This window comes from Staphylococcus americanisciuri (assembly GCF_024814435.1).
GTDB lineage: Bacteria > Bacillota > Bacilli > Staphylococcales > Staphylococcaceae > Staphylococcus > Staphylococcus americanisciuri.
On record NZ_JANUXY010000004.1, the window covers coordinates 1 to 57,671 of the forward strand.

The window sequence follows — 57,671 nt, forward strand, 5'->3', positions numbered from 1 at the left end:
TGCGAAGAGAATTGCGTATTCACGAAAGAAATATTGGCGACTCTCAAAAACGCAAGAAGTTCATCGTGCTTTAACAACAAAACAACTCTACAAGTGGGGACTAATACCTTTAGTCGAACTTGCAGAGTTGGCTTACGCAAGATATTGAGCCGCCAAGTACGGGTCCGTATGCTTGGTGGCGTGAGAGGACGAATAGTCAGATAATGGCTATTCTCCTACTCGATTGCAAAAAGCGCATAATTACTATGGACTGTACACTAAATGATAACAGCTGTTTCAACTTAACCAAACGATTTAATAATCATTACCTTTCTATTATAGAAGCTGAGCAGCCACAAAAAAACACCAAGACAAGTTAATACTGTCTTAGTGTTATGTAACTATTGTGTGATTATTTTGTGAAGATGTCTACAATACCTTTGATTAATTTGATAATACCTAGAATAATACTTGCCCAAGTCATGGTAATAACCTCCTCTGTATTGTTTTTATTGTTTGTATGTATAGTTTAACGAAGATACTGCGTAAAAGGTGAGATTTTGCGTAACATCTTATTTTGATGTCATAACTGTTAAAAATGTGATAAACTTTGACAGTTTGGAACGCCTAAGTGTTAATCATCATAGAAAATAATATGAAGACTTTCTTGTAATGTGCTATTTTTTAATACAGATTGGCAGCGTAACTGTTAGGAATGGTCATTAAAAACCAGTTAGGAATGAAATATGATGAGTTAAGGAAGTTTTTCCGATGCATTCATAAAATAATGTATGGTGTAGGTAATAAAAATTATGTAAGTCTCTTTCTAAGTAACTATCAATAAGGGGGATTATGATGGATAGACTACTTTACGCTATCAAATTTGGTATTATATTTATGCTTGCTTTTACGACAACAAGGTATATTGTCCCATTTCCCGATACCTTTTTATACCAAATCATCTATGGTGTGCTTGTAGGTATTACGTCTTCGTTTTTGACATTATTTTTAGTAGGGAAACGACCTAAGTAATCAAATATATAAAGATGAGTAGTGAAGCAATCTGTAATGACAGAAAACTTCACTACTTTATTATTTTACGTTTTTTAACAGTCAGGCATCATAACTGTAAACGTGGTATGTATAGCATACAGTTAGGCATGAAATATGTTGAGTTAAGAATGATTCCGCATACCACTAACAATATAAGTTATAGTGTAGTTAACAAAATGAAGTCATCATACATAATAATTTGGTTTTGAAATAATCTTACTTATAGGAGTGTACATCAATATGTCAGAAATTATTAATGCAATTAAGGATACGGTTCAAGCAGGATTAGATCAAGACTGGATAACAATGGGAACAGGCATTGTCAAAGTTGTAGCACAAGGCATTGATTTTATTTCAGGATTTTTCGGATAGTCTCCCTTTAACTATATAAATCATGAGCTAGGGTTGCATTAAATGATGTGCTCTAGCTTTTTTGTTTGTATCAGTACATAGTGTAACGGTAAAAAATATAAATGATAGGACCTTCAATAATAACGAATCATTGTTTTCATAGTTAACACGCATATATTTATAGTACTGAAATTGGAAAAGAGGAATCAAGATAAGTCAAAAATAGGGATTAATGATACTGGAGATTTTATTAGAACCTTATGGATGATTTCAAAAGTAGAATCAGCTAAAAATTATCCTGATATTAGTCAAGAGATTCGTGTTGCATCATTTAGTGGAAAAGGAAATTTCAATTTATATTCTTTGGCGCTTTTCCTACAGTGACGATTGTGACTGTCGTAAGTCATACAAGGCACTTTGGGTTAGCGATAATGAAGGGGATTTCTTGGAATAATGTTTACGATGTTATACATGAATTTCAAATATCGTGATGATATTTAAAAACGACCACAACACTCATAGTTTTGTGCTATGAAGTGTTTGTGGTCGTTTTTGATGAGACTTACAAGAATAATTGTCCTTTTGAGTAATGATAACGTGCATGTGGCGTTGTCTGTTTTTGAAAAATTGTGAGCAAAGTTAAGATGCCTATTTTCCCGACAATCATTGTGATGATAATACATATTTTGCCTAGTGTTCCATAGCTTGTAGAGATGCCTGTTGATAGACCCACGGTACCAAATGCTGAAACGACTTCAAAGGCAACATCTGGTAGTGACAAGTTAGGCTCTACAATACTAAAGCTAAAAATAATCGTAACGACGAAACCGATAGCAGATAACGTAATTGCCAAGGCTTTATGTGCTTGTTTCATATCAATTGAATGATTAAGTAATCGTATATATTGGTTACCACGCAATGTGTTGGAAATAAATAAAACAACAACGGCAAAAGTTGTTACTTTAATTCCACCGGCCGCACTAATAGGTCCTGCTCCGATAAACATGAGACACATCATAAATATCATGGTGCTTGGTGATAAAAGGTGCATATCAACAGTGTTAAAACCTGCTGTTCTTGCGCTGGTAGCTTGAAAAAAGGCAGCGAGCCACTGATTGCCTATCGACATGCCTTTGAGTGAATGATGACTTTCTAATACAAAATAAAATAGCGTACCGACAATTAACAGTAATGTAGTCATTATTAATGTGACTTTACTGTGTAATTGCAACTTTTTAAGTTTTCGTGTTGTGATGAGGTCATAGAGTACGACATAACCAATACCACCCATAATAATTAAAAATGCAACCACAATATTAACAGCTGGATGATTCACATAGTGCATCAAGTTATCTGGGAAAAGTGAAAAGCCAGCGTTGTTAAATGCAGAGACGGCAGTGAACATGCTAATAAACAGTCCTTTAGACCAACCGAATGCAGGTACAAACTCTAGAGCGAGCAATGCTGTACCAAGCGTCTCAAAAATGACTGTAAAATAAAAAACGAGTGCAAGTAAGTGATGAAAAGCCCCCAGATGTTCGATGTTAAATTGAAATTTTAATAGTTCATTATTTTTATAACTGATATGGCGTTGGGTCATGATTAATAACAACATAGAGACGGTCACAATGCCCATGCCGCCAATTTGTATCAGTAACATAATCACGACATCGCCCCAAATATTGAATTGTGTAGAGACATCAACAGTCGATAAACCTGTCACAGTAAATGCACTTGTTGCGACGTACATGGCGTCGATTAAAGTAATGGGCTTACGTCCTGTAAAGGGAAGTGATAACAAGAGCGTCCCTATCAATGTAGTTGCTAAAAACAAACTCATATATAAACGAATTGGTTGTTTAAAGAAAGCCATTTCTGCGCCTCTCTTCTTTTTTGATGTTACTATAGCACCTTGAAAAGGAAACGACAATTATTTTTGTAAACGACTTTATGACATTTGTCACATCGAAGTTATGACAAATGGGACTATGTCGAAACGAATGAACGAGATACACTTGTTACAACAAGGTGAGAGCAGGTGAAATGTATGATTGAAATACAAAATGTGACGAAAGTATATGGTAAGAAAAAAGTGTTAGAAGATGTGTCTTTTCAACTGCATGAAAGTCAATGTGTAGCATTGATCGGACCTAATGGCGCAGGGAAGTCGACATTAATTGACATTATGATTGGTAATCGTCACCCGAATGCTGGCAAGATAAACAATCAACAGGAATTATTAGATAAGCAACAAATTGGTATTTTATATCAGAAAACGGCTTTTCCAGAGCTAGTGAAAGTTAAAGAATTATTCAATTTGTATAGGGCGTTTTATAAAGAGTGTATGACACTAGAAGAATTTAAAGAAGTCACAGGATTTGATGGACAGAAGTTAAATCAATACGCATCTAAATTATCTGGTGGAGAGGCTAGAATATTAGATTTTGCACTTTCAATCATTGGAAAGCCACAATGGGTTGTATTGGATGAACCAACGAGTGCAATGGATACGGAGACGCGGCAACATTTTTGGCAACTCATTACACGCATGAAGCGTCAAGGGGTTACGATTTTTTATACATCGCATTATATAGAAGAAGTAGAGCGGATGGCAGATCGTGTGGTTGTCCTGAATCAAGGACGTTTAGTAGCGGATAATACGCCACAAGAGATTCGTTATCAAGAGACGAACACGCGTATCCAATTACCGCTTTTGGGTGATGATATGGTTGCACAAATACAAGAATTAGATGCTGTCAAATCTGTGAATAGACAGGGTGATGGCTATACTGTTGTTACACAAGATGTACAGCCGGTTATTCAATGGTTGATTCAACGAGAAGTGGATCTCAATCAAATTGAAATCACAAAATCATCTTTATTAGAAGCGTTGTTTTCACACAATAGAGAAGGGGTTGACGCATGATGTTTTGGGCATATTTGAAATATGAGTTTTTAATGTTAACGAGAAGAAAATCTTATACCGTGTTATCTATCGGGTTGCCAATGATATTCTATATCTTGTTTACATCCATGATTAAACTGCCTCCAGCTGATCAAGAAATATTTAATAAGGAATATATGTTCAGTATGGCAACCTATAGTTTGATTAGTTTTTGTATTTTAACGTTCCCACTTGAATTGATAAGCGATAAACAACATGGATGGGTTAAAAACCTTGTTAAAACACCTTTATCCCTATTTCATTATTATATGTGCAAAACGCTAAAAATCATGTTTTTATTCTGTTTAGCAATTGTTTTACTTTATCTAACAGGTGCAATCTATAAAGGTGTCTCAATGTCTATAGATGAATGGCTCTTATCAGGTGTTTTCTTATGGTTAGGGGCAAGTTCATTATTATCACTGGGTATTTTACTGTCGCAGATGAATGACTTACAAAATACAAGTGCGATTGCTAACATTTTATATTTAGGACTCGCAATGCTAGGTGGATTATGGTTTCCCGTGAGTACGTTCCCAAGCTGGTTGAAGCAAATTGCTTATGTGACGCCAACCTATCACATTAAAGAATTGGCATTTTCCTATACAACAAGTGATGGCATTCATATCTCGTCTTGTTATGTTTTAGTGGCATACGCTATACTATTTTTAACAATAACGTATGTCATTCGTAAAAAGACGGAAGTGATTTAAACGTGATATTAGAAAAAATCAAGCAAAATCAGATGGCAGCTGTTAACATCTTGTACTGTCTTTTTCCAATTATTGCTTTGATAACAGAACAGTATCAAGGTGCGTTGTGGTTAGGTATTATTATGACGGTTCAATTTATTGTAGGTTATATATGGATGTGCTTTATTGATTTGTCTAAACGCCTGATATTACAACGATTCATTTTGATTATGCATTATGTAGGGATTACTTATTTTATTTTCTATTTTGGCGGCTACTTTTTTTACTTTTATTTTTATTCAGCATATATTTTACCCTTCGTCTTTCATGCAACATTTAAATCATTCGAAATACGTCTATATATGTTGAGCATGGTACTGTCGGTTATTATTGAAACAATCAAATATCCAGAATTAGTGATTGTGATGTTACCAATGTTGATTATCCTGTTAGGTATGACGATAGCCAATGTGAGTAACGTTAAACAACATCAGTTAGAAAATGAAATACTGAAGAAAAATGAATATATTAATATGCTTATTGCAGAAAATGAAAGGGCGCGTATTAGCCAAGATTTACATGATTCACTTGGACATATTTTTGCGAGTCTTAGTATTAAATCTGAATTGGCAGCAAAGTTACTGGAAAATGAACGTATAGATCAAGCCAAGACGGAAGTAGAAAGCATCAACCAGTTATCACGAGATGCAATTGTCAAAGTGCGTGGGATAGTGGAAGATGTGAAACTGCAATCGTTTGTTGATGAAGTGCGTTCAATGGAGATGCTTTTGAATCATGCCAATATTGTATTTGCGTTTAAAGGTGCCGAACGTACGGAAATATTGAGTCCGACGAAGCAAGCAACTCTGGCGATGGTACTGCGAGAAATGGTTAACAATATTATTAAACATGCTCAAGCAACGAATGTTATCGGACGTATTGATGAAAAAGATGATAAGATGACTTTAACATTACAGGACGACGGGATTGGCATGACAGAAGTGACAGATAAAGATTTTCAAAGTATTCGTCAGCGTGTGCGCACATTAGATGGGACGCTCAATGTTGAAAGTTTAGAGCAAGGATTATTACTAATGATTACATTTTCTAGAAAGGCTGATGGCTAATGATTTCAATAGTAGTGGCAGAAGACCAAGAGATGTTGCGCAATGCGATGGTTCAAATATTCACACTGCACGATGATATTTCAGTATTAGCAGATGTTGCGGACGGGGAGATGGCGCTACAAGTTATTCGTGATCAGCAACCGGATGTCGCAATCTTAGATGTTGAAATGCCGAAAAAATCAGGACTTCAAGTGTTGAAAGCCATTAAAGATGCAGGTTTATCTACTAAAGTTATTATTGTAACAACCTTTAAACGGCCAGGTTACTTTGAACGTGCTGTTGCCAATGATGTGGACGCTTATGTCTTAAAAGAGCGCTCTGTTGATGATTTGGTGAGAACCATTAAACGTGTAATGGTTGGAGAAAAAGAATATAGTGAGTCGTTGATGACGTCACTTTTACAATACAAAAATCCACTGACAGTGAAGGAGCAACTTGTGTTGAAAGAAATAGGCAAAGGGCTCACGAGTAAAGAGATTGCTGAAACACTTTATCTGTCAGATGGAACAATTCGAAATTATACGTCTATCATTATCGAAAAGCTGCATGCGGAGAATCGTTTTGATGCGTGGCGCAAAGCGACGGAGCAAGGTTGGCTATAAAACGATGCCACATGACCGATAGAACACACGTGTCATGTGGCATTATTGAATTATTTATTTTCTGGTGCCCATACCAAAATATCGTGACCATCATCATTTTTAGCTTCCAAGTCTTCAAAGCCATTTTTTATGAAGAAGCCTTTTGATTCGAAACGGGCAATTGCTTTAATAGGATGTCCAAGTGATTTTGCATATTCAAGCAACGCTGAACCGTATCCCCTGTTCCAATAGGGTTCAAGCACTTCTAATTTCCAAACGACTAAGTAATCATCGAAGTCTGGAAAATATGTTTCTTCTACTTCCCCTTTACGATACAGTGCCATACGCGCAACAATCTTTTCCCCTACATAGATGCCATAGAACGGAGAGTCTGAGCTTGCATCAATCATTTCTCCATGAAGCTCATCAACTAAGTATAAGTCCTTGTTTCCGAAATCTTTGCGGAATGCTTCGAATAATTCCTCTGTTTTATAATTGATATCGAGGTGTATTACTTTTGCCATGTGATCGCCCCCTTTGTTCTGTTTACTCTATTATAACGCAATTCTGAAAGTTATTGAAGTAAGCCGTAAAATTGTCAGATGTGAATGCAACCTTTATACTGATAACGAATACTAGTTAAGGAGAAATGAGCATGAAGTGTTTAAATATCACGATTAATGAATCAGACTCGTTTATTAAAGACTATACGAATCACGATGCGCAAATTCTACAGTTTTATACGTATGATCCAAATCAATCTGACAGTTATGACCAACGTATGGCGCATCAGAACAATGGGAGAGAGGCTGCCGTTGCCTCTGTGATTCGTGATTATATGTCAGATTTAGTGCTCACAGACACCCAACAAGAGAATATCAAAGCCTTATCGGAAGGTGCGAAAGTCGTGATTGGTGGTCAACAGGCAGGGTTGTTCACAGGGCCACTTTATACATTTCATAAAATATTATCCATTATAACGAAGGCGAATGAATTGTCTGCAGAATACAATCAACGTGTTGTACCGGTATTTTGGATTGCTGGGGAGGATCATGACTTTGACGAAGTGAATCATACATACACGATGAATCAACGTACCGGTCAATTGAATAAGGTGAAATATCATACGATGACACCACCAGAAACAACAGTATCACGTTATGTTCCAGATAAAGAGGCGTTACGCAAAGTATTGGTGCACTTTTTTGAAACGTTGCCCGAAACATCACACTCTAAATCGCTGTTTGCTGAAATAGAACGTATGATTGAACAATCGACAACTTGGGTGGATTGTTTCAAGTGCATTGTTCAACGCTGTTTTGGAGAACAAGGTATTTTATTAATTGATGCGCAGTATGAGGCGTTAAGAGCGATTGAGAAGCCAATGTTACATCAGTTAATCAAACAACATGAAGCGGTGGATGACGCATTCCGTAATGTGCAAAAGCAAACGACTGCAGCTGGACTTAAGGATATGATATTGACCAATACGAATGTGCATTTATTTTTGCATGAAAATGACCAACGTCAACTACTCAAATATGAGGAGGGGGCATATCGCATCAGTAAGAGTGATAAGGTGTATACACAAGAGGCATTGTTAGCACTTGTTGAATCAGCACCAGAACGCTTTTCGAATAATGTTGTGACACGCCCATTAATGCAGGAGTGGTTATTTAATACGGTTGCTTTTGTCGGTGGGCCGAGTGAAATTAAATATTGGGCAGAGTTGGGGGAGGTTTTCCGTCTGTTTGATATTGAAATGCCAATCGTATTACCACGTATGCGCATTACATATGTATCTGAACAAGTTGAAAAGTTATTAGAGAAATATGCGCTTTCACTTGAAGGGGTTATTGCGACAGGAACGGAACCAGCTCGACAACGTTTTATCCGTGCATTGGCATCAGATGTTGCGTTAGAACAAATCGAAACAATGAAGCGCCAACAAGAAGCATTTTATGAGACGTTGACTCAAGAAATGTCAGAGTCAGAAGATAACCGAAATCTGTTAAAGAAAAATCACAGTATTCAAATGTATCAATATAACTATTTAAAAACGCGTTATCTCAATAATATTGCACGTGAAAATGCGATTAGTATGCGCCACTTTAAAGTTTTAGAAGGGACGCTTCACCCGATGGAAGGACTTCAAGAGCGCGTGTGGAATCCATTGCAATTACTCAACGAAAATGGGGTGGATATGTATGCATCCACCACTTTCCCTCCACTTCACTACACTTTTGATCAAATTATCGTGAAACTATAGACATATCAACGATTTGAGGATGATTCGCTTTATGCGGATGATCCTCTTTTTTCGTTTTTTTGATAAATTTCGCTTATTTTTACAGAATTAGTGGAGGATAGTGGTGAGATGTGGTAAATTATAAATAAGGTGAGGTGAGAAGAAATGTTCATGGGCGAATATGAAAATAAGCTTGATGTAAAAGGACGAATGATTGTTCCGTCTAAGTTTCGTTATGACTTGAATGAACGTTTCATTATCACACGAGGCCTTGATAAATGTTTGTTCGGTTACACACTTGAAGAATGGCAGACGATAGAAGACAAAATGAAAGCCTTACCTATGACTAAACGTGATGCGCGTAAATTTATGCGTATGTTTTTCTCGGGTGCCGTTGAAGTGGAGATTGACAAACAAGGACGTATTAATATTCCGGCAAAGTTGCGTGAATATGCCAATCTTGATAAAGAATGTACGGTTATCGGTGTTTCTAACCGCATTGAGATTTGGGATCGTGCAACATGGAATGATTTCTACGATGAATCTGAAGAGAGTTTTGAAGAGATAGCAGAAGATTTAATTGATTTTGATTTTTAATATATCGGAGGTTTTGGTGTGTTTCATCATATTAGCGTTTTACTACAAGAGACAGTCGATCAACTGAATATTAAAGAAGATGGTGTCTATGTTGACTGTACACTTGGTGGCGCTGGACATTCGCAATACCTTCTAAGTCAGCTGTCAGATCAAGGGCGCTTGATTGCGATTGATCAAGATACAACAGCGATTGAACATGCAAAAGAAAAGCTGCGTGATGACTTGCATAAAGTCACTTTTGTTCATAGTAATTTTAGACACTTGAATCAGATTTTGGATGATTTAGGTATCGATAAAGTCGACGGTATATTATATGACTTAGGTGTTTCAAGTCCACAACTTGATGTGCCTGAAAGAGGCTTTAGTTATCATCATGATGCAAAGCTTGATATGAGAATGGATCAAACACAAGCGTTATCAGCGTATGAAGTAGTGAATGAGTGGTCATATGAAGACCTGGTTAAAATCTTTTTTCGCTATGGTGAAGAGAAGTTTTCAAAACAAGTTGCGCGCAAAATAGAAGCAAGACGAGAAATGCAACCTATTACGACCACGTTAGAACTTGTCGAGTGTATTAAAGAAGGCATCCCGGCAAAAGCCAGACGTAAAGGTGGACACCCTGCGAAACGCGTTTTCCAAGCGATACGCATTGCAGTGAATGACGAGTTGGCAGCATTTGAAGATTCGTTAGAGCAAGCGATTGAACGTGTGAAAGTGGGCGGGCGTATCTCAGTGATAACGTTCCACTCTTTAGAAGATCGCTTGTGCAAGCAGATGTTTCAAGAGTATGAAAAAGGTCCAGAAGTTCCGAGAGGCTTACCCGTACTTCCAGAAGCTTATACACCTAAATTGAAACGTGTGAATCGTAAACCTATTGTTGCAAGTGATGTAGATTTGGAAGATAACAATCGTGCGAGAAGTGCAAAACTTCGAGTCGCCGAAGTACTAAAATAAAGGAGATGCGAGATAACTATGGCTGTAGAAAGAATATACGAACCATACCAACAGCAGACGGTAGAACCACAAAGTAACCCTAAACATAAAACTGTAAAGAAACAAGTTGTTGTAAAATTTACACGCTTTGAAAAGCTACTATACATATCATTAATTGCAATTATTGCTGCAATGAGTATTTATATGTTGTCTTTAAAGATGGACGCTTACGACACAAGAGGAAAAATTGCGGATTTAGAACAAAAAATTGAACAACAATCAAGTCAGAATAGCGCGTTAAAATCTGAAACAATGAAAAATGCTTCTTATCAACGTATCTATGACAAAGCTCAGAAACAAGGCATGAGTCTAAAGAATGAGAATGTAAAGGTAGTGCGTACAGATGGCGAAACGAAAAATAAAAATTAAAAAAAATAAACTAGGAGCAGTCCTCCTGACATGTGTACTCGGGCTGCTCTTTTTTTCATTGGTTTTAAGGTATGGTTATGTCATGTTATCTGGACATTCATCGGGTGAAGACCTTATCATGCGTGCGAATCAAAAATATTTGTCGCAGTTAGATCAATCGGCAGAGCGTGGGAAAATATATGATCGCAATGGAAAAATACTTGCTGAAGATGTCGATCGTTTCCGTTTAGTAGCTGTTATTGATAAACGTGCAAGTGAGGATTCTAAAGAGCCTAGACATGTTGTGGATGTCAAGAAAACCGCAAAGCAACTGGCGAAAGTCATTGATAAGTCAGAAAAAGATATTGAAAAACGACTGAAAACAAAAAAAGCTTTCCAAGTTGAGTTTGGCAAAGCGGGTCAAAATTTGACGTATCATGATAAAGAAAAAATTGAAAATATGAAGCTTCCGGGTATCACATTGTATCCAGAAGTCCAACGCTTTTATCCAAATGGCAATTTTGCATCACATCTCATTGGTATGGCACAAAAAGATCCCGATACAGGTGAGCTCAAAGGTGCATTAGGTGTTGAAAAAATCTTTGACAGTTATCTGTCTGGAGAAAAAGGACATGCATCTTATACGAGAGATATTTGGGGCTACATTATACCAAATTCGAAAAATGAAGTGGCACCTAAGCGCGGAGACGATGTGCATTTAACCATTGATTCCAACATTCAAGTGTTTGTAGAAGAGGCGCTGGATAAAATGGTTGAGCGCTATGAGCCTAAAGACCTATTTGCAGTTGTGATGGATGCTAAAACAGGTGAGATTTTGGCATATAGTCAACGTCCTACTTTCAATCCCGAAACGGGTGAAGACTTCGGGAAAAAATGGGCGAATGATCTCTATCAAAACTTGTATGAACCAGGCTCAACTTTTAAAACATATGGGCTCGCAGCTGCGATTCAAGAAGGTGTTTTTAAACCGAATGAAAAGTACGAGTCGGGCTATCGTGATATACAAGGTTCACGTATTTATGACTGGAACAAAGAAGGTTGGGGCAAGATTCCAATGAGCTTAGGTTTTACTTATTCATCTAATACATTAATGATGAAACTGCAAGACCTCGTCGGTGCAGATAAGATGCAATCTTGGTATGAGAAGTTCGGTTTTGGCAAATCAACGGGTAGTATGTTTGATGGAGAACAAAGCGGTAATATTGCTTGGGAAAATGAACTGATGCAAAAAACAAGTGCTTTCGGGCAATCAACAACTGTTACACCTGCGCAAATGCTCCAAGCACAATCAGCATTTTTTAACAAAGGTGAAATGGTAAGACCTTATTTTGTAGAATCGGTAATGAACCCTGTATCAGAAGACACATATTATAAGGGTAAGCGTGAAGTTGCTGGAAAACCTATCACAAATGAGACTGCCAAAAAAGTACTTGACGAGCTGGATAAGGTTGTAAATAGTAAAAATAGCCACGCGACAAGTTTTAGAGTGGATGGCTATCGAGTTGGTGGGAAAACAGGTACAGCTCAAGTAGCAGATCCAGAAAACGGAGGCTACGTAAAAGGTGCGAATCCTTATTTTTCAAGTTTCATAGGGCATGCACCGAGCAAGAATCCACGTGTAGTTGTTTATGCGGGGATGAGTCTGGCACAGAAGCGAGATCAAGAAGCGTATGAGCTAAGTGTGAGTAAAGCGTTTGTGCCGATTATGAAGAATACCTTGCAGTATTTGAATGTCGGTGGTGACGAAATCAAAGATAAAGTGACGATTAATAAAGTGCCTGATGTGACAGGTAAAACTGTTGAAAAAGCACAACAAACTTTGGAGGAACAGTCACTGATACCGGTTGTCATTGGACAAGGAAACAAAGTGGTGAGTCAAAGTCCAACATCTAGTACAAGATTGTTAACGCATAGTCATGTATTATTATTAACGAATGGCGATCTTACAATGCCTGATATGACGGGATGGACACGCGATGATATCATTGCATTCGAATCGCTTACGGGTATCACTGTTAAAGTGAAAGGCAGTGGATTTGTACACTCGCAATCTCAAGTCGCCCAATCGCCAATCGATAAGAAGACGGCAATTACAGTTGAGCTTAAGTCTAAAGAGGAATCATAAACAACCGCATAGTTATGATGTAAATGAACATTGTGGTTACTTGGTACGTTTGACTGGAGCTGAGGTGTTAATAAAAGTGCTATCCAAAATAAGAAGTGTAGAGTAGAAGTCAGTAGGTGATTAGCTTGAATTAGCTTTTCTCCTTCTGCTGTCAGGCTTTTTAACAGAACTTGGCACCACTAAAAAATTGTAAATATCCCTGCAACGATGGTTAGATATGTGACAAAATGAAAGTACCGTCGCATATCTAATCAATTGCTGTCCGGATTTGATAAGCTTAAAAAGCGCTTCTCTCACAGCTGCATTCTAATATTGTCTGGGTGAGCCAACGGAAATTTTTATAACATAAGATGCTTGTTTCGGTTCTGGTCAATTGTTAACCAAGTGACTTTTATTATGAACGCTTTAAATTTATTGAGATAAATCAATTCGAAGTTATACAGCAAATGACATTAGTAAACATGACAAATAATATATAAAGGAGACTATCATGGGAATCATTAGCGCAGTTATTGCATTTATTATCACAGCAGTTTTAGTTCCAATTCTAATTCCGACTTTAAAACGTATGAAGTTTGGACAAAGCATTCGTGAAGAGGGACCGCAAAGTCATATGAAAAAGACTGGGACACCAACAATGGGAGGATTAGCATTTTTGATTGGTGCAATTGTTACAACGATTATTGCAAGCCTATTTGTTCAACCAGCAAGTCCTTTACTATTATTGCTCTTTGTAACAATTGGATTTGGTTTGATTGGCTTTATTGATGATTATATTATTGTCGTTAAAAAGAATAACCAAGGTTTAACCAGTAAGCAGAAATTTGTGGCGCAAATTGTGATAGCCCTAGTATTCTTTATTGTAGCAAAAGGTTTCAATGCATTTGATTTTTCAACTGATATCAACATACCATTTACGAATGCTGTTATACCGCTGTCATTCGCATACGTCATTTTTATTATTTTTTGGCAAGTAGGTTTTTCGAATGCAGTGAATTTAACAGATGGTCTTGATGGACTTGCGACAGGGTTGTCGATAATAGGTTTTACAATGTATGCAATTATGAGTTTCGTATTGGCACAACCGGCTATTGGGGTGTTCTGTATCATTATGGTTGCTGCACTTGCTGGATTCCTTCCTTATAATCTTAACCCAGCTAAAGTATTTATGGGCGATACAGGAAGCTTGGCACTCGGTGGTATTTTTGCGACAGTCTCCATCATGTTAAATCAGGAATTATCACTATTATTGATTGGATTGGTATTTGTCATTGAAACACTATCTGTTATGATTCAAGTAACATCATTTAAACTAACTGGTAAGCGTGTTTTTAAAATGAGCCCTTTACATCACCACTTTGAGCTTGTGGGTTGGAGTGAGTGGAAGGTTGTTACAGTATTCTGGTCAGTTGGTTTGATAACAGGTCTTATCGGTCTGTGGATTGGAGTGAGCTAATTGATAAACTATACGGGATTAAAGGGGAAAAAAGTACTCGTGCTAGGCATGGCGAAAAGCGGCTATGAAGCTGGGAAATTGTTGCATCGTCTAGGCGCAGATGTCACGGTGAACGACGGCAAGGATTTGTCACAGGATCCACATGCAAAAGATTTAGAAGCATTAGGTGTGAATGTTGTCAGTGGGTCACACCCTCTCGCATTATTAGACGAAAACCCTGTAATTGTTAAAAATCCAGGAATCCCATACAGCGTTCCTTTATTGCAAGAAGCGAAGGCCAAAGGTTTACAGATTTTAACCGAAGTCGAACTGAGTTATTTGATATCTGAAGCACCTATTATTGGAATTACAGGAACGAATGGTAAAACAACAGTGACATCACTGCTCGGAGATATGTTTAATAAAAGTCGAGAAACAGGGCACTTAGCTGGAAACATTGGTTATGTTGCTTCAAAAGTCGCCCAAGATGTAAAAGCGGATGAATATTTGGTGACGGAATTGTCATCATTCCAATTATTAGGCATTAAACATTATCGTCCACATATTGCGATTGTGACGAATATTTATGAAGCGCACATCGATTACCATGGCACATTAGAAGAATATCAAAATGCTAAAAAACGCATCTTCCAAAATCAAACAGAAAGTGATTATTTGATTTTCAATTATCAACAACGCCATCTGATTGATCCGTCTCATATCAAGGCGAAAATTTTATATTTTTCAACGGATCATGTGGTTGATGGTATTTATGTTGAAAATGATTATATCGTCTATAAGGGCATACACCTTATACATTTGGATGATATTGTCTTGCCAGGGACACATAACTTAGAAAATATTTTAGCAGCGACGATGGCAGCTATTTTGGCGGGTGTATCAGTCAGTGCGATTGTGCAATCGTTAACATCATTCTCGGGTATTTCACATCGTCTGCAATACGTTGGGAATAATAAAACAAATAAATATTACAATGATTCAAAAGCAACTAACACATTAGCAACTCAATTTGCATTGAAGTCTTTCAAACAGCCCATCATCTGGCTGTGTGGTGGACTCGATCGTGGGAACGGGTTTGATGACTTAATCCCATATATGACAAATGTGCGTGTTATGGTGGTTTTTGGTGAGACACAAGACAAGTTCGTCAAGCTAGGCGAGAGTCAGGGCAAGTTGGTTATTCGTGCAGTTGATGTCGTTGATGCAGTTGATAAGATACAAGAAGTCATCGAGCCGAATGATGTCGTATTATTGTCTCCAGCCTGCGCAAGTTGGGATCAATATGATACATTTGAACAGCGTGGTGATATGTTTATCTCGGCTTATCGCAATCATTTACCATCACACTAAGGATGTGAATTGAATGTCAGAACAGATCCCTAAAATTGATAATATGTTTCTTAAAGAGCAACGCTTACGCCAACTAAAAAAGCGACGACGCATACAGCTTGGGGTTGTTTTAGGTCTTGTATTGCTTGTCATCTTAATATTGGCATATATGTATACGCCTGTTAGTATTGTGAAACAAGTCTCAGTGAGTGGTAATCATTATGTAGCAACAGATTCTGTCAAAAAAGAGCTTAATATTACCAAGGACACAAGGGTTTACTCATATGATAGCAGTGCAGCAGAAGCGCGCATTAAGCAACAGCATGCGCTTGTCAAAAATGTCGAGATTCAAAAAGGACTCTTTAATTCATTACATGTTAAAATTAAAGAGCATGAGATTATCGGTATTATGACTGTAAAAGGAAAAGAAGTACCTATCATCGAAAATGGTGAAATACTCACAAACTTTAAGGAACCTATACCGAATGAAGCACCATATCTCGAAGGCTTCAAAGGGACAGAAAAGCAAAAGTTAGTCGAAGCATTAGGAAAGATGAGTCGAACGATAAGAGCACAAATATCAGAAATTGTTTATGAACCAAAGAAAAATCAACCACATCTCATTCGTCTGTATATGCGAGATGGTATTGAAGTACTTGGCAATACCAAAACAATTGCGAATAAGTTGAAATATTATCCTAGCATGTCCCAAGCATTGGAAAAAGATGAGTCTGGGAACTTGAAGCAGTCAGGCTTTATTGACTTGTCCGTGGGTGCTACTTTTATACCATATAAAAATCTTAATAAAAATAGCAATAGTTCAGCAAGTTCACAACAAGTTGTAAGTAAGACACAACAAGAAGATGAAGCGAAAGATGAGTTACAAAATGCATTGAATAAGATTAAAGAGCAAGAGGAAGATGAATCATAAAGCAAATGATGTATTGAATCATCACTATCATTGATTAATAACATGATAAAAGATGTTTTTGCATGCTCGATTGATTCGGTGATGTTGTTCAAAATGATAGGCGTGCGAAGGCTTACATTTTCTAAAAAACTTTCGTTGTGTTAATCAATTTGGTTACTGTACATTAATTTTTATGAATGCAGGGGTTCTAGAACATAGAGAATCCTTTTAGAAATGTGACGTTTAGAAGTTTTTATGATGAATAAAAAAGTTGGAAAATCAACAGGTTTATAGTTCACATTAGTAGAGTGTTATTGTAAACTTATAATAGTGTAAATATGTAAACAACTGTCAGGAGGTGCCTATCTATGGAAGAGCATTATTATGTTAGTGTAGATATCGGCTCATCAAGCGTGAAAGCGATTGTTGGTGAAAAATTTCATAACGGAATTAATGTGATAGGTACAGGGCAAACCTACACAAGTGGAATAAAAAATGGTTTGATTGATGATTTCGATATTGCCAAACAAGCGATTAAGGATACGATAAAAAAAGCCTCTATCGCCTCAGGCATAGATATTAAAGAAGTTTTCTTGAAATTACCGATTGTTGGTACAGAAGTATACGATGAATCAAATAAGATTGAGTTCCATCAAGATACGGAAATCGACGGAACTCATATTGAAACGGTTTTAGAAGGGATTCGTAGCAAAAACGATGAACCGGATACGGAAGTTATCAATGTCTTTCCAATTCGTTTTGTAGTAGATGATGACAACGAAGTATCTGATCCCAAAGAGCTTGTAGCACGTCATTCATTACAAGTGGATGCAGGTGTTATCGCAATTCATAAGTCCATCCTTATTAATATGATTAAATGTGTCGAATCAAGCGGTGTAGATGTATTGGATGTGTATTCTGACTCATACAACTACCGTTCTATCTTGACGCCGACAGAGCGAGAACTCGGCGCATGTGTCATTGATATTGGTGAAGATTTAACGCAAATTGCTTATTATGAACGCGGTGAGTTATTTGACGCGGATGTTGTGTCGATGGCAGGACGTCATATTACAGACGACATTGCACAATTTTTGAACACAACATATGATGCTGCAGAAAAGATTAAGCAACAATATGGTCACGCATTTTATGATTCAGCTTCTGATCAAGATGTCTTTACTGTAGAACAGCTTGATTCAGAAGAAGTCGCACAATATACACAAAAAGAGTTAAGTGATGTTATAGAAGCGCGTGTTGAAGATATTTTCTTTGCAGTGTTCGACATTTTAGAAGACCTTGACTTAAAGAAAGTCAATGGTGGTTTTGTGGTTACTGGTGGCTCAGCTAATCTGTTAGGTGTGAAAGAATTACTTCAAGATATGGTGAGTGAAAAAGTACGCATACATACGCCTTCACAAATGGGTGTACGCAAACCGGAATTTTCTTCAGCGATTTCTACGATTTCTAGTAGTATTGCTTTTGATGAATTGTTAGATTATGTTACAATAAGTAATCATGATAACGAGGAATTTGAAGAAGAAGTCATAGAAAACGACACGAAAGCTCAAGAATCAAAAGTAAGTGGATTCGAGTCATTCTTTAAGAGAAAACCGAAAAAACAGCCACAAGAACAGTATGCAGACTATGAAAGTGGCGACGCATATGTAGAAAACACAGACGCTGAAAACGGTGAACCAAAGCAAGAAGAAAGTAAATTTAAAAAAATTATGAAATCTCTGTTTGATTGATTGGCTACAAAGATTAGGAGGAAAATTAAATGTTAGAATTTGAACAAGGATTTAATCATTTGGCGACACTTAAAGTCATCGGTGTCGGTGGTGGCGGTAACAACGCTGTTAACCGTATGATCGATCACGGTATGAACAACGTTGAATTTATTGCAATTAATACAGACGGTCAAGCTTTAAACTTATCAAAAGCTGAGTCTAAAATCCAAATCGGTGAAAAATTAACACGTGGTTTAGGGGCTGGTGCCAACCCTGAGATTGGTAAAAAAGCTGCTGAAGAATCACGTGAACAAATTGAAGATGCAATCCAAGGTGCAGACATGGTATTCGTTACAGCTGGTATGGGTGGCGGTACTGGTACAGGTGCAGCGCCTGTTGTAGCCAAAATCGCAAAAGAAATGGGTGCTTTAACTGTAGGTGTTGTGACACGCCCATTTAGCTTTGAAGGACGTAAGCGTCAAACACAAGCAGCGGCTGGTGTTGAATCTATGAAAGCAGCAGTAGATACACTTATTGTTATTCCTAACGATCGTTTATTAGATATTGTTGATAAGTCTACACCAATGATGGAAGCGTTCAAAGAAGCAGATAACGTATTACGTCAAGGTGTTCAAGGTATCTCTGACTTAATCGCTGTATCTGGTGAAGTGAACTTAGACTTTGCTGATGTGAAAACGATTATGTCTAACCAAGGTTCAGCATTGATGGGTATCGGTGTATCTTCAGGTGAAAACCGTGCTGTTGAAGCAGCGAAAAAAGCAATTTCATCACCATTACTTGAAACGTCTATCGTGGGAGCACAAGGCGTACTTATGAACATCACTGGTGGTGAGTCTTTATCGTTATTCGAAGCACAAGAAGCAGCGGATATCGTACAGGATGCTGCTGACGAAGATGTTAACATGATTTTCGGTACAGTAATCAATCCAGAATTGCAAGATGAGATTGTTGTAACAGTTATCGCAACTGGTTTTGAAGACAAACCATCATCACAAGCACGTAAACAAGGTCACTCTGGATTTGGTGCAAGTGCAACACAAGCAGCATCGAAAGAGTCAAGTTTTGGTGGCGGTGTGACATCATCAAGTCAAGATAAAGAAGTAGATAGTGGTCGTGCGCACACAACTGCTGATGATGACATTCCAAGCTTCATCCGTAACAGAGAAGAAAGACGCTCAAGAAGAACACGTCGTTAAGCTTCAGCGTTAGGATAAATATAAGAAATTGCTGGTCAGACAGCAGCTTTTCTTGAATCAACGAAAGTGCTAGGGCAAATGTCATTATTTCATTGTCCTAGCATTTCGTATTTCACTGTATTTTGAGAGCGATACCAGTTGTTATGTGATACTTATGAAGGGGGTGTGTGCGATGGAAGCGTTTGTTCAATATCCACACCATTTATCCTATGAACCAGCTAAGGCAGATGGTATTAACCTTGGCTTTACGACGCGACAAGGTGGACAAAGTGCCTATCCTAAAGGTGCATTCAATATGGCGCGTTATATTGATGATGAAATGAGCAATGTTACACAGCATCAACAAATACTTGCGAGGGAAATCGGTATACCACGTGAGCAATGGGTCTTTCCAATTCAAACGCACGGTCATCAAGTTGTTGAAGTGACAGCCAATGATCGAGGTAAAAATATTGATGTTTTATCAGATGATGTGCTATATGGTGTTGATGGTATGTATACGCATGATAGTGACACGGTTTTAACGATGTGTTATGCGGATTGTGTGCCGATTTATTTCTATAGTCCGAAGCATCACTTTATAGGATTGGTACATGCTGGTTGGAGAGGAACGGTTCAACAGATTGCGTATGAATTGATTCGACAGTTTCCTCATGACTTATCAGATTTATGCGTTGTTATTGGACCGGCAACATCTAATTCATATGAAATTAATGATGATATTCTCGCACACTTTAAGCAGCTCCCAATAGCAATCACAGATTATATCGAGACACGTGGTGACAATCGCCACGGTATTGACTTGAAACGCGCAAATGAACTGCTTTGTATGCATTATGGCATACCACAAGCAAATATTTATACAACGCTGCATGCAACTTCTGAAGAATTAGAGCGCTTTTTCTCGTATCGTGTAGAATGCGGGAAAACAGGTCGAATGCTTGCATTTATATCACAATCAAGTGAAAGGGAGTTGAATGGAGATGACTGTTAAAGATAACTTATCTGAGATTGAAAAGACACTGGCAGCTCATGTGCCAGATAATCATTCATCGTCATTGCCAAACGTGATTGCTGTGACAAAATATGTTACAATAGAGCGAGCTCAAGAGGCTTATGATGCTGGACTGCGTCATTTTGGAGAGAATCGCTTAGAAGGATTTTTAGAGAAGAAAGCGGCACTTCCTGATGATGTCACAATGCACTTTATCGGTTCATTGCAGTCGCGCAAAGTCAAAGATGTCATCAATGAAGTAGACTATTTGCATGCGTTGGATCGTAAAAGTTTAGCTAAAGAGATTAACAAACGTGCAGAACATGAAATTAAGTGTTTTGTCCAAGTCAATGTATCGGGTGAAACCTCGAAACATGGTATTGCATTGGATGAAGTACAGTCATTTATTGAGATGCTTGAAGCATACGAGCATATACGTGTTGTTGGTTTGATGACAATGGCACCGTATACAGATGACGAGACATATTTGAAGTCCATTTTTGAACAACTTAAACATAAACGTGATGAGATTCAAGCGCTTAATCTATCGCATGCGCCTTGTACAGAGTTATCAATGGGCATGAGTAATGATTATGCACTTGCAACAGAAGAAGGCGCAACATTTGTAAGAATTGGCACGCGTCTAGTAGGAAAAGAGGAGTGAACACATGGCAATTAAAGATTTGTTCAACGGATTTTTCACGATTGAAGAGGAAGAAGATACATTTGTAGAAGAACCACAGCAAGAGCGCAAACAACAAACAGAAGCGCCACAAGCGACGAAGCAAGCATCTGAACGTCCACGTGCGTTACAATCTGTTCCTAAAAAGCAACCAACACGTATGAAATCACCGAAGAATGAGCGACAATATCAAGTACCGCAACAAGCGAACTATCAAGGACAAGGGAATGTGGTAAGTATGAATCAGACACAAGAAGTTGAGCAAAATGGCAGCTCGAAAATGTGCTTATTTGAACCACGTGTATTTTCAGACACGCAAGATATTGCTGATGAACTTAAAAACCGTCGTGCAACACTCGTGAATTTACAACGTATTGATCAAGTGTCAGCGAAGCGTATTATTGACTTCCTAAGTGGTACGGTCTATGCGATTGGTGGCGATATTCAGCGTGTCGGCGCAGATATTTTTTTATGCACACCTGACAATGTAGAAGTAGCGGGGAGCATCACAGATCAAATAGAATCAATGGAGACACAATACGAATAAGGAGACTTTTATGAGCGTAGAATTATTAGCAACGATTATGAATTTTATTCTGTTTGTCGTACGCATCTACACAATCGGGATGATTATATATATTTTTATGTCATGGTTACCGGGTGCACGTGAGAGTGTCGTTGGACAATTTATGGCAAAAGTGTATGAGCCATTTTTAGAACCTTTCCGACGCTTTATCCCACCACTTGGAATGATTGATTTGTCACCGATTGTCGCATTTATCGTCTTGAATTTATTTTCTCAAGGGATTGTTGCGATATTCAATATGATTGTTAGACATTTTTATTAAACGATGACGTGTAGCTACGGATAGGCGTGGTTAACTTTCCCGTTCTAAGACGTATATGGTCTTATAGCGGGTTTTTTCATTATCCTGTATCGATAGGAGGTGTTTTAAATAGATATTTACCAACATTTTAGAGCGGAAGAACAACCTATGATTGATACATTATTAGATAAAGTGCGCATGGCAGCAGAACAATATGCGCCGGTATTAACCAATTTCTTAGATCCACGTGGTCAATATATTTTAGAAGTGATTGTGGGAAGTTTTACAGAAATAACTGTGCATTTTAATGGGGGGATGGATGCAGAGCGTTGTCGTGCGATTATAGCACCGGATTACTATGTACCGGATGAAGCAGATTTTGAATTATCATTGATTGAGATTGATTATCCAGAGAAGTTTGTTACAATACAGCACCCGCATATTCTCGGTACCATTATGTCATTAGGGATTGAAAGAGAACAAGTTGGTGATATTATTGTGGGTGAGCGCACGCAGTTTGTTTTGACAAATCAGCTAGAATCTTATATTATGATGGAATTAACAAAGATTAAAGGCGCGGCAGTCAAACTCAATGTCGTTCCACTCCAAGATATGGTACAATCTAAAGCATACTGGCAAACAATTGATGCGACCGTGAGCGCATTACGTCTCGATGTGATACTTAAAGAGATGGTGCGTAAATCACGTACAATTGCGAAAGAACTGATTATACGTAAACGTGTTAAGGTCAATCATACTGTGATAGAAGCTGTAGATTACCAGCTCGAACAAGGCGATTTATTATCTATCCAAGGTTTTGGTAGAGCGCGTATTACTGCAATTGGTAATCGTACAAAAAAAGATAAATTAAGAATAACCTATCAAACATTATTCAAATAGTGTATGATGGAGGAGGGCACTTGTAATGGCTTATACACCAAGCGAAATTAAAAATAAATCATTTACACGAATGAAGAATGGTTTTGAACCGACAGAAGTAGAATCTTACTTGAGTGAATTATCACGTGAGATTGAACGTCTGAAAGAAGATAAAAAGCAACTTGAACAAGTTTTAGCTGAACGTGATGCACACATTCAATCGTTCAAAGAAGTTGAAAAGTCAGTTGGTGAAGCGCTTGTTAGTGCACAGCGCGCGGCAGATGAGACGAAAGCAGCAGCGCAGAAGGAACATGATGTGATTATCGCTAAAGCAAAAGCTGAAGGTGATCGCATTGTGAACGATAGTCTTGAAAAAGCACGTCGTATGGCGTTCCAAACAGAAGATATGAAACGTCAATCAAAAATTTTCCGTTCTCGTTTCAAAATGTTAGTTGAAGCGCAATTAGATTTATTGAAGAATGACGATTGGGATTATTTGCTCAACTATGATTTGGATGCACAGCAAGTAACAGAAGAGAACTTTGCACATTTGAATCAACAAGATATTACAGAAGCTGACAAATCAAACCAATCGAAAGAGACAGAAAAAGAAGAAAAAACAGAATCAAAAGAGGCAGACAAGCAAGAAAAATAAGTGATGACCTCAGCGAGCTAGGGATGGTGCGAGCCTAGTGGATGACCTTTTCTTGTATCACTGACTTTTTAATATTATATATTTTAACGAGAGAACTCTAAGCTGAGTTAATCAGGGTGGTACCGCGGTATGTCCGTCCCTGTTAGTTGAGCTTAGAGTTCTTTCTAGTATAAAGGAGTGTATAGGGATATGGAGTACAAAGATACGTTATTAATGCCAAAAACTAAATTTCCAATGCGTGGAGGATTGCCAAACAAAGAACCACAAATTCAAGAAACTTGGCGTGAACAAGATTTATATCACAAGTTATTAGAGAAAAATGAAGGAAACCCACATTTCATTTTGCATGATGGGCCACCATATGCGAATGGTGATGTTCACATGGGACACGCACTGAATAAAATTCTAAAAGATTTTATCGTGCGTTATAAAACAATGCAAGGCTTCTATACACCTTATGTACCAGGTTGGGATACACACGGTTTGCCAATCGAGCAAGCGTTAACGAAAAAAGGTGTGAAGCGTAAAGAAATGTCTACCGCTGAATTCCGTAAAATGTGTGAAGCGTTTGCGATGGAGCAAGTGGAAAACCAAAAAGCCAACTTCCGTCGTTTAGGAGTAAATGGAGATTTTGATAATCCGTATATCACATTGAAACCTGAATTCGAAGCAGCACAAATCCGTGTCTTTGGTGAAATGGCAGACCGCGGTTTAATCTATAAAGGGAAAAAGCCTGTGTACTGGTCACCATCTAGTGAATCATCATTGGCTGAAGCGGAAATCGAATATCATGATAAACGTTCAGCATCAATCTATGTTGCATTTGATGTGAAAGATGCGAAAGGTATCGTTGATGAAGATGCGAAATTTATTATCTGGACGACTACACCTTGGACGTTACCAGCGAACGTTGCAATTAGTGTACATCCGGAATTGACATATGTTCAAATGAATGTTGATGGCACGAAATATATCGTGGCTGAAGCGTTAGTAGACGAAGTGGCTGAACAACTTGGTTGGGATAAAGAAACAATCGTCCGTGAAAAAGAAGTGAAAGGTTCAGACCTTGAATATGTAGAAGCACAACATCCATTTATCGATCGTGTATCACTTGTAATCAACGGTGAACATGTTACAACAGATGCTGGTACAGGTTGTGTACATACAGCACCTGGACACGGGGAAGATGACTATATTGTTGGACAAAAATACGACTTAGAAGTTATTAGCCCAGTTGATGCGAAAGGTGTTTTCACTGAAGAAGCAGGACAATTCGCAGGTATGTTCTACGATGCGGCTAACAAAGAAATTACAGAATTATTGAAAGAAAAAGGTGCTTTATTAAAACTGAACTTTATTACACACAGTTATCCACATGACTGGCGTACGAAAAAACCAGTAATCTTCAGAGCCACACCACAATGGTTTGCGTCAATCTCAAAAGTACGTCAAGATATTTTAGATGCGATTGATCAAACGAAATTCAAAGTGGATTGGGGTAAAACACGTATTTACAACATGATCCGTGACCGTGGAGAATGGGTTATCTCACGTCAACGTGTATGGGGCGTCCCACTACCAGTATTCTATGCTGAAAATGGCGATATCATCATGACAAAAGAAACGGTGTATCACGTGGCTGATTTATTTGAAGAACACGGATCTAACGTTTGGTTCGAGCGTGATGCGAAAGATTTATTACCAGAAGGATTCACACACCCAGGCAGTCCAAACGGTATCTTCACGAAAGAAGAAGACATTATGGATGTTTGGTTTGATTCAGGTTCTTCACATCGTGGTGTATTGGAAACACGTCCGGAATTAAGTTTCCCAGCGGACTTATATTTGGAAGGTAGTGACCAATATCGTGGTTGGTTCAACTCATCAATCACAACATCTGTCGCAACACGTAACGTATCACCATACAAGATGTTGTTATCACATGGTTTCGTTATGGACGGAGAAGGTAAAAAAATGAGTAAATCATTAGGAAATACCATCTTGCCTGAAACTGTTGTAAAACAAAAAGGTGCAGACATTGCGCGTTTATGGGTAAGCTCAGTTGATTATCTTGCAGACGTTCGTATCTCTGATGAAATCTTAAAACAAGTGTCAGATGTTTATCGTAAAATCCGTAACACATTGCGTTTCTTACTTGGTAACGTCAATGATTATAACCCTGAAACAGATAAAGTGGCAGAAAGTGACTTGTTAGAAGTAGATCGTTACATCTTGAATCGTTTACGTGAATTTACAAATAGTACGTTAGAACACTTTGAGAACTACGACTACCTTGATATTTACCAAGAAGTTCAAAACTTTATCAATGTTGAGTTAAGTAATTTCTACTTAGATTACGGTAAAGATATTTTATATATCGAAGCACAATCAGCGCATAAACGTCGCAGCATGCAAACCGTGCTATATGAAATCTTAGTCAATATGACAAAATTACTTGCGCCAATCATTCCACATACAGCAGATGAAGTTTGGTCACATATTGAACAAGAAACAGTAGAAAGTGTTCACTTAACAGACATGCCAAAACCACAAGAAGTGGATCAACAATTACTCGATAAATGGTCACAATTTATGGCATTACGTGACGATGTGAACCGTGCACTTGAAGCAGCGCGTAATGAAAAAATTATCGGTAAATCTTTAGAAGCAAAAGTAGTTATCGGTAAGAGTGAGTCATTTGATACGGTTACATTCTTAAATGATTTCTCTGACTTGCATCAATTATTTATCGTATCTCAAGTTGAAGTGGTAGAGGCGCCAACAGGTCAGGCATATCAACATGCGACAATTGAAATCACACATGCTGATGGTGAAAAGTGTGAACGTTGCTGGAATTATAGCGAAGAACTAGATACAGTTGGCGAGTTAACAAATTTATGTCCGCGCTGTCAACAAGTCGTTAAAACACTTGTATAAGCAAGACGATAACTAAATAGGTGATTAAAACGGGTCATCCTTTGAACAATGTACAATATGTTCGAAGGATGACTTTTCATCTTTAACTATGCGCTCAATTGAAGGTCAGTTAAAAACGCATAGATGAATGATTTAATAACATATTGTGTCGTTAGAAAAAGGCGTTTAATAGTGGGGGACATTAACAGAAAAAGCTATCCAAAAAATGATATAAAAATTAATGAACAGAAAGCACCGTATTATATGTGAAGAATAGTGGCGTTATATACAACTATTTGCGTTTAAGCTGTTTCTGCATTAGTAATTTGAAGCTTGAGTACCGTTCTCTGATGTCAAGTGGTATAATAAAGCAATGAATCCATAAGGAAAGGATTATTGAAATGAAACGACATTATTATATTGGATTGTCGCTCTTTATATTTATTGCTGTATTGATTGCAGATCAATTGACAAAATGGGTGGTTGCGACAAAAATGACAATTGGTGAGTCTTTCACAGTTGTACCGAACTTTTTATCGATTACCTCACATCGTAATAATGGTGCAGCTTGGGGGATTCTAAGTGGTCAGATGGGCTTTTTCATTTTGATTACTATCGTGATTATTATTGCACTAGTTGTTTTTTATATTAAAGAGGCAAAGAATAATATGCTGATGCAGATTGCTATAAGTTTATTGCTTGCAGGGGCATTTGGTAACTTTATAGATCGTATATTAAATGGAGAAGTAGTAGACTTTGTGAATACATTCATATTTGGCTATGATTTTCCAATTTTTAATATTGCAGATGCGAGTTTGACGATTGGCGTAGGCCTGCTCGTTATTCTCCTATTAACAGATAAAACAAATGATAAGAGAAAGGTGTAATTTATGGAACAACATCAATTTATAATAGAAGATGCATCACATCATTTACAGCGTATTGACAAAGTATTGCCAAGTTTCAATACGGATTGGTCGCGCAGTCAAATTCAAGATTGGATCAAAGAAGGATTGGTTGCGGTCAATGATAAGGCAGTCAAGTCGAACTATAAGCTTAAGTTAGGCGATCAAGTGGTTGTGACAGAAAAAGAAGTCATCGAGGCAGATATACAACCGGAAAATCTCAACTTGGATATTTATTATGAAGATGAAGATGTAGCAATTGTTTACAAGCCAAAAGGTATGGTGGTGCACCCTTCTGCAGGACACTATTCTGGAACACTTGTTAATGGTTTGATGTATCAAATTAAAGATTTGTCAGGTATTAATGGCGAGATTCGCCCGGGGATTGTGCATCGTATTGATAAAGACACATCAGGTTTGTTAATGATTGCTAAAAATGACGTTGCGCATCGAGCGCTCGTAGAACAATTAATGGCAAAAACGGTGACTCGTAAATATACAGCACTGGTACATGGTCATATTCCGCACGAATTTGGAACGATTGATGCGCCGATTGGACGTAACAAGAATGATCGTCAATCTATGGCAGTAGAAGATGACGGCAAACCGGCTGTGACACATTTCAATGTTCTAGAAAATTTCAAAAATCATACGTTGGTATCATGTCAATTAGAAACTGGTCGTACGCACCAAATTCGTGTGCATATGAAGTATATTGGCTATCCATTAGTAGGGGATCCAAAGTATGGACCAAAGAAAACACCAGATATAGGTGGACAGGCACTTCATGCAGGCGTGATTGGATTTGAGCATCCGCGTACAGGTGAATACATTGAACGTACAGCACCGCTACCAGAGTCATTTGAAGCGGTTATTGAACAGGCACGTCGAGAAGAAATCTAAAGGATTGAGACATCATTCATTTAGATACTAGAAAACTGATTACCAGTGTTTTAGGCGTAGAGTTTTGGCGCTATTGTCGTGATGTGAATCATAAAAATGATATACACATCACATCGTTTTTGTTTATGTCCTAAATGTTTCTCTCACAACTGTGTAGCTTTTTCATGAATTGTTTTGACAAGTTGCCTAAAAAAAGGTAAGATTAGTAACAGAAAACAAAATGACAACGTCTTTAAATGGAGTCCAGAGAGGCTCGAAAGACATGATATATACGAAAAGAAGCAATGGCTTGTTGGATGTTGGCGTACGAGAGACGTCTATCCATGTATTAAGGCTATTTCAGCTTTAGTTAAACTCATGTCTATAAGGCGTGAGTTTTTTGTATGTATAGGAGGGTTTACGTTGACAAGTCGTATTATTTTGGATGAATCTGCCATCAATCGTACATTGACGCGTATTGCGCATGAAATCTTGGAATACAACAAAGGCTCTGAAAATTTAGCATTACTAGGTATCAAAACACGTGGTGAATTTTTAGCAAAACGTATTCAGCAGAAGATTCAACAGATTGAAGCGGTAGATGTACCGACGGGAACGATTGATATTACTAGCTTTCGTGATGATAAAGATGCACGTCATGCAGTCAGTGATAAGACGTATATGATTGATACGGATTTGAACAATCGTGTAGTTATTATTGTCGATGATGTTCTTTATACAGGAAGAACCGTGCGTGCGTCACTCGATGCGATATTGTTGCACAGTCGCCCCCAAAAAATTGGACTAGCGACACTTGTTGACCGTGGTCATCGAGAGTTACCTATTCGTGCGGATTTTGTTGGTAAAAATATTCCGACATCACATGAAGAATCAGTCAATGTTTATCTAACAGAAACAGATGATCGCAATGCGGTTGTCATTACATAGAATGACCTTTTAATTCAGTACGAGAGACTGGCAAAGGTATATTGTAACAATGGTTTGATGTATATCATGAAACGACCAGTGGATGAAAATCTGCGTGTATCGATGGATGATAATGTCTAAAAATGCTGACTTGTTACGTGCTACCAGTCTCTTAACGGAAATGTTAAGGGACTTTTTTTATGAAGAAAGGAAGAACAACATGGAAAACGAACAAATGTTTAAACGAACAGCGACACCTGTGTTGGATGTCAATGAAAAACCAAATGCAGGACAGTGGGCATTTTTAAGCTTACAACATTTATTTGCAATGTTTGGTGCGACGGTATTAGTTCCATTTTTAACAGGCTTACCTGTATCATCTGCATTGCTTGCATCAGGGATTGGGACATTACTCTACATTTTTATTACAAAAGGAAAGATTCCAGCATATCTTGGCTCGAGTTTTGCATTTATTACACCCATCATTACAGGGTTGAGTACGAATAGCCTTGGAGATATGTTAGTGGCACTCTTTATGAGTGGTGTGATGTATGTCATCATTGGTATCGCAATTCGCATGAGTGGGACCAACTGGTTAATGCAATTGTTGCCACCAGTTGTAGTTGGACCGGTTATTATGGTTATCGGATTAAGTTTAGCGCCAACAGCGGTCAACATGGCAATGTTTGAAAATTCAAGTGCGATGAAGGATTATAACTTAACATATGTGACGGTTGCAGCGATTACGTTGTTTGTCACACTTTTCGTGCAAGGCTTTGCAAAAGGTTTCTTCTCACTTATTCCAGTACTTATAGGAATTATTGTGGGATATATTACGGCGATTTTCTTTGGAATTGTTGACTTTAAACCGGTTGCTGAAGCAGGCTGGTTCCAATTCCCAGACATCTACATTCCGTTTGTAGATTACCAACCTTCATTACATCTTGGGCTCATTGCAGTGATGCTACCGATTGTGTTTGTGACAGTAAGTGAACATATCGGGCATCAAATGGTCATCAATAAGATTGTTGGACGTAACTTCTTCAAAGATCCCGGCTTACATCGCTCAATTATTGGAGACGGGGTATCTACAATGTTTTCAAGTATTATCGGTGGTCCGCCAAGTACAACATATGGTGAAAACATTGGCGTGCTAGCCATTACAAAAATTTACAGTATCTATGTCATCGGTGGCGCAGCTGTCATCGCAATTATGCTTGGTTTTGTTGGTAAGTTTACAGCATTGGTATCATCTATTCCAACACCAGTTATGGGAGGGGTATCTATCTTGCTGTTTGGTACAATCGCTGCAAGTGGTTTGCGTATGATTGTTGAAAGTCAAGTGGACTTTGCGAAAAACCGCAACTTAGTTATTGCCTCAGTTATCTTAGTTATTGGAATTGGTAACATGATGTTGAACTTATCCGATGTCGGTGTACAGCTGACAATCGAAGGCATGGCATTATCAGCAACTGCAGGTATTGTCTTAAACTTATTATTACCAAAAAACTAACTAGTAAGGGGAGAATTTATGATGGAACATCTTGTCTCTATGGCAAACTTAACGATTGAAGAAATGCAACATTTGATTGATACAGCAATACAGTACAAAAAGGGTCAGGTACATCCTAACCTCAAAGGTAAATATATCGCCAATTTGTTTTTTGAGAACTCAACGCGTACCAAATGCAGCTTTGAAATGGCTGAACAACGCCTAGATATGAAAGTGATTAACTTTGATACAGCGACATCATCAGTAAACAAAGGAGAATCATTGTACGATACATGTCGAACACTCCAAAGCATTGGTTGTGATGCGCTCGTAATACGTCATCAAGAAAATGATTACTACAATCAGTTATTGAACATGGGTGTACCGATTATTAATGCGGGAGATGGCAGTGGGCAACATCCAACACAAAGCTTGCTGGACTTAATGACAATCTATGAAGAATTTGGTCGCTTTGAAGGCTTAAAGGTTGTTATCTGTGGGGATATTAAAAATTCGAGAGTCGCACGTAGCAATTACCATAGCTTAACAGCACTCGGTGCGGAAGTCGTATTCTCGAGCCCTGAAATTTGGCAAGACGATCAAATGCCAGGTGACTATGTGGACTTAGATGATGTGATATCAGATGTGGATATTGTGATGTTGTTACGTGTACAACATGAGCGACATAGTGAGGGAGAACCACAATTTGACGCAGCAACATATCATGAACGCTATGGTTTATCTCAAAAACGTTATGATCAGATGGCAGAACAAGCAATTATTATGCATCCAGCACCAGTGAACCGTGGTGTAGAAATTGCAGATTGTTTGGTAGAAGCACCTAAGTCGCGTATTTTTAAACAGATGGAAAACGGCGTGTATATACGCATGGCTGTATTAACTGAAACAATACAATCTTAAAGGAGCGAGATAAGATGAAATTAATCAAAAATGCACAAATTTTAGAAGCAGGAACTTTAACAAAAGCAGATGTCTTAATTGAAGAAAAAACAATTAAACAAATTGCCCCGGAGATTGAACAAACAGATGAGATGACAGTCATCGATGCAAAAGGTCAATTTTTGGCACCGGGATTCGTCGATGTACATGTGCACTTGAGAGAACCGGGTGGCGAACATAAAGAAACGATTGAAACAGGGACATTAGCGGCAGCTCGTGGTGGTTTTACAACGGTATGTCCAATGCCAAATACGAAGCCAGTACCAGATTCAGTTGAAAATATGGAAAAGTTAAACCAATTAATTGCGGATAATGCACATGTTCGTGTATTACCATATGCGGCGATTACAGAACGTCAAGCAGGGAAACAACATGTTGATTTTGAAGCATTAACACAACAAGGTGCATTCGCATTTACAGATGACGGAGTGGGTGTACAAGAAGCAGCGATGATGTATGAGGCAATGCAACAAGCGAAAGCGCAAGGCAAAGCAATCGTTGCACACTGTGAAGATAACAGCTTAATCTATGGTGGCGCAATGCATGAAGGAAAACGCAGTGCAGAGTTAGGTATCCCAGGTATTCCTAACATTTGTGAATCTGTTCAAATTGCACGTGATGTATTGTTAAGTGAAGCAACAGGTTGTCACTATCATGTATGTCATGTGTCAACAAAAGAGAGTGTACGTGTCATTCGTGATGCAAAACGTGCAGGTATTCATGTAACAGCAGAAGTAACACCACATCATTTATTGTTAACAGAAGATGATGTACCTGGTGACAATGCGATGTATAAAATGAATCCACCATTACGCAGTCAGGCAGATAAAGCAGCGTTAATCGAAGGGTTATTGGATGGTACGATTGATTGTATCGCAACAGACCATGCACCACATGCTGCAGATGAAAAAGCACAAACGATGACACGTGCGCCATTCGGTATCGTTGGTAGTGAAACAGCATTCCCATTGCTATATACACACTATGTAAAAACGGGTGAATGGTCATTACAACAATTAGTTGACTACTTAACAATTAAGCCAGCAGAAACATTTAACTTGCCATACGGTCGTCTTGCGGAAGGCGAATTGGCTGACTTAACGTTAATCAATTTGGAAGATGAATTTGAGATTAAAGCAGAAGACTTCTTATCAAAAGCAACAAATACACCATTCGTGGGTGAAAAAGTGTACGGCAACCCAGTCTTAACAATGGTTGAAGGTGACATTCGATATGAGGGGGCACACGCATAATGTTTGAAAAGCGTTATATCGTTCTAGAAGATGGTACGTATTACACAGGGTTTAAGTTAGGATCAGACAACTTAACAAAAGGTGAAATTGTGTTCAATACAGCGATGACAGGCTATCAAGAGACGATTTCAGACCCGTCGTATACTGGACAAATTATTACGTTCACTTATCCGCTTATCGGGAACTATGGTATTAACTATGATGACTTTGAATCTTTAACACCAACATTAAACGGGGTAGTCGTGAAAGAAGCTTGTACATATCCAAGTAACTTCCGCGCACAAAAGTCATTTGACGAAGTATTGAAAGAATATGACATCCCAGGAATTAGCGGTGTCGATACGCGCAGTATTACAAAAAAAATTCGAGAGCATGGTGTGTTAAAAGCAGCATTTGTTGATAATGCAGAAGAAATTGATGCGATGATTGAAACACTCAAAACAATCGAATTACCGAGAACAGAAGTGCCAACAGTTTCTACAAAATCACCATATGTATCAACTGGTTTCGATAAACGTGTTGTACTTGTAGATTTTGGTAAAAAACAAAATATCGTACGCGAATTGAATGCACGTGGTTGTGAAGTAACAGTTGTACCATACGATACAACAGCTGAAGAAATTCTTAAAATGTCACCAGACGGCGTGATGTTGTCGAACGGCCCTGGAGATCCAGATGACGTAGAAGTGGCGCTAGATATGATTAATGGTATTTTAGGTAAAATTCCATTCTTCGGTATTTGCCTTGGTCATCAGTTATTCGCATTATCACAAGGTGCAACATCATTCAAAATGAAGTTCGGTCACCGTGGTGCAAACCATCCTGTTAAAGACTTAGCGACAGGCAAAATCGCCTTAACAAGTCAAAACCATGGGTATGCGATCGATGCAGATTCAATCGAAAAGACAGACCTTGAAATTACACATATCGCTTTAAATGACGGAACTGTTGAAGGCTTGAAACACAAAACATTACCAGCCTTTTCTGTCCAGTATCATCCAGAAGCATGTCCTGGTCCGACAGATTCAAACTACTTATTTGATCAATTCATTGATTTAATGGAAGAAAACACAAAAAAGGAGCGCGTTCACAATGCCTAAAAGAAATGATATTCAAACAATTCTTGTGATTGGGTCAGGTCCAATCATTATCGGTCAAGCAGCAGAGTTTGACTATGCGGGAACGCAAGCATGTCTCGCTTTGAAAGAAGAGGGGTACCGTGTCATCCTTGTGAATTCCAACCCAGCAACGATTATGACGGATAAAGAAATCGCTGACAAAGTGTATATTGAGCCGTTAACACATGATTTTATTGCACGCATTATCCGCAAAGAACAACCGGATGCACTTCTTCCAACGCTTGGTGGTCAAACAGGTCTGAATATGGCAATCGAACTGCATGAGAGTGGCGTGTTGGAGTCTAATAATGTACAGTTACTTGGAACAGAACTTGCGTCTATTAACCAAGCGGAAGATAGAGAGCTATTCCGTGCGTTAATGAATGATTTGGATGTACCTGTACCAGAAAGTGATATTGTTAATACGCTTGAACAAGCATTTGCGTTTAAAGAACAAGTGGGCTATCCATTAATCGTGCGTCCTGCCTTTACAATGGGCGGTACCGGTGGTGGTATTTGTTATAACGATGAAGAATTACATGAAGTTGTATCAAATGGTCTGAAATATAGCCCGGCAACACAGTGTTTGATCGAAAAATCAATTGCAGGTTATAAAGAGATTGAATATGAAGTGATGCGTGATAAAAACGATAATGCAATCGTTGTATGTAACATGGAAAACATTGATCCTGTTGGTATTCATACGGGCGACTCTGTTGTGGTTGCACCAAGTCAAACATTATCAGACGTTGAATATCAAATGTTGCGTGATGTGTCGTTGAAAGTAATCCGTGCGTTAGGTATCGAAGGTGGTTGTAACGTACAACTTGCGTTAGACCCACACTCAATGAATTACTACATTATCGAAGTGAATCCACGTGTGTCACGTTCATCAGCTTTGGCATCGAAAGCGACAGGGTATCCAATTGCGAAACTTGCGGCAAAAATTGCAGTCGGTATGACATTGGATGAGATGAAAAACCCTGTTACAGGAACATCATATGCAGCATTTGAACCTAGCTTGGACTATATTGTCTCCAAAATTCCACGTTTCCCATTCGATAAGTTTGAAAAAGGGGAACGAGAATTAGGAACTCAAATGAAAGCGACTGGGGAAGTTATGTCAATCGGTCGTACATACGAAGAGTCTTTATTAAAAGCAATTCGTTCACTCGAATATGGCGTGCATCACTTAGGCTTGCCAAATGGCGAATCATTTGACCTTGAATACATTAAAAAGCGTATTGAAGCGCAAGATGATGAACGTCTGTTCTTTATCGGAGAAGCGATTCGACGTGGTACAACGCTAGAAGAACTGCATGAAATGACAAAAATTGACTACTTCTTCTTGCATAAATTTAAAAACATCATCGATATTGAACATACGTTAAAAGAGCATAAAGGCGATATTGATTACTTAAAATTGGCGAAACGATACGGCTTCAGTGACCGTACAATCGCACACCGCTTCGAAATGACAGAAGCAGATGTTTTCGCCTTACGTCAACAACATGGCATTAAACCAGTCTACAAGATGGTAGATACATGTGCGGCAGAATTTGAATCTGCAACGCCATATTACTACGGCACATATGAAGAAGAAAATGAATCAATCGTCACAGAAAAAGAAAAAATTATCGTACTTGGTTCTGGTCCAATCCGTATCGGTCAAGGTGTGGAATTCGACTATGCGACAGTACATGCAGTATGGGCAATCCAAAATGCAGGTTATGAAGCAATTATCGTGAACAACAACCCAGAAACAGTATCAACAGACTTCTCAATTTCTGATAAGTTGTACTTCGAGCCACTAACAGAAGAAGATGTGATGAGTATTATTGACCTTGAGCAACCAAAAGGTGTTGTTGTGCAATTCGGTGGTCAAACGGCAATCAACTTGGCAGACAAGCTCGCAAAACATGGTGTTAAAATCCTTGGTACATCATTAGAAGACTTGAACCGTGCAGAAGATCGTAAAGAGTTTGAAGCATTGTTACGCAATATTGATGTGCCACAACCAAAAGGAAAAACAGCGACATCAGCACAAGAAGCGTTAGATAACGCACGTGAAATCGGCTATCCAGTCGTTGTACGTCCATCATACGTACTCGGTGGTCGTGCGATGGAGATTGTCTACAACGACGATGAATTGCATAACTATATGACGGAAGCGGTAAAAGCAAGTCCAGACCATCCGGTACTTGTTGACCGCTACTTAACAGGTAAAGAGATAGAGGTAGATGCGATTTGTGATGGTGAGACAGTCATTATTCCAGGTATTATGGAACATATCGAGCGTGCGGGTGTGCACTCAGGTGACTCGATTGCAGTTTACCCACCACAAACATTGTCACAAGATGAAATTGATACATTAGAAGCTTATACAATCAAATTGGCGAAAGGTTTAAACATTGTCGGTTTGATTAATATTCAATTTGTTCTTGCACATGATGGCGTGTATGTCTTAGAAGTGAACCCACGTGCGAGCCGTACCGTACCATTCTTAAGTAAGATTACAGGTATTCAAATGGCGCAATTGGCAATGCGTGCGATTATGGGTGAAAAGTTGTCATCACTTGGTTTTGAACAAGGCATACAACCATATCAAGAAGGCGTATTTGTTAAAGCACCAGTATTCAGCTTTAATAAATTGAAAAACGTCGACATTACACTCGGACCTGAGATGAAATCGACAGGTGAGGTTATGGGTCGTGACTTGACGCTTGAAAAAGCATTATTTAAAGGTTTAACTGCTTCAGGCATGACTGTGAAAGATTATGGTACGGCCTTGATTACGGTTAGCGATAAAGATAAAGACGAAATGGTTAAAATCGCACAACGCTTGAATGCTGTTGGTTATAAAATTATCGCTACAGCAGGCACAGCACAAAAGTTAGCAGAGCACGATATTAAAGTTGAAACGGTCGGCAAAATTGGTGGTCATGACGACTTGATTTCAAAAATTCAAGCAGGCGATGTCCAAATTGTCATTAATACGATGACGAAAGGGAAAACAATCGAACGAGATGGTTTCCAAATCCGTCGTACATCAGTAGAGAACGGCGTACCATGCTTGACATCATTAGATACAGCGAATGCATTAACGAACGTCATTGAAAGTATGACATTTTCAATGCGTAATATGTAGGAGGGACGAAAGTGGTGGAAAAGTTAACAGTCATTTCAAATGAACAGATTGCAGATCGCATTTATGAATTGAAAGTAGCTGGACCGGTTGTTGGATCATTAAAGCAACCGGGGCAGTTCGTGCATATTAAAGCAGGACAAGGTACACAACATATGTTGAGACGTCCGATTTCAATTTGTGAAGTGGATCAAGCAAACGAAAGTTTTACGATGTTGTTTCGTGCTGAAGGGGCAGGGACTCAGAAAATAGCAGCATTGCGTCAAGGGGATGAATTAGATATTTTAGCGCCTCTTGGCAATGGCTTCCCAGTTGAGAAAGCACAGAAAAAAGCATTGCTCGTTGGTGGCGGTATTGGTGTGCCACCGCTTTACGAACTCTCAAAACAGTTGAATGCACGTGGTATTGAAACAGTGCATGTGTTAGGTTTTCGCTCACAAAAAGATGTGTTTTATCAAGCGCAATTTGAAGCGTTAGGAGAGACGCATATTGTGACAGAAGACGGATCATTAGGAACACAAGGTTTTGTGACGACTGTCATTGACAAGCTGCCAGTAGATTATGATATTTATTACACGTGTGGTCCGAAACCGATGTTAAAAGCACTAGTTGAGCTGTACACATTGAAAGATGTACCCGGTTATATCTCACTAGAAGAGCGTATGGGGTGTGGTGTCGGTGCATGTTACGCATGTGTATGCCACGTACCAGACAGCCCAACAGACTATGTCAAAGTATGTACAGATGGACCAGTATTCGAAAAAGGAACGGTGATACTATGAGTCGTTTGAACGTTGAAATTCCGGGCTTGTCACTTAAAAATCCAATTATGCCTGCGAGTGGATGCTTTGCCTTTGGTGCAGAGTACAGTCAGTTTTATAATTTGTCTGAACTTGGTGCGATCATGATTAAAGCAGCAACGAAAGAAGCACGCTTTGGTAATGAGACACCACGTGTTGCAGAAACAGATAGTGGAATGATTAATGCGATTGGCTTACAAAACCCGGGTGTACATCATATTTTAGAGCATGAATTGAAGGCATTAGAACACTATGATGTACCGATTATTGCCAATGTTGCGGGGTCTGTGGAAGAAGATTATGTATATGTGGCAGAGCATATTTCAAAAGCACCGAATGTCAAAGCACTGGAATTGAATATTTCATGTCCTAATGTTAAAGAGGGGGGCATGCAGTTCGGTGTGGATCCACAAGTAGCAGCGGAATTAACACGTAAAGTGAAGGCGGTCTCATCAGTACCTGTCTATGTGAAGTTATCACCAAATGTGACGAATATCGTGGAGATGGCGACGGCGATTGCAGAATACGCAGACGGCTTAACGATGATTAACACATTGGTAGGATTGCGTATTGATGCAAACACAGGTCAACCGATTATTAACAATATTATTGGTGGTTTGAGTGGTCCTGCCATTAAACCAGTATCATTGCGCATGGTTTATGAAGTGCGTAAAGCATTGCCTGACATGCCAATTATTGCTATGGGTGGCGTGCAAGATGTGCAAGATGTTATTGATTTTATCTCAGTTGGTGCGGATGCGGTTGCTGTTGGTACGGCAAACTTCCAAAATCCAATGGTGTGTAAAGAGATTATTGACGACTTGCCAGCACGCTTGGATGAACTTGGTGTCCACCACATTCATGAACTCAAAGGACGCACACAAGGAGGGCGTAGTTAGATGAAACAAACACCGATTATCGCATTGGATTTTGCGACGAAAGACGAAGTGATGACGTTTTTGGCGAAGTTTGACACGCCGTTGTTTGTGAAGGTCGGTATGGAGCTATTCTATCAAACAGGTCCGGCGCTACTAGAGGAAATCAAACAACAAGGACATGACATTTTCTTGGACTTGAAACTTCATGACATTCCTAACACAGTAGGCAAGGCGATGGCGGGACTAGGTCGTTTGAATGTCGACCTTGTGAACGTGCATGCGGCAGGCGGCTCAGTGATGATGCAGCGTGCCGTAGAAGGATTACGCAGCACCAACCCTGAGACGAAAATTATTGCGGTGACACAACTGACATCGACAACAGAGGATCAATTGCATCATGAACAGAAGATTGATATGTCGATGGAAGAAGCGGTGTGTCATTACGCAAAATTGGCGCAAACGTCAGGGTTGGACGGTGTGGTATGTTCACCACTTGAAGCAGCTGCGATTACAGCACACTGTGGTACGTCTTTCTTGAAAGTGACACCAGGGGTGCGTCCGGCGAATGCAGCTGTGAACGACCAGAAACGTGTGACGACACCGGAGCAAGCAAGACAGCTCGGGTCAACGCATATTGTTGTAGGTAGACCGATTACGCAAAGCAGTGATCCGGTCGAAAGTTATCATCAAATTACAGAAAGTTGGTTAGGCGAATAATGGTAAAATCAATTGCACAATCATTATTAGATATTGAAGCAGTATCTTTATCACCCAATGATATGTTTACGTGGAGTTCGGGAATTAAATCACCTATATATTGTGACAACCGCGTTACGTTAGGTTTTCCAGAAGTGCGCGAAGCTATTCGTGACGGTTTAATTGAATTGATTGAACAGCACTTCCCAGAGGTAGAAATCGTCTCAGGAACAGCAACAGCAGGTATTCCTCATGCGGCATATGTATCGGATAAAATGAACTTGCCGATGAACTATGTGCGTTCAAAAAGCAAAAGCCACGGCAAACAAAATCAAATTGAAGGCGCGAACAGCAAAGGGAAAAAGGTCGTTGTGATTGAAGATTTAATTTCAACAGGGGGTTCTTCGATTACGGCAGTTGAAGCATTGCGTGAAGCAGAGGCAGAAGTATTAGGGGTTGTTGCCATCTTCACTTACGGTCTACAAAAAGCAGATGTGATGTTTGGTGATGCAAAAGTGCCATTCTACACATTAAGCAACTATGATGAATTGATTGAAGTAGCAGAAGCACAAGGTAAAATTACTGCGAACGATATTGAAACACTTGTATCGTGGCGCAACCAATTATAGTACACATATGTAAAAAAACGCTAAACACATGAATAGACAATGTGCTTAGCGTTTTTTAGGTGCTGTTTTACTGTTTTTCAGGTAAGGCAAGTTGGAAGTTAACACCGAATTTATCTTGAACCCATGCAAATTCACGATATTGTGGTGGCATAGCTGTTTTTGGTATAAGAATTGCGCCACCGTCTTTGAGACCGTTAAACAAGCGTTCCATTTCGAATACATCTTTGACTGTTACGTACATGGACATGGCAGGTGTCATATCAATCGGTGTGCCATTAATATTATCAATTGCCATAAAGGCTTGATTGTTCAAGGTGAAAATAGCGTGTTGGACTTTACCTGCTTGTTCAGGAAGACTGTCATCATATTTCACCATTGTGATAATCTCGCTGTCTTCAAATAATGATGTGTACTTGTGAATGGCTGCTTCTGCATCGCCATTAAACATTAGAAATGTCGTAATTTTAGGGGTTTGCATACACTTGCTCCTTTATTGTTTATTGTCACTGAATAGGCTTATGCTTTTACTTCTGTACATAACCCGTTACAATAAAGTTAAATCGTTTATGGAGGTTATGACTTATGATTAGCATGAATTTTGTATTGCCTATTTTAGCGATGTTAGTCGTACTGGGTATTGGATGGCTTTTTGTACGCTGGTACTTAAGATAAAAATTAAGATGACGTGTGTTTCAACGCTTGGATTTTATCATAATCCGGTGTTGCATAGCGCGTTTTCTGATTATCATATGTGACAAAGCCAGGCTTAGCACCGCTTGGCTTGTGCACATGACGAATTTGCGTGTAGTCAACAGGGATTTGTCCGGATTGACCCGCTTTTGAAAAGTATGCTGCAATCATCGCAGCTTCATCAATTGTCTGTTCAGATGGTGCATCGTTGAGTATGACAACATGGCTGCCCGGAAAATCTTTCGTATGAAACCAATAATGTGATTTTTGTGCACGCTTGTTCGTTAGATAATCATTTTGTTTGTTATTTTTACCTACGAGAATAGTGTCGCCATCTGTTGATTGATACGTTTGTAACTTAATCGTCGTTGATTTCTTGCGCTTATGTTGTTTACGTTGACGAATATAACCTTGTTCTGCCAATTCTTCGCGTATTTCATCAATGTCATCTACTGTGATGTGTGCCAATTGTTGTTCAATGTTCTCGAAGTACTGTATATTTTCTTCTGTTAATGCCAATTGATGCGTGAGTTCACGCTCACGTGTTTTCATACGGTTATACTGCTTGTAATAATATTGCGCATTTTCAGCAGGAGACTTCATTGGGTTCAACGGGATGGTTACTTGTTCCCCCGTATAATAATTCAGTGCGTCTAACGTTTTGTCGCCTTGCTTCAATTGATAGATGTTCGCCGTAATCAGTTCACCATATAGTTGATATGTGTCTTTTTCTAAGGTGCCTTGTTGTTCATCAATCAACTTACTGCGCTTGTTTTGATACTTCTGTAATAGTTGTTGGACAAGTTTCACAAGATCATTGGCACGCTGTTTAACACGTGCGCGTTCACCACGTGCATCGTAAAAGCGGTCGAGTAGCTCGTGTAACGAATCATACTGTACAACATCATCATCGAATTGTGACAATGTCATGAAGTAAAAATCTTCCTTGCCAGTTTCATGATTTTTGTGAAATACGGGAACGGGTGGTGCTTCCGTCGCTGCCATTACTTCGTCAAATGCTTCTGGTAACGTATGTGGCGTCATAAAGTGTTTTCTCGATATGATTTCTTTCGTGATTAAGGGAGAAAACCCTTCGAACGTCTGTAACAGTTGCCGATCGATACGTCCTGCATTAAAGTCAATCAGCGGCAATACGTCTATTCCCTTGTAATCATATGGATTGTGTTTATTTTGGGCAGGGGGACCTTCATATTGGAAGCCAGGCATGACCGTACGATATTGATTTGTATTCGGTGTTAGATGTTTAAATCCTTCAATAATTTTGTAATCTTTATTAACAAGAATCAGGTTGCTGTGCTTGCCCATAATCTCAAGAATTACAGTTCTAAAGATAGTATCACCGATTTCATCTGTACTCTCTACATCCATTTCGACGCGACGATCATTATCAATTTGACGTATTGCACGTAGAATACCACCTTCTAAGTGTTTGCGAAACACACGTGCAAACATCGGCGGTTCAAATGGATTATCATATTTTTTAGTTGTGAGATGGATACGTGCAAAGTTCGGATGGATTGACAACAGCAGTTGATGATTTTTGCGATTTTGTCGAATAATCATCAGCACGGTATCGTTTTCTGGTTGATTGATTTTATGGATACGTCCACCAACCAAACTTTGTAAATCAGCGACCATTTTTCTCGTAAAGAGGCCATCAAACGCCATAAGTTATTGCCACCTTTCAATCATTTCGTTCCATCATTATAGCATATCTTACACTATTGTCGTTTTTCTTGTATGACACAAAAAGCATAGGGTGTTGTAATACTCGCTCTATACAAGTGAAATCAACTTATGTTAAGATATGTTAATAACTAGAAGAATAACGTAGAAAGGTCGTTAGGCATGGATACTGAAAAAGGTTTACTTATCGTTCTGTCAGGCCCCTCTGGTGTGGGAAAGGGGACTGTTCGAAAACGCATTTTTGATGATCCCAATACATCTTATAAATATTCGATCTCGATGACAACACGTGATATGCGTGAGGGCGAACAAGATGGTGTGGATTATTTCTTTAAAACGCGAGATGCATTTGAACAACTCATTGAACAAGATGCTTTTATTGAATATGCGGAATATGTAGGGAATTACTATGGAACACCTGTTCAATATGTGAAAGATACCATGAATGAAGGACATGACGTGTTTCTAGAGATTGAAGTAGAAGGTGCCAAGCAAGTGCGTAAAAAGTTCCCAGATGCTTTGTTTATCTTTTTAGCACCTCCAAGTCTTGATCATCTCAAAGAACGCTTGATTGGACGTGGAACAGAATCATCAGACAAGATTCAGCGACGTGTAGACGAAGCGCGCAAGGAAGTTGAAATGATGAATCTGTATGATTACGTCGTTGTGAATGATGAAGTAGACTTAGCGAAGGATCGCATTCAGTCGATTGTGGAAGCTGAACATCTGAAACGTGAACGCATAGAAGCAAAATATCGAAAAATGTTATTGGAGGCTAAAAAGTAATGTTATATCCACCGTTACATCAATTACAAAATAAAGTGAATTCAAAGTATTTAATCGCAACTACTGCAGCAAAACGTGCGAGAGAGATCCAAGAAAATCCAGATGGCTTATTATTAGATGCGTATACAAGTAAGAAAACAGTAGGTCGCGCACTTGAAGAAATGGCAGTGAGCAAGGTTGTGCCTAACGTAGACCTAAAAGATTATTAGAATATATGATAATTGACTTAGCTTGAGAAGAGGGCTAAGTCTTTTTTGGTGGTGGGATGATATGATGCGTCATTCCGCCTTTTTCATTTGCGTATACCAACTTGTGAAATCTCTAGCCAAATATATTATAATGCAGTTATGAGTTAAAGATCGGGAGTGAATTTATGAAGAACATTTTATTAGCGGTGACAGGCGGTATTGCCGCGTATAAAGCGATTGATTTGACGAGTAAGTTAACACAAGCAGGCTATGATGTAAGGGTGATGTTAACGGCGCATGCACAAGAATTCGTTCCGCCATTATCGTTTCAGGCAATCAGTCGCAATCCGGTGTATACAGATACATTTCTAGAACAAAATCCTGCAGAAATTCAACACATTACATTAGGTGATTGGGCAGATGCGGTCATTGTCGCACCTGCAACAGCAAATATGATTGCCAAGTTGAGTCATGGCATGGCTGATGATATAGTCTCTACAACAATACTTGCGACGGTAGCACCTAAATGGATCGCGCCGGCAATGAATGTTCATATGTATGAAAATCCACGTGTTCAAGAAAATATGGAGACTCTGAAGCAAGATGGTTATCATTTTATCGAGCCTGGAGAAGGGTTTTTAGCGTGTGGGTATGTGGCGAAAGGACGTATGGCAGAGCCGACAGAGATTATTGCTGCGTTAGAGCAACCAGCACACGTTCGTACTGATAATTATTTTACGAATAAGAAAGTATTAATTACTGCTGGTACGACAATAGAGGAAATTGATCCTGTTCGTTATGTAGCAAATCGTGCGTCAGGTAAGATGGGTTATGCGATTGCAGCTGCGTTAGTAACTTATGGTGCGGAAGTAACACTCGTGTCTGGTCCAACATATATCACACCGCCAGAAGGAGTCACATTCGTATCTGTAACAAGTGCACAAGAGATGTTTGAAGCGGTAGTAGAACGTTATGCGCACCAAGATATTGTGTTCAAAACTGCTGCCGTGTCTGACTACACACCAGTGACTAAGTTTGCACATAAGGTTAAGAAACAAGAAGGGAACTTAACGGTTGAATTCAAACGTTCTAAAGACATTTTAAAATATCTGGGTGATCATAAACAACATCAAAAACTTGTTGGCTTTGCGGCTGAAACACACGATATTGCCCATTATGCACAAGGGAAGTTAACACGTAAAAATGCGGATGTTATTATCGCAAACAATGTAGGTGACCTTTCGATTGGCTTTAATTCGAATGAAAATGAAGTGACAATGTATTTTAAAGATGGAGAAGTTCAACCACTAGCCAAAGCAGGAAAAGCTGAATTGGCATACCAGATTTTGAATGCATTAGAAAGTAGATGGCATGTATGATTGCACAAGTTATCGTAGACGTTGCCGCCAAAAGTGTGGATAGAACGTTCGATTATCTTGTTCCAGAAGATTTACAAGAGGTGATACAACCAGGTGTGCGTGTGCTTGTGCCATTCGGTCCACGCAAAATTCAAGGTTATGTGATGCATCTTGTATCAGATGATGAAACAGAGATTGAATTGAACCGTTTGAAGCCTATCTATGAAGTCAAGGATATTCAACCTGAATTAACTGAAGAACTAGTCAAGCTCAGCGAATGGTATAGTCACTATTTCGTGGCAAAGCGTATTTCAGTCTTAGAAGCGATGTTACCGAGTGCAGTGAAAGCGAAATACACTAAGGCTTTCGAAATAGTTGATGCTGAAGCGATACCAGAAATGTTGTTGCAACGATTCGACAAAGAAGGGCGTTATGCATATAAAGCGGCGCAACAAAATGAAGACGTTGCTTCTTTATTAAACTTGCTGAAACGTGGTGCAGTGAAAGAAGTGACAATCTTGTCTCAGCATACATCTAAGAAGACACAACGGGCAGTACGTGTGATTCGTCCTGATTTGGGTGACAGTATGTTGTTAGATTTAGAAAAGCGACCAAAACAGTATGATGTGCTAGCTTTTTTATTGGATGAACGACATCGTGATGTCACGCTGCATGAATTAAAAGAGATAGGTTTTTCAACATCTGCTATCAACACGCTAGAACGCAATGGTTTTATTGAGAAGTACGATGCAATTGTAAAACGTGATCCGTACGCTGGGCGTGTTTTTGAACAAGAGACGAAAAGAGCATTGACTGACGAGCAACGTGTGGCATATGAAGCAATTAATGAAGCAGTTGCAGCACAACAAGCGAAGACTTTTTTATTACATGGTGTGACAGGCTCTGGTAAAACAGAAGTATATTTACAGATTATTGATCAAGTGCTTGAACGTAATCAAGAGGCGATGATGCTTGTACCTGAGATTGCATTAACGCCTCAGATGGTTCAACGTTTTAAAAGTCGGTTTGGTGATGAAGTCGCTGTGCTACACTCAGGACTGTCACATGGCGAACGATATGATGAATGGCAAAAAATTCGTGATGGTCGTGCGCGTGTGAGTGTTGGGGCACGTTCAAGTGTGTTTGCGCCATTTAAAAATTTAGGTATGATCATTATTGATGAAGAACATGAAGCAACATACAAGCAAGAAGATTATCCACGCTATCATGCAAAAGACATTGCAGAATGGCGCTGTCGCTATCATCACTGTCCACTCGTATTAGGCAGTGCAACGCCAAGCTTAGAAAGTTATGCACGTGCTACGAAAGATGTCTATACGTTGCTTTCCATGCCAACACGGGTGAATCAGCAGCCATTGCCGAAAATTAAAATTCGTGATATGCGTGAAGAACTTGCAAATGGCAACCGTTCGATTTTTTCAGAAGACTTAGCTGAAGCAATTGAGACGCGTTTGGATAAGCGAGAACAAATTGTATTGTTCTTGAATAGACGTGGCTATGCATCGTTTATGTTATGTCGTGATTGTGGACATGTACCGCAATGTCCGAACTGTGATATTTCAATGACGTATCATAAAACAACTGATGAATTAAAGTGTCATTATTGTGGTCATCATGAACCTGCGCCATTTCAATGTCCAAGTTGTGGAAGTGAACATATTCGACAGATGGGAACAGGCACACAACGTGTTGAGGAGCTGATACAGGCGCGCTTTCCGACGGCACGTATTATTCGAATGGATGTTGATACGACAAGTAAAAAAGGAAGCCATGAAAAGCTTTTGAAAGACTTTGGAGAGGGGAAAGGCGATATTTTACTTGGTACGCAAATGATTGCGAAAGGATTGGACTTTCCCAATATCACATTAGTTGGTGTACTCAATGCCGATACTATGTTGAACTTACCAGACTTTCGCTCAAGTGAACGCACGTATCAAATCCTAACACAAGTGGCAGGTCGTGCGGGGCGTCATGAGAAGCAAGGGGAAGTAATCATACAAACGTATAACCCTGATCATTATGCAATACAAGACGTACAAGCGAATGACTATCTTGCATTTTACAACAAAGAAATGACTGTCCGCCAGTTAGCAAAATATCCACCATATTTTTATTTAATTAACTTTACAATTACACATGAGAAGATGAAAGAGGCACTAAAAGCCGCTTCACATGTCCATCAAATCTTATTGCAACATCTGACAGATAAAGCGTTTATTCTCGGACCAGCACCTGCTGCTTTGTCGAGAATAAATAATGAATTTCGTTTCCAAATCTTATTGAAATATAAAAGTGAACCAGGCTTAATTGATGCGTTACGCTATTTAGAAGACTACTATCATGAACGCTATGAACAAGAAAAACTCGCATTACGCATCGATATCGGACCATATATGATGATGTAGAAGTTTGAGAGATATGGCAGAGATAAGAGGAGAATTTTACGAATAGACGAGGAGATTGTAAAGCATTTGGTCAAATATAATGAATATATCGAATTAGGTATATCTATCCTCAATTATTGAGCGTACTGGTAACTAATGAAGCTGAAATAGCCATAGACTGACATCAATTTTGCATCTCGCATATTTACGATAAAGGTTTTAATGAAATAAATGAGAGAAGCGCTACCATGTTGAAAAGAATATTTGCTAAATATATCTAGTGATTCCATAAAAATATAAAAAAGCGACAATGAAGTACACGAAATGTACGGAATTGTCGCTTTTTTAGTAGGAAAGAAAGAGAGGGGTGAACCCCCTCTTTTTTAATGTTTAAAATCAGTCTTCGCGTCTTTTCTTCTTACGACCAAATAGAAGTAATGAGCCTAGACCGGCAAACATTGCACCGAATGCTGCTGAGTTTGCAGATTTTTGACCAGTATCAGGTAATGCTTTCTTACTATCATGGTGGTCTTTTGCATTGTCATTGCCCGAATCAGCTTTAGGATTGTTGTCTGAATCGCTGTCGGAATCCGAGTCGCTGTCAGAATCCGAATCACTGTCAGAGTCCGAATCGCTATCAGAATCTGAATCACTGTCCGAATCCGAATCGCTGTCCGAGTCTGAATCGCTGTCCGAATCCGAGTCACTGTCGGAATCCGAATCACTGTCAGAATCTGAGTCACTGTCCGAGTCCGAATCACTGTCCGAGTCCGAATCGCTATCAGAGTCCGAGTCGCTGTCGGAGTCCGAATCGCTGTCAGAATCCGAGTCGCTGTCGCTATCCGAGTCCGAATCACTGTCCGAGTCCGAATCACTGTCGGAATCTGAGTCACTGTCCGAGTCTGAATCGCTGTCAGAGTCCGAGTCGCTATCAGAATCCGAATCACTGTCAGAATCCGAATCGCTATCAGAATCCGAGTCTGAATCGCTGTCCGAGTCTGAGTCACTATCCGAATCCGAGTCGCTATCGCTATCAGAGTCCGAGTCGCTGTCCGAGTCCGAATCGCTGTCAGAATCTGAGTCACTGTCCGAATCTGAATCGCTATCAGAGTCAGAATCGCTATCAGAGTCAGAATCGCTATCAGAGTCTGAGTCGCTATCAGAGTCCGAATCACTGTCGGAATCCGAGTCGCTGTCCGAGTCCGAATCACTATCCGAGTCTGAGTCACTGTCAGAATCCGAGTCGCTGTCAGAGTCCGAATCGCTATCTGAGTCTGAGTCACTATCTGAATCTGAGTCGCTATCGCTGTCCGAGTCTGAATCGCTATCAGAGTCTGAATCACTGTCGGAATCCGAGTCGCTGTCCGAGTCCGAATCGCTGTCGGAATCCGAGTCACTGTCCGAATCAGAATCGCTGTCAGAATCCGAGTCGCTGTCAGAGTCAGAATCACTGTCAGAGTCCGAATCGCTATCAGAATCTGAATCACTGTCCGAATCCGAATCGCTGTCCGAGTCTGAATCGCTGTCCGAATCTGAATCGCTATCAGAGTCTGAGTCGCTATCGCTGTCGCTGTCAGAATCAGAGTCGCTATCAGAGTCAGAGTCGCTGTCAGAGTCTGAATCGCTATCCGAGTCCGAATCGCTATCAGAATCCGAGTCACTGTCGGAATCCGAGTCGCTGTCGGAATCCGAGTCACTGTCCGAGTCCGAATCGCTATCCGAGTCAGAATCGCTATCAGAATCCGAATCGCTATCAGAATCCGAGTCGCTGTCAGAATCCGAATCGCTGTCAGAATCCGAATCACTATCTGAGTCCGAATCGCTGTCCGAGTCAGAGTCACTGTCGGAATCCGAGTCGCTGTCGGAATCCGAGTCCGAATCGCTATCAGAGTCTGAATCGCTATCCGAGTCCGAGTCGCTATCAGAATCCGAATCGCTATCCGAGTCCGAGTCGCTATCCGAGTCCGAGTCGCTATCCGAGTCCGAATCACTGTCCGAGTCAGAATCGCTGTCCGAATCAGAGTCGCTGTCCGAGTCAGAATCACTGTCCGAGTCCGAATCGCTGTCAGAGTCCGAATCGCTATCTGAGTCCGAGTCGCTGTCAGAGTCCGAGTCGCTGTCAGAGTCCGAATCGCTGTCAGAGTCCGAATCGCTGTCAGAGTCCGAATCACTGTCGGAATCAGAATCGCTATCAGAATCCGAGTCGCTATCCGAATCAGAATCGCTGTCCGAATCTGAGTCACTATCAGAGTCTGAATCGCTATCAGAATCCGAGTCGCTGTCAGAATCCGAATCGCTGTCAGAATCCGAGTCGCTGTCAGAATCCGAATCGCTGTCAGAATCCGAGTCACTATCAGAGTCCGAATCACTGTCGGAATCAGAATCGCTGTCGGAATCCGAGTCGCTATCGCTGTCCGAATCTGAGTCACTATCGGAATCCGAGTCACTATCTGAGTCCGAATCACTGTCGGAATCCGAGTCGCTATCGCTGTCCGAATCTGAGTCACTATCGGAATCCGAGTCACTATCCGAGTCAGAGTCACTGTCGGAATCCGAGTCGCTGTCCGAGTCCGAATCGCTATCCGAGTCTGAGTCGCTGTCAGAATCCGAATCACTGTCGGAATCCGAGTCACTATCCGAGTCTGAATCACTATCAGAGTCCGAATCGCTGTCCGAGTCTGAATCACTATCAGAGTCCGAGTCGCTATCCGAGTCCGAATCGCTATCAGAATCCGAATCACTGTCGGAATCTGAGTCACTGTCAGAGTCTGAATCGCTGTCAGAGTCTGAATCACTATCCGAGTCAGAGTCGCTATCAGAATCTGAGTCGCTGTCAGAATCCGAGTCGCTGTCAGAATCCGAATCGCTGTCCGAATCTGAGTCACTATCCGAGTCTGAGTCGCTGTCCGAATCAGAATCGCTATCGCTGTCAGAGTCTGAGTCACTGTCCGAGTCGCTATCCGAGTCAGAATCACTGTCAGAATCCGAGTCGCTGTCGGAATCCGAGTCGCTATCAGAGTCCGAATCGCTGTCAGAGTCAGAATCACTGTCAGAGTCCGAATCACTGTCCGAATCCGAGTCGCTATCAGAATCCGAATCGCTGTCGGAATCCGAGTCGCTATCCGAGTCAGAGTCGCTATCCGAGTCCGAATCGCTGTCCGAATCCGAGTCACTGTCCGAATCAGAATCGCTATCCGAGTCCGAATCGCTGTCCGAATCTGAGTCGCTATCAGAATCCGAGTCGCTGTCCGAGTCCGAATCGCTGTCCGAGTCTGAGTCACTATCAGAATCCGAGTCGCTATCCGAGTCCGAGTCGCTATCGCTGTCCGAGTCTGAGTCACTATCAGAATCCGAGTCTGAGTCGCTATCGCTGTCAGAATCCGAGTCGCTGTCGGAATCCGAGTCCGAATCACTGTCAGAATCCGAATCGCTGTCCGAGTCTGAATCACTATCCGAATCCGAGTCGCTATCGCTGTCGGAGTCCGAATCGCTGTCAGAATCAGAGTCACTGTCCGAGTCGCTATCAGAATCCGAGTCGCTGTCCGAGTCCGAATCGCTATCTGAGTCAGAGTCGCTGTCAGAGTCCGAATCGCTGTCTGAATCCGAATCGCTATCAGAATCCGAGTCGGAATCGCTATCCGAGTCAGAGTCACTGTCGGAATCTGAGTCACTGTCGGAGTCAGAATCTGAATCACTGTCAGAATCCGAGTCGCTGTCAGAATCCGAGTCGCTGTCAGAATCCGAGTCGCTGTCTGAGTCAGAGTCGCTATCAGAATCCGAATCGCTGTCAGAGTCCGAATCGCTGTCAGAATCCGAGTCGCTGTCGGAGTCCGAATCACTGTCTGAATCCGAGTCACTGTCGGAATCCGAGTCGCTGTCCGAGTCGCTGTCCGAATCTGAATCGCTGTCCGAGTCAGAATCGCTATCAGAGTCAGAATCACTATCAGAGTCTGAGTCACTGTCAGAATCCGAGTCGCTATCGCTGTCAGAATCCGAATCACTGTCGGAATCCGAGTCGCTGTCTGAATCCGAATCGCTATCAGAATCTGAATCACTGTCCGAGTCAGAATCACTATCAGAATCTGAATCACTGTCCGAGTCAGAATCACTATCAGAATCTGAGTCACTGTCAGAATCCGAGTCGCTGTCAGAATCCGAGTCGCTATCAGAATCCGAGTCACTGTCCGAATCTGAATCGCTATCAGAGTCTGAGTCGCTATCAGAATCACTGTCAGAATCAGAGTCACTGTCAGAGTCAGAATCGCTATCCGAATCTGAATCACTGTCAGAGTCTGAATCGCTGTCCGAGTCCGAGTCGCTATCAGAATCACTGTCAGAATCAGAGTCACTGTCAGAATCAGAATCGCTATCCGAATCTGAATCACTGTCAGAGTCTGAATCACTGTCAGAATCCGAGTCGCTATCAGAATCTGAATCGCTGTCCGAGTCCGAATCACTGTCGGAATCCGAGTCGCTATCAGAGTCTGAGTCACTATCAGAATCTGAATCGCTGTCCGAGTCTGAATCGCTATCAGAGTCAGAATCACTATCAGAATCCGAGTCGCTATCGGAATCTGAGTCACTGTCGGAATCCGAATCGCTATCCGAGTCACTGTCAGAATCCGAGTCGCTATCGCTGTCCGAGTCTGAATCGCTGTCAGAATCCGAGTCACTATCCGAGTCCGAATCGCTGTCAGAATCCGAGTCGCTGTCCGAGTCCGAATCACTGTCGGAATCTGAGTCACTGTCAGAATCCGAATCGCTGTCAGAATCCGAGTCCGAATCGCTATCAGAGTCAGAATCGTCTTTATAGAAGCCTGAGTCAATAGACATATCGTCTTCTTCAAGCGTTACTTTTACGATTTGATTATCTGAATCTTTTTCGTCATCAGTATTTGCATTAGGTGTTGTTGGTTTGAAGCCTTCCGGTGTTACGAATTCTACTGTGTAATCACCTGGTTTTAAATCTTCAAAGACATAACCACCATTTTCATCTGTTATTGTACGTTTGATTTCTTCACCTTTATCGTTCTTCAAGATAACTGTTACGCCTGAGATACCTTTTTCATCTGGATCTTGAACGCCATCTTTACTTGTATCTTCCCATACATAGTCTCCAAGTTTTAACTTAGGTACTTTATAGAACCCAGAATCAATTGTCATATTATCTTTTTGTAAGTCAACATTGACAATTGTACCGTCTGAATCAATCGTATCGTCAGTGTCCTTATTTGCAAGGGTAGGTGCATAACCATCAGGTGTCACGAATTCAACAGTATAGTTACCGCGTATGAGGTTTTCGAACATATAGTTACCATTTTCATCTGTTGTTGTACGCGAGACTTCAGTACCATCAGCATTTTTCAATACAACAGTAACATTAGGAATACCAGGTTCATTGCTATCTTGAAGTCCATCTTTGTTTGTATCTTCCCAGACTTTATCGCCAACTTTGACATCTTTTGTAATAAATGAGTTATGATAGAATTGACTATATTTCAATGTAATAGGGATTGATATACCATCATTTGGGACATAGTGATCCCAACCTTCACGATCCGGAATTGTTACGATCTTATAATTTGAACCTCTATAACCCTTAGGTGGTACAATTTCAATTGTATAGTTACCACGTTTCAAGTGAGGGAAGACATATTCACCGTGTGCCCACCAGAAGTCAACATCTTCTTCACCTGTCTTTTTACTACTTTCCACATCATTAGTGGTTGTACGTGCGATTTCCACACCGTTTTCATCTTTAAGGATGACTACAACATTTTCAACAAAATTGTCTCCGTCCTCCTTAGGATTGTGGATATCGTCGTCCTCCTTATCCCACAATTTACCGTCATCCTCACTATCGAAGTAGATAGTGCCATGTAAGAAAAAGTCATCTTTGACAAATCCTGAGTCGATTGTTAAGTCATCATCTACTAAATCTACTGGAACGATTAAACCATCTGAGTCTTTGTCTGGGTCTACTTCTGTACCGCTTCCAAAATCGTGTAGGCGTCCACGGACGGGTGTTGGGACATAGCCATTTGGCGTGACGAATTCTACTGTGTAATGTCCAGGATCTAGGTTATCAAATAAATAATGCCCATTTTCATCTGTAGTTGTACGTGAGATTTCATTATCTTGAGCATCTTTTAAGATAACTGTCACATTTGGTAAAGGTTTATCAAGAGATACATCTAGATTTTGGTCACCTAATCCTGCACCTTCACTGAAATATGGGTCATAAACCTCGCCACCATTCTGTTCACCTTCTTCCCATACAAGGTCACCAATTTTATATTTTGGTTTTTTATAGAATCCAACATTAATCGTGTCATTATTTTTATCAACATGTATGTTTACTGTTGTGCCATTAGTATCATTGTCAGGATTGTTATTTTGAGAAGATGGTGTTGGTTCATAACCAGCAGGGGGACTGAAAATGACAGTATAGTCACCTGGTGGAATATTTGTGAAATGGTATTCACCATTTTCATCTGTCTTTTTCGTTTCTATCGTAGTACCATTTTTGTCCTTAAGTGTAACAGTCACATTTGAAATGCCCGGTTCATCATCATTCAGGACACCATCTTTGTTTTTATCCTCCCAAACTTTATGACCAATAGTATAAGTTAATTTATAGAATCCAGAATCAATCGTCATATTATCTTCTTGTAAGTCAATATTGACAACTGTACCGTTGGAGTCTTTGGATTGATCATTGCCTTGGTTTGCAAGGGTAGGTGTATAGCCATCAGGTGTCACGAATTCAACAACGTAATGTGCAACAGTGACATCTTCAAAAAGGTAATGACCTTTGTTATCCGTTGTTGTCGTGCGTACAATGTTACCTTCATCATCTTTCAAATTAACTGTTACATTTGAGATGCCTTTTTCACCATCGTCTTGAATACCATTTTTATTAGTGTCTTCCCACACATAGTCACCAATATCAAATTTTGGTACTTTGTAGTAACCAGAGTCAATCGTCATGTCATCTTGAGTTAAGTGGACATTCACACGATATCCATCAGAATCTTTTGTATCGTCTGTGCCTTGGTTTTCTTTAGTTACGGTATAACCTTCAGGCGCAAAAAATTCTACAACATAGTCACCTTTTTGTAAGTTATCAAATAGATAATGACCTGATGCATCTGTAACCGTACGCTTGATTTCTTTGCCAGTATGATCATAAAGAAGAACTGTTGTATTTGGTAGAGGTGATTCATTATCGTCTTGAATACCATTTTTGTTGTCATCTATCCATACATAATCCCCAATTTTATATGAATACTTTTTACGATAGAACCCATAGTCAATCGACAAATTATCTTCGTCTAGGTAGACAGCTACATTTAAGCCATCTGAATTGACACTTTGATTAGGTATCGTTGGTTGATAGCCTTCAGGTGTGACGAATTCTACAATATAGTTCCCACGCTTCAACTTATCAAACGAGTAATGACCTGACTCATCTGTAGTTGTACGTTTAAGTTCATTGCCATTATCATCTTTTAAAATAACTGTTACGTTTGCAAGACCAGGTTCATCACTGTTTTGGATACCATCTTTGTTTAAATCGTTCCAAACAAAGTCACCAATAACAAGTGTAGATGGTTTTTTGAAAAAGCCTGAGTCAATAGAAACATCATCTTCTTCAAGATCTACGTCAACTTTGAGACCATCAGAGTCCAAATCATCATCTCCGCCTTGTTCTGCAAGTGTCGGTTGATAATTTTTTGGTGGAACGAATTGAACTGTATAGTGTCCAGCCTCTAAGTCTTCGAAAATATAATTACCATTTTGATCAGTTGTCGTACGTGTAATAACTTTGTCATCAGAATCTTTTAAGATAACAGTTACACCAGGTAAACCATGTTCATCTTCATCTTGTACGCCGTTCTTATTCTTATCTACCCAGACATAATCTCCAATTCGTAATGTGTCATCAACACGATAGAACCCAGAATCAATCGTTTTATCACTAGCAGTTAAATGAACGTTCACACGAAGACCATCGGAGTCAACATCATCGTACATTGAACCACCTGCATTCACAATTGTTGGCGCATATGATTTTGGTGGAACGAACTCAACAATATAATCATCAGGCTCTAAGTTATTAAAGGTATAAAAACCAAACTTGTCTGTTGTTTGACGTTTGAGGACATTACCATCTTTATCTTTCAAAATAACGGTAATACCTGCGATACCTCGCTCATCACTATCTTGAATACCATCACGGTTTTCATCATTCCATACGACATCACCAATGCTGTATGTTTCTGTGATCTTGTAGAAGCCAGAGTCCACAGTTAAATCATCTGAAGAAAGGTATACACTGACAGATGTACCATCAGAATCAACTGAAGTGTCAAAACCGCGATTAATACGTGTTGGTTTGTATCCTGCTGGCGTTTCAAATTCAACTGTGTACAAGTTTTTTGGTAAATCATTAAAAACATAATAGCCATCGCGATCAGTTTTAGTTCTTTCAATTTCTTCGCCGTATTCATTTCTTAAGATAACATTTACGTCGGCAATACCATCTTCATCTGGATCTTGAATACCATCACGATTTTCATCATTCCATACTAAATTACCGAGTTTATATAATTGTATGCTTGGAGCTGGTGCTACTGGTGGAGGTGTGCCACATCCACATCTTCTTGGATAATAGTAATAGCCTGTTGCTGCGTAATAATTACCTGCTGAACGGAATGGTGTGCCATAGTTACGTATTAGTTCATAGTAGCTAGGACCAACAGGTACACTATTCGTTGGGAAAGCATTACTTGCAATATCTTCTGTAGCAGCATAAAGTGCATTATTACCAGATGCAGCTACGCGATGAGTTGGTGCTACATTCGAATCATCAGCAGATTTATTTTCAATGTGTAAGGCTGTTTCATCAGTAACAGGTGAAACAGAGTTTGTTTTGTCTACATGTACAGTTTCTGCTGTTTGTTCATTATTTTCCAATGACGCTGTTGCTTCTTCTACTATTTTTGCATTTTCGACTGGTTTATCTGTATCAACTTTTGCTTCTGTTGATACTTCATCAATTAAAGCTGTTGCTTCTTCTGACTGAGCTAGTGTTGTGTCTACAGTTGTGCTATCTGTCTCTGGAGTTGTTGCCTCAACGTGATTCAAGTCTGAAGATACATCGTCAAGGTCATCCGCATTATCGCTAGCGACAGCTTCAGGATCTTGCTTGTCAATTTCATCCGCTAAGGCATCTTTACCTAATCCGAAAACTAAAGTAGTACCGACTAGAATGGAGGCGATACCAACAGTGAATTTTCGAATTGAGTACTTATTTAGCCGATTCGGAATAAAATCGTACTTCTTATTCATAAATACACCCTCTATACGATTATTTTTAGCGTATGTTCATACTGCTAAGTAGAGATTATACACTAATATTTTTATGAAAAGTGCATCTAAATTTAATTAAAATATTTATATAAATGTTATTTTGATATAGCAAATATTGTTGATACCTAATATTGCTTTTTGCTATTTTTTGTATGAGAGATGAATATGATTATAAAAGGGCGATGAGCAATTGATTTATCTACTATTTTGATATGATGAGATGAGTAAAACTGTCGTTATGTTTCAATTTAAGATATAATAAAATGATGAATTTTTATTGAGGAGTTGTGCGTCATGGCGATGAAAAAAATTTTAAATTATACAACGTCGAACTTACGACAAAAGGCTGCGCCGGTGACAAAATTTGACGAGCAATTGCCGTCATTAATTCAAGACTTAGAAGATACTATGTATGAAGCAGGTAGTCAGGCACTTGCTGCGCCACAGATTGGTGTGAACCAACAAGTTGCACTCATTGATATGGGTGAAGATGGGTTGTTACAGCTCATTAATCCTGAAGTTACATCGACTGGTGCTGAAACAGCGACAGAACTTGAAGGTTGCTTAAGCGTACCAGATCGATATGGAGAAGTAACGAGAAGTAGAGCGATTGTTGTGAAGAGTTATGACTTGCAAGGCAATCAAGTTGAGCTGACAGCGTATGATGATATTGCACGAATGATATTACATGAGATTGATACATTAAATGGTATTTTATTTATAGATAGAATGGATAGAGAAGTTTCAGCAGTAGAATTGGAGGCGTATTTAGAAGATGAGTAAAATAATCTTTATGGGAACACCAGATTTTTCAACGAAGGTA

At 39.6% G+C, this 57,671-nt stretch carries 46 protein-coding genes and 1 pseudogene (1 of these 47 running past the window's edge); 42 read left to right on the forward strand and 5 right to left on the reverse strand.

The genetic code is table 11. The features are described 5' to 3' along the window. The 3 genes and pseudogenes from NXS11_RS11175 to NXS11_RS04585 form a co-directional block, all read left to right on the forward strand. Nucleotides 1-148: pseudogene (locus tag NXS11_RS11175) on the forward strand (group II intron reverse transcriptase/maturase); the annotation flags it as partial. A 686-nt stretch (nt 149-834) separates the two neighbouring features. After that, complete coding sequence (locus NXS11_RS04580; RefSeq protein WP_259199365.1) at nt 835-1,011, forward strand: hypothetical protein; 177 nt, start codon at nt 835-837, stop codon at nt 1,009-1,011. Between the two features lie 261 nt (nt 1,012-1,272). Next, nucleotides 1,273-1,404, forward strand: a complete 132-nt coding sequence (locus NXS11_RS04585; protein ID WP_259199367.1) for a beta-class phenol-soluble modulin — start codon at nt 1,273-1,275, stop codon at nt 1,402-1,404. Between the two features lie 541 nt (nt 1,405-1,945). On the opposite strand, the gene NXS11_RS04590 is transcribed toward NXS11_RS04585, so the two are convergent. Further along, nucleotides 1,946-3,256 (reverse strand): TrkH family potassium uptake protein, encoded by a 1,311-nt coding sequence (locus NXS11_RS04590; protein ID WP_259199369.1) that lies wholly within the window; start codon nt 3,254-3,256, stop codon nt 1,946-1,948. A 174-nt stretch (nt 3,257-3,430) separates the two neighbouring features. Between NXS11_RS04590 and NXS11_RS04595 the strand changes: the two genes are divergently transcribed. The 4 genes from NXS11_RS04595 to NXS11_RS04610 are packed head-to-tail and all read left to right on the forward strand — an operon-like array spanning nt 3,431 to nt 6,748. After that, entirely contained in the window at nt 3,431-4,309 is an 879-nt protein-coding gene (locus NXS11_RS04595; protein ID WP_259199370.1) for an ABC transporter ATP-binding protein, read from the forward strand. Further along, nucleotides 4,306-5,040 carry an ABC transporter permease gene (locus tag NXS11_RS04600; protein ID WP_259199371.1) on the forward strand — a complete coding sequence of 245 codons (735 nt, stop codon included), beginning with the start codon at nt 4,306-4,308 and terminating at the stop codon, nt 5,038-5,040. The genes NXS11_RS04595 and NXS11_RS04600 overlap by 4 nt, the downstream gene beginning before the upstream one ends. Nucleotides 5,041-5,042: 2 nt before the next feature. After that, nucleotides 5,043-6,146, forward strand: coding sequence for a sensor histidine kinase (locus NXS11_RS11040; protein WP_259199372.1), 1,104 nt, complete (start codon nt 5,043-5,045; stop codon nt 6,144-6,146). Further along, a complete protein-coding gene (locus NXS11_RS04610) occupies nt 6,146-6,748 on the forward strand; it encodes a response regulator transcription factor (protein WP_259199374.1) in 603 nt (200 codons plus the stop codon). The genes NXS11_RS11040 and NXS11_RS04610 overlap by 1 nt, the downstream gene beginning before the upstream one ends. A 50-nt stretch (nt 6,749-6,798) precedes the next feature. Here NXS11_RS04610 and NXS11_RS04615 read toward each other — a convergent pair whose 3' ends face one another. Further along, nucleotides 6,799-7,251, reverse strand: a complete 453-nt coding sequence (locus NXS11_RS04615; RefSeq protein ID WP_259199377.1) for an N-acetyltransferase — start codon at nt 7,249-7,251, stop codon at nt 6,799-6,801. A gap of 131 nt (nt 7,252-7,382) precedes the next feature. On the opposite strand from NXS11_RS04615, the gene bshC reads away from it, so the two are divergent. The 29 genes from bshC to pyrE all read left to right on the forward strand — a co-directional run bounded on the left by bshC (nt 7,383) and on the right by pyrE (nt 40,339). Then, a complete protein-coding gene (gene bshC / locus NXS11_RS04620; RefSeq protein ID WP_259199379.1) occupies nt 7,383-8,996 on the forward strand; it encodes a bacillithiol biosynthesis cysteine-adding enzyme BshC in 1,614 nt (537 codons plus the stop codon). A 144-nt stretch (nt 8,997-9,140) separates the two neighbouring features. Beyond that, complete coding sequence (gene mraZ / locus NXS11_RS04625) at nt 9,141-9,572, forward strand: division/cell wall cluster transcriptional repressor MraZ (RefSeq protein WP_259199380.1); 432 nt, start codon at nt 9,141-9,143, stop codon at nt 9,570-9,572. Nucleotides 9,573-9,590: 18 nt separating this feature from the next. Continuing rightward, nucleotides 9,591-10,526, forward strand: coding sequence for a 16S rRNA (cytosine(1402)-N(4))-methyltransferase RsmH (rsmH, locus tag NXS11_RS04630; RefSeq protein ID WP_259199381.1), 936 nt, complete (start codon nt 9,591-9,593; stop codon nt 10,524-10,526). Between the two features lie 18 nt (nt 10,527-10,544). After that, nucleotides 10,545-10,934 carry a cell division protein FtsL gene (ftsL, locus tag NXS11_RS04635; RefSeq protein WP_259199384.1) on the forward strand — a complete coding sequence of 130 codons (390 nt, stop codon included), beginning with the start codon at nt 10,545-10,547 and terminating at the stop codon, nt 10,932-10,934. Beyond that, complete coding sequence (locus tag NXS11_RS04640) at nt 10,909-13,059, forward strand: penicillin-binding protein (RefSeq protein ID WP_259199385.1); 2,151 nt, start codon at nt 10,909-10,911, stop codon at nt 13,057-13,059. The genes ftsL and NXS11_RS04640 overlap by 26 nt, the downstream gene beginning before the upstream one ends. Before the next feature lie 490 nt (nt 13,060-13,549). Further along, nucleotides 13,550-14,515, forward strand: coding sequence for a phospho-N-acetylmuramoyl-pentapeptide-transferase (mraY, locus tag NXS11_RS04645; RefSeq protein ID WP_259199388.1), 966 nt, complete (start codon nt 13,550-13,552; stop codon nt 14,513-14,515). Continuing rightward, the gene (murD, locus tag NXS11_RS04650) at nt 14,516-15,865 is read left to right on the forward strand and encodes a UDP-N-acetylmuramoyl-L-alanine--D-glutamate ligase (protein ID WP_259199389.1); all 1,350 of its coding nucleotides are present in this window, start codon (nt 14,516-14,518) and stop codon (nt 15,863-15,865) included. It abuts the gene before it with no gap. 13 nt (nt 15,866-15,878) lie between these two features. Continuing rightward, nucleotides 15,879-16,775, forward strand: coding sequence for a cell division protein FtsQ/DivIB (locus tag NXS11_RS04655; protein WP_259199390.1), 897 nt, complete (start codon nt 15,879-15,881; stop codon nt 16,773-16,775). A gap of 347 nt (nt 16,776-17,122) precedes the next feature. Beyond that, nucleotides 17,123-18,505, forward strand: coding sequence for a cell division protein FtsA (gene ftsA / locus NXS11_RS04660; RefSeq protein WP_259199391.1), 1,383 nt, complete (start codon nt 17,123-17,125; stop codon nt 18,503-18,505). A 29-nt stretch (nt 18,506-18,534) separates the two neighbouring features. After that, nucleotides 18,535-19,701 carry a cell division protein FtsZ gene (gene ftsZ, locus NXS11_RS04665; RefSeq protein WP_259199392.1) on the forward strand — a complete coding sequence of 389 codons (1,167 nt, stop codon included), beginning with the start codon at nt 18,535-18,537 and terminating at the stop codon, nt 19,699-19,701. Nucleotides 19,702-19,873: 172 nt separating this feature from the next. Beyond that, nucleotides 19,874-20,695, forward strand: coding sequence for a peptidoglycan editing factor PgeF (pgeF, locus tag NXS11_RS04670; RefSeq protein WP_259199393.1), 822 nt, complete (start codon nt 19,874-19,876; stop codon nt 20,693-20,695). Beyond that, entirely contained in the window at nt 20,685-21,359 is a 675-nt protein-coding gene (locus NXS11_RS04675) for a YggS family pyridoxal phosphate-dependent enzyme (protein WP_259199394.1), read from the forward strand. Before pgeF ends, NXS11_RS04675 begins: the two co-directional genes overlap by 11 nt. A 4-nt stretch (nt 21,360-21,363) precedes the next feature. Beyond that, nucleotides 21,364-21,924 (forward strand): cell division protein SepF, encoded by a 561-nt coding sequence (locus NXS11_RS04680; protein ID WP_259199395.1) that lies wholly within the window; start codon nt 21,364-21,366, stop codon nt 21,922-21,924. A 10-nt stretch (nt 21,925-21,934) separates the two neighbouring features. Then, nucleotides 21,935-22,225 carry a YggT family protein gene (locus tag NXS11_RS04685; protein WP_259199396.1) on the forward strand — a complete coding sequence of 97 codons (291 nt, stop codon included), beginning with the start codon at nt 21,935-21,937 and terminating at the stop codon, nt 22,223-22,225. A gap of 147 nt (nt 22,226-22,372) precedes the next feature. Beyond that, complete coding sequence (locus NXS11_RS04690; RefSeq protein WP_259199398.1) at nt 22,373-23,104, forward strand: YlmH family RNA-binding protein; 732 nt, start codon at nt 22,373-22,375, stop codon at nt 23,102-23,104. Between the two features lie 25 nt (nt 23,105-23,129). Beyond that, entirely contained in the window at nt 23,130-23,738 is a 609-nt protein-coding gene (locus NXS11_RS04695; protein ID WP_259199400.1) for a DivIVA domain-containing protein, read from the forward strand. A 189-nt stretch (nt 23,739-23,927) separates the two neighbouring features. After that, the gene (gene ileS / locus NXS11_RS04700; protein WP_259199401.1) at nt 23,928-26,675 is read left to right on the forward strand and encodes an isoleucine--tRNA ligase; all 2,748 of its coding nucleotides are present in this window, start codon (nt 23,928-23,930) and stop codon (nt 26,673-26,675) included. 380 nt (nt 26,676-27,055) lie between these two features. Beyond that, the gene (gene lspA, locus NXS11_RS04705) at nt 27,056-27,541 is read left to right on the forward strand and encodes a signal peptidase II (protein WP_259199403.1); all 486 of its coding nucleotides are present in this window, start codon (nt 27,056-27,058) and stop codon (nt 27,539-27,541) included. A 3-nt stretch (nt 27,542-27,544) separates the two neighbouring features. Next, nucleotides 27,545-28,462, forward strand: coding sequence for an RluA family pseudouridine synthase (locus NXS11_RS04710; RefSeq protein ID WP_259199405.1), 918 nt, complete (start codon nt 27,545-27,547; stop codon nt 28,460-28,462). 402 nt (nt 28,463-28,864) lie between these two features. After that, nucleotides 28,865-29,389 carry a bifunctional pyr operon transcriptional regulator/uracil phosphoribosyltransferase PyrR gene (pyrR, locus tag NXS11_RS04715; RefSeq protein WP_259199406.1) on the forward strand — a complete coding sequence of 175 codons (525 nt, stop codon included), beginning with the start codon at nt 28,865-28,867 and terminating at the stop codon, nt 29,387-29,389. Between the two features lie 199 nt (nt 29,390-29,588). Continuing rightward, nucleotides 29,589-30,881 (forward strand): solute carrier family 23 protein, encoded by a 1,293-nt coding sequence (locus tag NXS11_RS04720; RefSeq protein ID WP_259199407.1) that lies wholly within the window; start codon nt 29,589-29,591, stop codon nt 30,879-30,881. A gap of 21 nt (nt 30,882-30,902) precedes the next feature. Then, nucleotides 30,903-31,781: an aspartate carbamoyltransferase catalytic subunit gene (locus NXS11_RS04725; RefSeq protein ID WP_259199408.1), complete on the forward strand. Its 879-nt coding sequence runs from the start codon at nt 30,903-30,905 to the stop codon at nt 31,779-31,781. A gap of 14 nt (nt 31,782-31,795) precedes the next feature. After that, nucleotides 31,796-33,073, forward strand: a complete 1,278-nt coding sequence (gene pyrC / locus NXS11_RS04730) for a dihydroorotase (protein ID WP_259199409.1) — start codon at nt 31,796-31,798, stop codon at nt 33,071-33,073. Next, nucleotides 33,073-34,173 carry a carbamoyl phosphate synthase small subunit gene (locus NXS11_RS04735; protein ID WP_259199410.1) on the forward strand — a complete coding sequence of 367 codons (1,101 nt, stop codon included), beginning with the start codon at nt 33,073-33,075 and terminating at the stop codon, nt 34,171-34,173. The genes pyrC and NXS11_RS04735 overlap by 1 nt, the downstream gene beginning before the upstream one ends. After that, entirely contained in the window at nt 34,166-37,339 is a 3,174-nt protein-coding gene (gene carB / locus NXS11_RS04740; RefSeq protein ID WP_259199412.1) for a carbamoyl-phosphate synthase large subunit, read from the forward strand. The genes NXS11_RS04735 and carB overlap by 8 nt, the downstream gene beginning before the upstream one ends. Nucleotides 37,340-37,353: 14 nt before the next feature. After that, nucleotides 37,354-38,118 (forward strand): dihydroorotate dehydrogenase electron transfer subunit, encoded by a 765-nt coding sequence (locus tag NXS11_RS04745; RefSeq protein WP_259199414.1) that lies wholly within the window; start codon nt 37,354-37,356, stop codon nt 38,116-38,118. Further along, nucleotides 38,115-39,035 (forward strand): dihydroorotate dehydrogenase, encoded by a 921-nt coding sequence (locus tag NXS11_RS04750; RefSeq protein ID WP_259199415.1) that lies wholly within the window; start codon nt 38,115-38,117, stop codon nt 39,033-39,035. The genes NXS11_RS04745 and NXS11_RS04750 overlap by 4 nt, the downstream gene beginning before the upstream one ends. After that, a complete protein-coding gene (pyrF, locus tag NXS11_RS04755) occupies nt 39,036-39,731 on the forward strand; it encodes an orotidine-5'-phosphate decarboxylase (RefSeq protein WP_259199417.1) in 696 nt (231 codons plus the stop codon). Further along, nucleotides 39,731-40,339: an orotate phosphoribosyltransferase gene (gene pyrE, locus NXS11_RS04760; RefSeq protein ID WP_259199418.1), complete on the forward strand. Its 609-nt coding sequence runs from the start codon at nt 39,731-39,733 to the stop codon at nt 40,337-40,339. Before pyrF ends, pyrE begins: the two co-directional genes overlap by 1 nt. A 67-nt stretch (nt 40,340-40,406) precedes the next feature. Here the strand turns inward: pyrE and NXS11_RS04765 are convergent, their stop codons facing one another. Next, entirely contained in the window at nt 40,407-40,817 is a 411-nt protein-coding gene (locus NXS11_RS04765; protein WP_259199420.1) for a VOC family protein, read from the reverse strand. A gap of 197 nt (nt 40,818-41,014) precedes the next feature. Further along, on the reverse strand, nt 41,015-42,718 hold the full coding sequence (locus NXS11_RS04770) for an Rqc2 family fibronectin-binding protein (RefSeq protein WP_259199422.1): 1,704 nt from the start codon (nt 42,716-42,718) through the stop codon (nt 41,015-41,017). A gap of 180 nt (nt 42,719-42,898) precedes the next feature. Between NXS11_RS04770 and gmk the strand changes: the two genes are divergently transcribed. The 4 genes from gmk to priA all read left to right on the forward strand — a co-directional run bounded on the left by gmk (nt 42,899) and on the right by priA (nt 47,494). Beyond that, a complete protein-coding gene (gmk, locus tag NXS11_RS04775) occupies nt 42,899-43,522 on the forward strand; it encodes a guanylate kinase (RefSeq protein ID WP_259199424.1) in 624 nt (207 codons plus the stop codon). Then, nucleotides 43,522-43,731 carry a DNA-directed RNA polymerase subunit omega gene (rpoZ, locus tag NXS11_RS04780; protein WP_259199425.1) on the forward strand — a complete coding sequence of 70 codons (210 nt, stop codon included), beginning with the start codon at nt 43,522-43,524 and terminating at the stop codon, nt 43,729-43,731. Before gmk ends, rpoZ begins: the two co-directional genes overlap by 1 nt. 164 nt (nt 43,732-43,895) lie before the next feature. Continuing rightward, complete coding sequence (gene coaBC, locus NXS11_RS04785; protein ID WP_259199426.1) at nt 43,896-45,089, forward strand: bifunctional phosphopantothenoylcysteine decarboxylase/phosphopantothenate--cysteine ligase CoaBC; 1,194 nt, start codon at nt 43,896-43,898, stop codon at nt 45,087-45,089. Beyond that, nucleotides 45,086-47,494, forward strand: coding sequence for a primosomal protein N' (gene priA, locus NXS11_RS04790; RefSeq protein WP_259199711.1), 2,409 nt, complete (start codon nt 45,086-45,088; stop codon nt 47,492-47,494). The genes coaBC and priA overlap by 4 nt, the downstream gene beginning before the upstream one ends. Before the next feature lie 375 nt (nt 47,495-47,869). On the opposite strand, the gene NXS11_RS11145 is transcribed toward priA, so the two are convergent. Continuing rightward, nucleotides 47,870-56,827 carry an SdrD B-like domain-containing protein gene (locus NXS11_RS11145; protein ID WP_259199427.1) on the reverse strand — a complete coding sequence of 2,986 codons (8,958 nt, stop codon included), beginning with the start codon at nt 56,825-56,827 and terminating at the stop codon, nt 47,870-47,872. A gap of 315 nt (nt 56,828-57,142) precedes the next feature. Between NXS11_RS11145 and def the strand changes: the two genes are divergently transcribed. Both def and fmt read left to right on the forward strand, forming a co-directional pair. Then, nucleotides 57,143-57,631, forward strand: a complete 489-nt coding sequence (gene def, locus NXS11_RS04800) for a peptide deformylase (protein WP_259199429.1) — start codon at nt 57,143-57,145, stop codon at nt 57,629-57,631. Continuing rightward, nucleotides 57,624-57,671: the 5' portion of a methionyl-tRNA formyltransferase gene (gene fmt / locus NXS11_RS04805; protein ID WP_259199430.1), read on the forward strand. The gene runs 888 nt beyond the window's last position; 48 of the gene's 936 nt are visible here — the first part of the coding sequence; it begins with the start codon at nt 57,624-57,626; its stop codon lies beyond the right edge, outside the window. The genes def and fmt overlap by 8 nt, the downstream gene beginning before the upstream one ends.

Coding starts and splice junctions, on each gene's coding strand:
- NXS11_RS04685 (WP_259199396.1), top strand. CDS start 21,935: ATGAGCGTAGAATTATTAGCAACGATTATGAATTTTATTCTGTTTGTC.
- NXS11_RS04640 (WP_259199385.1), top strand. CDS start 10,909: ATGGCGAAACGAAAAATAAAAATTAAAAAAAATAAACTAGGAGCAGTC.
- NXS11_RS04675 (WP_259199394.1), top strand. CDS start 20,685: ATGACTGTTAAAGATAACTTATCTGAGATTGAAAAGACACTGGCAGCT.
- ftsA (WP_259199391.1), top strand. CDS start 17,123: ATGGAAGAGCATTATTATGTTAGTGTAGATATCGGCTCATCAAGCGTG.
- NXS11_RS04750 (WP_259199415.1), top strand. CDS start 38,115: ATGAGTCGTTTGAACGTTGAAATTCCGGGCTTGTCACTTAAAAATCCA.
- NXS11_RS04585 (WP_259199367.1), top strand. CDS start 1,273: ATGTCAGAAATTATTAATGCAATTAAGGATACGGTTCAAGCAGGATTA.
- NXS11_RS04600 (WP_259199371.1), top strand. CDS start 4,306: ATGATGTTTTGGGCATATTTGAAATATGAGTTTTTAATGTTAACGAGA.
- pyrC (WP_259199409.1), top strand. CDS start 31,796: ATGAAATTAATCAAAAATGCACAAATTTTAGAAGCAGGAACTTTAACA.
- NXS11_RS04580 (WP_259199365.1), top strand. CDS start 835: ATGGATAGACTACTTTACGCTATCAAATTTGGTATTATATTTATGCTT.
- pyrF (WP_259199417.1), top strand. CDS start 39,036: ATGAAACAAACACCGATTATCGCATTGGATTTTGCGACGAAAGACGAA.
- NXS11_RS11145 (WP_259199427.1), bottom strand. CDS start 56,827: ATGAATAAGAAGTACGATTTTATTCCGAATCGGCTAAATAAGTACTCA.
- coaBC (WP_259199426.1), top strand. CDS start 43,896: ATGAAGAACATTTTATTAGCGGTGACAGGCGGTATTGCCGCGTATAAA.
- pyrE (WP_259199418.1), top strand. CDS start 39,731: ATGGTAAAATCAATTGCACAATCATTATTAGATATTGAAGCAGTATCT.
- lspA (WP_259199403.1), top strand. CDS start 27,056: ATGAAACGACATTATTATATTGGATTGTCGCTCTTTATATTTATTGCT.
- NXS11_RS04590 (WP_259199369.1), bottom strand. CDS start 3,256: ATGGCTTTCTTTAAACAACCAATTCGTTTATATATGAGTTTGTTTTTA.
- rpoZ (WP_259199425.1), top strand. CDS start 43,522: ATGTTATATCCACCGTTACATCAATTACAAAATAAAGTGAATTCAAAG.
- NXS11_RS04710 (WP_259199405.1), top strand. CDS start 27,545: ATGGAACAACATCAATTTATAATAGAAGATGCATCACATCATTTACAG.
- ftsZ (WP_259199392.1), top strand. CDS start 18,535: ATGTTAGAATTTGAACAAGGATTTAATCATTTGGCGACACTTAAAGTC.
- NXS11_RS04680 (WP_259199395.1), top strand. CDS start 21,364: ATGGCAATTAAAGATTTGTTCAACGGATTTTTCACGATTGAAGAGGAA.
- pgeF (WP_259199393.1), top strand. CDS start 19,874: ATGGAAGCGTTTGTTCAATATCCACACCATTTATCCTATGAACCAGCT.
- priA (WP_259199711.1), top strand. CDS start 45,086: ATGATTGCACAAGTTATCGTAGACGTTGCCGCCAAAAGTGTGGATAGA.
- NXS11_RS04655 (WP_259199390.1), top strand. CDS start 15,879: ATGTCAGAACAGATCCCTAAAATTGATAATATGTTTCTTAAAGAGCAA.
- NXS11_RS04720 (WP_259199407.1), top strand. CDS start 29,589: ATGGAAAACGAACAAATGTTTAAACGAACAGCGACACCTGTGTTGGAT.
- NXS11_RS04765 (WP_259199420.1), bottom strand. CDS start 40,817: ATGCAAACCCCTAAAATTACGACATTTCTAATGTTTAATGGCGATGCA.
- gmk (WP_259199424.1), top strand. CDS start 42,899: ATGGATACTGAAAAAGGTTTACTTATCGTTCTGTCAGGCCCCTCTGGT.
- carB (WP_259199412.1), top strand. CDS start 34,166: ATGCCTAAAAGAAATGATATTCAAACAATTCTTGTGATTGGGTCAGGT.
- NXS11_RS04735 (WP_259199410.1), top strand. CDS start 33,073: ATGTTTGAAAAGCGTTATATCGTTCTAGAAGATGGTACGTATTACACA.
- NXS11_RS04595 (WP_259199370.1), top strand. CDS start 3,431: ATGATTGAAATACAAAATGTGACGAAAGTATATGGTAAGAAAAAAGTG.
- ileS (WP_259199401.1), top strand. CDS start 23,928: ATGGAGTACAAAGATACGTTATTAATGCCAAAAACTAAATTTCCAATG.
- NXS11_RS04770 (WP_259199422.1), bottom strand. CDS start 42,718: ATGGCGTTTGATGGCCTCTTTACGAGAAAAATGGTCGCTGATTTACAA.
- mraY (WP_259199388.1), top strand. CDS start 13,550: ATGGGAATCATTAGCGCAGTTATTGCATTTATTATCACAGCAGTTTTA.
- NXS11_RS04725 (WP_259199408.1), top strand. CDS start 30,903: ATGGAACATCTTGTCTCTATGGCAAACTTAACGATTGAAGAAATGCAA.
- NXS11_RS04610 (WP_259199374.1), top strand. CDS start 6,146: ATGATTTCAATAGTAGTGGCAGAAGACCAAGAGATGTTGCGCAATGCG.
- NXS11_RS04695 (WP_259199400.1), top strand. CDS start 23,130: ATGGCTTATACACCAAGCGAAATTAAAAATAAATCATTTACACGAATG.
- mraZ (WP_259199380.1), top strand. CDS start 9,141: ATGTTCATGGGCGAATATGAAAATAAGCTTGATGTAAAAGGACGAATG.
- bshC (WP_259199379.1), top strand. CDS start 7,383: ATGAAGTGTTTAAATATCACGATTAATGAATCAGACTCGTTTATTAAA.
- NXS11_RS04615 (WP_259199377.1), bottom strand. CDS start 7,251: ATGGCAAAAGTAATACACCTCGATATCAATTATAAAACAGAGGAATTA.
- NXS11_RS04690 (WP_259199398.1), top strand. CDS start 22,373: ATGATTGATACATTATTAGATAAAGTGCGCATGGCAGCAGAACAATAT.
- ftsL (WP_259199384.1), top strand. CDS start 10,545: ATGGCTGTAGAAAGAATATACGAACCATACCAACAGCAGACGGTAGAA.
- def (WP_259199429.1), top strand. CDS start 57,143: ATGGCGATGAAAAAAATTTTAAATTATACAACGTCGAACTTACGACAA.